Origin of the sequence: Pseudomonas sp. BMS12, from assembly GCF_001592875.1 — a bacterium.
Taxonomy (GTDB): Bacteria; Pseudomonadota; Gammaproteobacteria; order Pseudomonadales; family Pseudomonadaceae; genus Aquipseudomonas.
The window spans coordinates 114,200-156,297 of record NZ_LSOF01000019.1 but is presented as its reverse complement, the minus strand read 5'-3'; the positions used below and the strand labels follow the sequence as shown (position 1 = coordinate 156,297).

Sequence of the window (42,098 nt, the reverse complement as noted above, 5' to 3'; positions counted from 1 at the left end):
GCGGCCGGCGCGCTGGGTGGCCGAGGCGCGGGAGATGCGCTGGGTATCCAGGCGGGTCATGCCGCTGGCCGGGTCGAAGCGCGGCACCCGCGCCAGGCCGGCGTCCACCACCACGCGCACGCCGTCGATGGTCAGGCTGGTTTCGGCGATGTTGGTGGCCAGCACCACCTTGCGCATGCCGGCCGGCGCCGGTTCGATGGCGGCGCGCTGGGCATTCAGTTCCAGCTCGCCGTGCAGCGGGCAGAGCAGCACTTCGGGACGCTGGCCCAGGCTTTCCTGCAGTTGTTCATGCACGCGGCGGATCTCCGCCTGGCCGGGCAGAAACACCAGCAGACTGCCTGGCTCGTCGGCCAGCGCCTGCAGCACGGTCTGCACGACCCTCTGCTCGATGCGCTCACCCGGCTGCCAGGGCGCGCCCCAGCGCATCGCCACCGGATGCATGCGTCCTTCGCTGGACACCACCGGCGCAGCGTCGAGCAGCGCGGAGAGGCGTTCGCCCTCCAGCGTAGCCGACATCAACAGCACCTTGAGCGGCGGCTCGTCGCGCAGCAGCTCGCGGCCGTTGAGGCACAGTGCCAGGGCCAGGTCCGCGTCCAGGCTCCTTTCATGAAATTCATCGAAGATGACCAGGCCGACGCCCTCCAACGCCGGGTCATCCTGCAGGCGGCGGGCGAGGATGCCTTCGGTGACCACCTCGATACGGGTATTGGGCCCGACCTTGCTGTCCAGACGGATGCGATAGCCCACCGTCTCACCGACTTTCTCACCCAGCTCGCTGGCCAGGCGCTCGGCGGCGGCGCGGGCGGCCAGACGACGCGGCTCCAGCATCAGGATGGATTGCCCGGCCAGCCAGGGTTCGCCCAGCAGGGCCAGGGGTACGCGGGTGGTCTTGCCGGCGCCGGGCGGCGCCTCCAGCACGGCCTCGTGGCGCTCGGCCAGGGCGGTGCGCAGGGCAGGCAAGACGTCGTCGATGGGCAGGCGGTTCATGCAATCTCCAAATGGGCCGGCGATTATAAGTATGAACCGACACCGTTCGTCGGCATCCAACTGCAACAGCGGCTTGATATAGTGCCGCCCCCATTGTCAGGAGGTGCATATGCGCACGTTTTCCCGTGTTACCGGTGGTGTTCTCGCTCTGACCCTGATTGCCCAGCTGACAGCCTGCGGCACCATCCTGTACCCGGAACGCCGCGGCCAGATCGACGGCAAGGTCGACATCGCCGTGGTCGGCATGGATGCCATCGGCATCCTGTTCTTCGTCATCCCCGGCCTGATCGCCTTCGGCATCGACTTCGCCACCGGAGCCATCTACCTGCCGGACGGCAAATACAGCCTGGCACCCGAAGTACTGCAAGAAGCCATCGGTGCCGATGGCCAGATCGACCAGGCTCGACTCAAGGCCATCCTGCACCGCGAACTGGGCCGCGACCTGCCGCTGGACGACCCGCGCCTGATCCAGCACAGTGGCGGCATCGAGCAACTGGCCGCCCTCGGCCTGCGCACGGAGGCCTGATGCCACATCCGCTCGCCGCCCACCTGCAACGCCTGCTGGCCTACCACGGCTGGGCCTATGCCCGCTTGCTCGGCGAGCTGCAGCCTTTGACCGAAGAGCAGTACCGCGCCCCTTGCGGGCTGTTCTTCGACAGCATCCACGGCACCCTCAACCATCTGGCAGTGGTCGACCGCATCTGGCTGGCGCGGGTGCGCGATGAGCCGCAGCCCTTCGCCAAGCTGGATGCCGAGGCGGTGAGCGAACGCACGGCGTTCGAGGACTACCTGGAAGTCGGCGTCGCCGCCTGGCGCAACCAGCTCGACGGGCTCACGGATGTCGAACTGCTGGCTCCGATCAGCTACCGCAACATGGCCGGCGAGCCGTTCCAGTGGCCGTTGCTGGATATCGTCAGCCACCTGGTCAACCACGGTACCCATCACCGTGGCCAGATCACCGCGGCGCTGACGGCACTGGGTCGTCCGGCGCCGAAGCTCGACTACATCTACGCCCTGCCAGAACTACCATGACCGCCTCACCCAAGCATGCCCGCCTGATGCGCCAGGCCACCTCGGCGGCGCTGGCCACCGCCCTGCTGCTGGCCCTGGCCAAGGCCGTGGCTTGGTGGCTGAGTGGTTCGGTCAGCCTGCTGGCCGGCCTCACCGACTCGCTGCTCGACGGCGCCGCCTCGCTGCTCAACCTGATCGCCGTGCACTACGCGCTGCGCCCGGCTGACGAGGACCACCGCTACGGCCATGGCAAGGCCGAAGCCCTGGCCGGCCTGGCCCAGGCCCTGTTCGTCGGGGCCAGCGCGGTGCTGGTGGCACTACAGGCTGTCGAGCGCCTGCAACACCCACAACCGCTGGGCGCGCAGGCACTGGGTATCGCGGTGATGCTGCTGTCGCTGGCGATGACGGTCGCCCTGCTGCTGTTCCAGCACCACGTCATCCGCGAGACCGGCTCCACGGCGATTCGCGCCGACTCCCTGCACTACCGCTCGGACCTGCTGCTCAACAGCAGCATCCTGCTGGCCCTGGTGCTGGCCGCCTTCGGCTGGCACCGACTGGACCCACTGTTTGGCTTGGGGATCGCCGTCTACATCCTGTGGAGCGCGATCAGCATCGTGCGTGAAGCGGTGGCGGTGCTGATGGACGAGGCCCTGCCACCGGACGTCAACGAGCGCATGCACGAGCTGGCCTGCGCGGTGCCCGGCGTACTTGGCGCCCACGACCTGCGCACGCGTATCTCCGGCACCCGCTGGTTCGTCCAGCTGCACCTGGAGCTACCCGGCGAACTCAGCCTCAGCGAGGCCCACCAGCGCTGCGAGGCGGTCGAGCAGGCCATCCACGACGCCTACCCGCGCGCCGAAGTGCTGGTGCATGCCGACCCGGTCGAGCTGCTGCAGCACTGACGACGCACTGCTCAGGCGAACGCGCAGTTCACCTCGCCCAAGCCTGTCACCTGCAGAGACAGCCGGTCACCTCTGGCCACCTCGGCAATCGGCGCCTGTGCCCCGGTCAGCAGCACGTCACCGGCGCGCAGCGGCCGGCCCAGCGAGGCCATCTTGCGCGCCAGCCACAGGGCCGTGGTCAGCACCTCGTCCAGCACTATGGTCACGTCCGCGCGCAGCGGTTGACCGTTGCACAGCAGCGTGGCAACCAGCGCCTGGCCCTGCAGCTGCGCCAGCGGCACCACCGGCTCGCCCAGCACATAGAGCCCGGAGGACAGGTTGTCGGCGACCGCATCGAGCAGGGTCAGCTGCCAGCCTTCGATGGCCGAGTCGTTGATTTCCAGCGCCGGCACCACGCCGGCAATACTGGCCAGCAGCTGCTCGCGGCTGATCTCGCCAGCGGGTAGATCCGCACTCAGCAGCAGCGCCAGTTCGACTTCCACCTTGGGCTGCAGCAGAGACTCCCAGGCGATGCTCGCGCCCGACTGGCAGGCGCTGTCGGCCAGCAGCCAGCCGTACAGCGGCTCCTCGACCTTGAGCGCGGCGCGCAACGCCGCCGAGGTCAGCCCGGCCTTGGCGCCGCTCAGACGACGGCCCTGGGTCAGGGACTGTTGCAGACCAGCGATCTGCACTGCATAGGCCTCATTCAGACTGGCCAGGGCGAAAGCCTCGCTGACCCGCGGCCCGGGCTGGCACTGACGGCGTGCCGTGGCCAGGGCATTGGCGGCGTCCAGCAGGCGCGTATCGCGGATAGGCGTGTGCAGGCTCATCGGCTCGGTACCTCGCCGACCACAGTGGTGCGGAACATCTCGCGGCGCATGCCGTGGTAGTCGGCAATCGGCAGGTGCCAGGTGCTGCGGTTGTCCCAGATCGCCAGGGTGCCCTGGCGCCAGCGCATGCGGCAGGTGAAAGCCGGGGTGGTCACCAGGTTGAACAGGTAGTCGAGCAGCGGCTTGGCCTCTTCCGCACGCAGGCCCTTGATGCCGCTGGTGTAGGCCGGATTGATGAACAGCACCTTCTTGCCGGTCTCCGGGTGGCGGATCACCAGCGGATGCGCGCGGGTGTCTGCCGCGGTGTCCTTGCCGAAGTTGATCGCCATGTTCTCCAGCAGCGCATTGTGGTTGGCGCCGACGCCATAGGCGCGCTCCGGGCTGTGCACCGCGTCGAGGTTCTCCAGCAGCGCCTGCATGCCCGGCGACAGCCACTCGTAGGCCAACGCCAGGTTGGCGTAGCAGGTGTCGCCGCCGTATGGCGGAATGTCGTGGCCGTAGAGCAGAGTGAACGCCGGCGGTCGTTCCTGGAAGGTCCAGTCGGTATGCCAGGCGCCGCCGAAGACGAAAGGCGTCTTCTCGTTGGCTTCCTTGACCACATGCACCACGTGCGGATGCTCGGCCATGGTCTGCACATAGGGTTCGCGGCCGAATTCGCCGAGCTGCTGGGTGACCCGTTCCAGATCGGCGGGACTTAGGTTCTGTTCGCGGATGAAGATCACCTTGTGCGCCAGCAGGGCCTGGCGCAGTTCGGCGAAGCCCTCCTCGTTCAGACGGGTCAGGTCGAGGTCCTCGACATCCGCACCAATGGCGCCGGTGGTCGGCGTCACGCGGAAATGCCGGTAGTCGGCGGCACGGTTGTGGCTGGGCAGGGCGTAGATGAATTCATTCATGACCGGAACGCTCTTGTTGTTGGAGTGGCCCCAGCATGCGACGCTCCCGCTGGCCAATCCATGATAATGACTGCCACAAATTGATAATCACTGCCAAAGGAGGCCGCTCGATGAACTGGCGCCAGAGCCGCCCGCTGACCGGCGTGCGCTACCTGTTGGACGTAGCTCGCAGCGAGGGCGTGGACGCCTCGGCCTGCCTGATCGGCAGCGCCATCGCCAGCGAGGCGCTGCAGCAGGCCAATGCGCAGATCGAGGCCTGGCAGGAGCTGGCGGTGATTCGCAACCTGATCGAGCACGCCGGGCGCCCCGGTCTGGGCTTCGTCGCCGGCCAGCGCTATCACCTGACCTCCCTGGGCCTGCTCGGCTTCACCATGCTGGCCAGCCGCACCCTGGACGAGGCCTTCGCCGCCTTCCGCCGCTACCAGCTGCTGGCCCTGACCCTGTGCCCGGCGCGCATCGAGACGGAACGCCGCGGCACCTGGCTGCTGTTCGATGCCAGCGTGCTGCCCCAGGACGCGCGTTGCTTCGTGATCGAGCGCGGCCTGGCCGGCTGCCTGAGCGTGAGCGCCGAACTGCTGCAGCGCCCGGCCACGCCGCTGGCGATAGAGATGACAGCCGAAGCGCCGGATGACCTGGCTGCCTTGCAACGCGACTTCCCCTACCCGGTGCGCTTCGGCGCAACGCGCGACGGCATCCTGTTCGCCAACACCGAGTTGCAGCTCAAGCTGCCGCAGGCGCATATCAGCGCCCAGCTCGAAGGCGAGCAGCTGTGCGAACGCCTGTGCCTGGAGATTGCCCACGACCTGGTCACGCCGCCCACCGCGCGCCAGGTGCAGCAGGTGCTGATCCGCGACTCGGCCACGCTGCTCGCCGGCCGCACCGTGGCCGAGCGCCTGAGCCTTTCCGAGCGCACCCTGCATCGGCGTCTGGCTGCCGAGGGCCACTCCTTCCAACAACTCAACGAGCAGATCAAAAGACGCCTGGCCGAGCGTCTGCTGCTCGACTCGCCGCTGGATCTCGGCAACATCGCCCAGCGCCTGGGCTATGCCGATGCGGCCAGCTTCTCGCGGGCTTTCGTGCGTTGGAACGGCTGCTCACCCGGGCATTGGCGCAAGCAACTCGTCACTGCCGGCGACGGTCTTCCGGAATGGCGAAGCGACTAGAGCATTTACTCTAAAACCTCTAAGCTGGCGCCGCTTCGCCCACATAACAACAAGCACAAGGAGCCGCCATGTCCCTCTCCCCCTCCGCCATCGCCCTGCTCGGGCTGGTCGCCTGGACCCTGTTTCTCGCCCTGCTGCTGCTCAACCAGCGCGGCCTGCTGGTGCTCAGCGGGCGCATGCAGGTCAACGCCTTCGCCCCCGACGGCAGCAATACCCCGGGCGCCTTCGGCCAGCGCCTGGTCCGTGCCCATGCCAACAGCCTGGAAAACCTGCCGATGCAGGCCGCTGTGCTGCTCTATGCGATGCAGGCAGGCCTCACCGCGGTGACCGACCCGCTGGCCTGCGTGCTGCTGGGCGCGCGCGTGTTCCAGTCACTGATGCACCTGATCAGCACCAGCCCCCTGTTCGTCTGGCTGCGCTTCGCCGGCTGGCTGGTACAGTTGGTCATCCTGGCCTGGTGGCTAGCCAAGCTCAGCGGCCTGGCCTGAATCGCAGGCAAGAAAAAGGGGAGGCTCGAGGCCTCCCCTTTTTCATGTCCGTCGCGCGCAATTGTGTCGCCGCTTCTTTCCTCGCCCGCCTGGTTGGGCAGTGCGGACCCGGGTGCCTGCGCGATCCGGTAGGACCGCCGGCGCCGCGACACCTGATTGGGCGTGGCGGGTGGACATCAACGTCCGGGCCTTGAAACTGATAGAAAGCTTAACGGCGCAGCGCCGGCACAGGATTGCGAATATTGCTCACCTGAACGCTACTTGCGCAATTTTTCACCCCTGTTAAAGTCATCTGCGCAATCAATAAAGAAAAAGACTCTTCCATGAACAAGCTTGATCGCTATGACCTGCGTATTCTCGCCGAGCTGCAGCGCGATGCGCGCATCTCCAACCAGGAGCTGGCCGAGCGCATCGGCCTGTCGCCCTCGCCCTGCTCGCGCAGGGTCAAGCAACTGGAGGACGACGGCTACATCGCCCGCCAGGTAGCGCTGCTGGACAGCAAGAAGCTCGGCCTGAGCCTGACCGCCTTCGTCCTGATCGGCATGGACCGTCACACTCCGGAGCGCTTCGAGCACTTCCAGGCGGTGATCCGCCAGTGCCCCGAGGTACTGGAGTGCAGCCTGGTGACCGGGATGGACGCCGACTACCAGCTCAAGGTGGTGGTGCCGGACATGGACCACTACCAGAAATTCCTCCTCGGCCAGCTGACCCGCATCGAGGGCGTGACCAGCGTGCGCTCCAGCTTCGTGCTCAACCAGGTGCTGTCCAGCACCGAGCTGCCGCTGGAGCACCTGCGCGGCTGATCGCCGCAGGGCCGACCGGCGTGTGCCGCCTGGCGGGCCGGGTTGCGTATAATCGCCGCCCCGTTGTCTGCTAGCGCCCGCCGAGGTCCCCGATGGAAACCGAACAGTTCGAAAACCTGATGATGTACGTCCTGGTCGGCGGCCTGATGATCTTCATGTTCTTCATCATCTGGGACCTGGCGAAGAAGTCCAAAGCCGGCCGCCTCGGCACCGCCATCCTGTTCCTCGGCCTGGGCCTGTGCCTGTTCGCCTTCCTGGCCAAGCCGATCATCACCTACATCATCGAAGTCTCGCGCGGCATCCACGGCTGATCGAACCCGTAGCCCGAATGCAGAGTTGCCGTCGCGGCCAAGGCCCCTCCTACAGCGGCTAGCCGCTACAGCTGCGGCGGCAGATCGCGCCACTGCCCCGGCTGCAGTCCCTCCAGGCTCCATGGCCCGATACGCACCCGCACCAGGCGCAGGGTCGGCAGGCCCACGGCGGCAGTCATGCGCCGCACCTGGCGGTTGCGACCCTCGCGGATCACCAGCTCGAGCCAGGCGGTCGGCACGCTCTTGCGAAAACGCACCGGCGGATTCCTCTCCCACAGTTGCGGCTCTTCCAGCTGGCGCGCCTCGGCCGGCAGGGTCGGACCATCGTTGAGCTGCACACCCTCGCGCAGCTGACGCAGCTGTTCCTCGCTCGGCTCGCCCTCCACCTGCACCCAGTAGGTTTTGGCCAACTTGTGCTTGGGGTCGGCGATCTGCGCCTGCAGGCGACCATCGTTGGTCAGCAGCAGCAGGCCCTCGCTGTCGCGATCGAGGCGCCCGGCCGGATAGACGCCGGGGACGGCGACGAAGTCCTTGAGGGTGGCGCGGCCCTGCTCGTCGTTGAACTGGGTGAGCACGTCGAACGGCTTGTTCAGCATGATCAGTCGCGGCTCGGCCGGCGGCGCCTTGGCCACGCGGCGCAGGGCGGGACGACGGGGAGCGGAAGGGCGAGGAGGACGCGGCATAAACAGACCAGTGAGCGGTGCGAAGGCGCCAGTTTAACCGAGCACTATCAGCAGCGCTGATGATGCACGCAGAGCCTGCCGGTACAGCTAAGCTGCTCGGGTCGAATCATCAGTCACGAGGACGCGTCATGAGCAACGAACTCGCCACCTTCACCGGCTGGGCCGCCACCGCAGCCGGCGCGCCGCTGGAGCGCTTCAGCTACGACCCGGGCCCGCTGGGCGCCGAAGAAGTCGAGGTGGCTGTTGAGTACTGCGGTATCTGCCACTCCGACCAGTCAATGATCGACAACGAATGGGGCAATGCGCGCTACCCCTTCATTCCCGGCCATGAAGTGGTCGGCACCGTGGTGCGGGTGGGTGAACAGGCGCGCGGCCTCAAGCTCGGCCAGCGCGTCGGCATCGGCTGGTACAAAGGCAGCTGCATGCACTGCGGCTCGTGCATGGAAGGCTCGCACAACCTCTGTCGCACGGTGAAACCGACCATAGTCGGCAGCCATGGCGGCTTCGCCGATCGCCTGCGCTCGCACTGGGCCTGGGCCGTGCCACTGCCGGAAGGCCTCGACCCGGCGCTGGTCGGCCCGCTGTTCTGTGCCGGCTCCACGGTGTTCAGCCCGTTGCTGGAATTCGACATCAAACCCACCGACCGCGTCGGCGTGGTCGGCATCGGCGGCCTCGGCCACCTGGCCCTGCGTTTTCTCAACGCCTGGGGCTGTGAGGTCACCGCCTTCACCTCCTCGCTGAGCAAGCAGGACGAGGCCAAGCGCCTGGGCGCGCACAAGGTGGTGGCCTCCACCGACAGCGCGGCAATGAAGGCCATCGCCGGCACCCTGGACTTCCTGCTGGTCACCGCCAGCGCCGACCTGGACTGGAACGCCCTGCTCGCCACCCTGCGCGGCAAGGGCCGCTTGCACTTCGTCGGCATCGTGCCGAGCGCGATCCCCACCCATGTGTTCAGCCTGATCCCGCAGCAGAAGAGCCTGTCCGGCTCGCCGGTCGGCTCGCCAGCCAGCATGAAAACCATGCTGGAGTTCTGCGCCCGCCACCAGATCCTGCCGCAGGTGGAGCAATTCCCCATGAGCCAGGTGAATGCAGCGCTCGATCACCTGCGCGCCGGCAAGGCGCGCTATCGCGTGGTGCTCGACGCCAGCCAGTGACAAAACGGGCCGATCAGTCGCATGATCGGCCCGCCTCCCTCGCACGTTTCCGCCATGCGCTACTGCATCGACCAACCGCTTGCCGCCGACATGCCCCGCCTGCTGGAAGTCTGGGAGGCGGCGGTGCGCGCCACTCACCACTTCCTCGCCGAAGCGGACATCCAGTTCTACAAACGCATGCTGCGCGAGGAGTATTTTCGCCTGGTCAAGCTGACGTGCCTGCGCGATAGCGCCGGGCGGGTGATGGGTTTTCTCGGCACCGCCGAGGATCGCCTGGAAATGCTCTTCGTCGACCCTCAGCAGCACGGCCAGGGTATCGGCAAGACGCTGCTGCACTACGCCATCGAGCGCGAAGGTGCGCGCCTGGTCGACGTCAACGAACAGAACCCGGGCGCCGTGGCCTTCTACCTCAGCCAGGGCTTCGTGCAGATCGGCCGCTCGCCGCTGGACGGCGCCGACAAGCCCTTCCCGCTACTGCACTTGCGCCTGGGCTGAGAGCTCGGGCACCTGCGCCTGACCAGGCCACTGGCGCAACCAGCGCGACAGCCCCATTTCGACGCCGACCAGCGCCAGCAGCAGCCCGAACAGCATCAGCAAGGTCAGGTAGAAAGGCTTCAACACCTGGGCCAGCTGACGCTTGAGCAGCCCCAGCAGAAAGTCGGCCTGAAACAGCTGCTCGACACGCGCATCGAGCACGTCGAGCACGACCTGCCGATCCACTTTCGTGTATTTGTTGGCCTGCTCCACGGCCGTCTCTCGCACCAGCTCACCCAATAGGCTGGCCTGCAGATAGTCGAACAAGCGGATGCCGACGCGCTCGGCCAGAGAAGCCTCGTCCAACTGCGGTGCACGCGCCAGAATCTGCGCCTGCAGGTACTGCGCAGCCAGGTGGTTGAGCAACGCCTGCACGCTGGTGTTCTGCAGTTCACGGCCCAGGGCCTGCTGATCCTGCGCCTGCAGGTAGGTGGAAAAGTCCTGCCACACGGCATCTGCGACCGACTGCACCAGCGGGGCATAGCTATCCAGGTGGCGATGCACCTGTTGCTGCCCGCCATAGAGCAGGCCGGCCTGCACGCCGAGGAGCGCACCACAGGCCGGCAGCAGCAGGAAGTACAGTTTCAGCAGCCAATGATGCCAGCGCTTGCGACGCGCCAGCCAGCCTCGCCGTTGCAGCTGTAGCGTCAGCAGCAGGCCGACCACCAGGCCGAGCAGCAGACCGAGGCAGCTGTAGCCGAACAGCGAGAGAAAACTGAAGGGCTCCCACAAGCCGGCGAGAAGAACCTGAGCCTGGTCCATGAATACGACACTCCTTGTCATGCGTACAGGGAGCGCAGCCTAACCCACTGCGCGCCCCGCCGCCGCCCGAACGCATCATCCTGTGCGCCGGGGCACAAAGCGCCTCAGCGGAACGGCGGCTCGTCGAAACTGCGCAGCTTGCGCGAGTGCAGCGAGTCGAGCTGGCAGCGCAGCAGGTCGAGGGCGCTGATGCCGATGGCCAGGTGCTGGCTGACCGCGCGCTGATAGAAGCCGGTGGCCGAGCCGGGCAGTTTGATCTCGCTGTGCAGGGGCTTGTCCGACACGCACAGCAAGGTGCCGTAGGGCACCCGCAGGCGATAGCCCTGGGCGGCGATGGTGCCGCTCTCCATGTCCACCGCCACCGCGCGGGAGAGGTTGATCAGCGGCCGCTCATGGGCCCAGTGCAGCTCCCAGTTGCGGTCGTCGTAGGTCAGCACGGTGCCGGTACGCAGACGCTTCTTCAGGGTTTCGCCGCGCTCGCCGGTGACCTGTGCGGCCGCTTCCTGCAGGGCCTGCTGCACTTCGGCCAGTGCCGGAATGGGGATGTTCGGCGGCAGCACCCGGTCGAGAATGCCGTCGCGGCGCATGTAGGCGTGGGCCAGCACATAGTCGCCGATGGTCTGCGACTGACGCAGGCCGCCGCAGTGGCCGATCATCAGCCAGCAGTGCGGGCGCAGCACGGCAAGGTGGTCGGTGATGTTCTTGGCGTTGGACGGGCCGACGCCGATATTCACCAGGGTTACGCCGTGTCCATCGGCGCTGATCAGGTGATAGGCCGGCATCTGGTAGCGATGCCAGACTATCGCGTCGGCCACCGCCTGAGCGTCGTCCTCGGAGGTGCCGCGCTCGATGATCACGTTGCCCGGCAGCACCATGCGCACGAAACGCGGGTTGTCGCGCAGCTGCTCCAGGCCGTGACGGATGAACTGGTCGACGTAGCGGTGGTAGTTGGTCAGCAGGATCCACGGCTGCACGTGGCGCCAGTCGCTACCGGTGTAGTGCTGGATGCGCTTGAGCGAAAAATCGGTGCGCGCCGCATCGAACAGCGCCAGCGGCAGGTCGCTGCTGTCGCCCCAGCCATACAGGCCGTCGGCCACCGAGTCGGTCGCGGCGGACAGGTCGGTGCTGGGAAAGACCCGCGCCAGCTCGGCCGCGCTGACCCCGGAGCCGGCCAGCTCATCGCCCTGATCGACCACGTAGGGGTAAGGGATGTTCTCCTGGCTGAAGCCAACCTCGACGGTGACCGAAAAGTCCTCCATCAACGGCCGCAGCTGGTCCAGCAGGTAACCGCGAAAGGCCTGCGGCTGGGTCACCGTGGTGCGGTAGGTACCCGGCACCTGGACTTTGGCGTAGGCACGCACCGTACTCGGCACTTCGCCCTGACAGTGGTAGGTCAGGCGCAGCTCGGGATAACGGAACAGCGCGCGCTCGCTCTCGCTCGGCTGGATACGTTCCTTGAGGTAGCGCTTGAGCGCCAGGCTCAGGCCGTCGACAGCCTGGCGGTGGAGTTCGGCGAGGCGCTCGACGGCTTCCTCGGCAGTGGCGGCGACAACGAAATCGGTATGCGGCATGGCAGTCACGGGCAGCTTCCTGGCTGGGGCTATGCCCCTATCTTGCGCCCTGCGACACCCGACTTGCCAGCCTCAGGCACTGCCTTGCCGGCTGCGACCGGGCAAGGGGCGCACAGGCGATCTAGGCTTTCACTATCGTGCCCGTGGAGAGTCGCTGTGCGCCGCCTGTTCATCCTCTGCCTGCTCATCGCCGCGCCAGCCCTGGCCGGCGAACTGGATGGCCGCTACCAGGCCAACCTCGACAACCAGCCTACCGAACTGATCCTGCGCAGCCAGGAGCAACAGGTGCAGGGCGAGTACCTGGAAGGCCCGCACCTGCGCCTCAAGCTCAGCGGAACCTTCGATGGCCAGCTCCTGCAGGCGCAGATCAGCGACCCTGCCTCAGGGCAGATCCTGGCCAACATGAACGCCAACTATGCCGACGGCATGCTCAACGCCAGCCTGGCGGCGCGCGACCCTGCCAGTGGTGAAGCCCTGCTGCGCGAGGCGCTGTTCCAGCGGATCGCGCCCGCACCACCGCCCGCCGACCCGAATCAGGACCCGGCCCTGGTCGGCACCTGGATCTACGAGCAGATGACCAACAGCACCGGCCTGGAGTTCGCCTCGCTGACCACCGTCACCACCCTGCGCATTCGCGCCGACGGCAGCATCGAGCAATGGCGACGCAGTGTGGCCGGTGGCAGCGAGTGGAGCTATGACCGCCCCGGCGAACTGCAGTACCGCGGCCGCTGGCGCAGCGACGGCGACCTGCTGCTGGTCCAGCTGCAAGGCGCCAGCGAGTTCCGGCCAGCCGCGCGTTACCACTTCAGCGAGCCGTATCTGGTGACAGAGAGCAATACCGGCAAGATGACCTGGCAGCGGCGCTGAGCGCCCACACTCCAGCACCAGAACAGCCCCTGGTGTGCCGCGAGCGATAAGACGGGCCTGGTGAAACGGCCGGAGATATGGCCAAGCGCAAACGCGTTGGCGTTGGCGTTGGCGTTGGCCATTTGGATAGCGCCAGAGCGGTTTCCCGATCTGGCGCGCAGACGGGCTCAGGCCGGCTGATGCAGCCGCACGTTGAACAGCGGGCCCTGGCTGAAGCGCGACAGGGCCTTGGCGGCGGCCAGCACGCCCAGGTCGATCAGCGGCTCGACCAGGATCACGCTCATGTAGGCCAGGCCGAAGCTACCGACCGAGGCCAGGTTCTCGCTGCTGAAACCGTGGCCGTAGAAAGCCCAGAAGGCCACCCAGGCGACGATGCCGCCCTGATAGGCGGTGGACAGCGCCAGGGCCTGCTTGTAGGAGGTATCCACATAGGCCGTGCGCGCCGGGATGATGCGCTTGGCTAGCAGATGGATGCCCCACAGCGGCACCAGCAGGGTGGTGACGTTCATGCCGTACTGCGGCAGATCGAACTGGGCGAAGAACAGGCCCTGCAGCAGCAACCCGGCCGCCAGGCCGATGGCCGTCGCGCCGGCGCCGAACAGCAGCAGCAGGGTCGAGCCGAGAATCAGATGAACTTCCGAGACGCCCACCGGATGGTGCGGCAGTACCTCGAAGAAGCAGAACACCAGGGCAGTGGTCAGCAGGCTGCGCAGGGCCAGGGCGGTGGCGCCACCATTGTCGCGCAAGCTGTCGCGGGCGAGCTTGGCGGTAAGGCCGAGGGCGCCAGCGGCGGTTGCATAGCTGAGGAAGAGTTTGGTGCCCGTGACGACGTCGGGTTCGATGTGCATAAGGGTTCCTTGGCCGCGCCCACCGCGCGACGATCCGGATTGAGGGAGAGGGCATAGGCCCGTTGGCGATGGCAGGTCTCCTGGCTCGCGGCTTGGCACTTCGCCCGCCTTCCCAGCCCGAGGGGCCAGTGGCGTGTGGGCGCAGTTCGCCGCTTACAGTTGCGGGGGCAGCCAGGGCATTGGCGACGAGCGCCGCACCCTGTTCCCTTTTCATCCGGCCACGCGGGGCGTGGCGGAACCATCGGCGGCAACCTTACCCGCAGCGCCGGAGAAAAGACAGCGCCCGTTACCGGGCGTCCGAGGCGCATTGACCCCCGCCCAGAGCGCGCCATAGACTGCGCGCCCCTTTCCAACCACGCCTCGTCGCCATGCTGTCGCTCTCCCACCTGCCCTGCTCCGTCCAGCCCGATCCCGAGCTGCTGGCGCGCACCCGGCCGGCCGACAGCAAACTGAAGCGCCGGCGCAGCGTGCTGTTCGCCTTCACCTTCTCTCCGCCAGCCGCTCAGCGCTGAGTCCTGCGGCCCTGCGCCGCAACGCCCCTGACTCCCCTACGCGCCCCGCCAGCGTGCGTGGGCATCCGTCGCTTTTTGGCCGCGCCCGGGCCGCAAACGGGCTGGAGAGAAAATGAACAACCGCTATCTGCTCGGCGTGCTGATCTTCGCCGTGTCCGTGGTCGGCATGACCATGGGCTCCACCCTGCCGCTGGTGGCCCTGCGCCTGCACCAAACAGGTGCCGGCAGCCTGGCCATCGGCCTTCTGTCCGCCCTGCCGGCCGCCGGTATGATGCTCGCCGCGCTGCTGGTGAACCGCCTGTGCAAGCGCTTCAACGGCCGCCAGCTGTACCTGGCCTGCTTCGCCCTGTGCCTGCTGGGCGTCGCCGCTCTGCTGCTGGCGCAACCCTCACTGGCGCTGCTGGGCTCGACCCGCCTGCTGCTGGGCCTGGGTATGGGCGTACTGGTGATACTCGGCGAATCCTGGGTCAACGAGCTGTGCGACGAACGCAAGCGCGGCCAGATCGTGGCGCTGTATGCCGCCTGCTTCACCGGCTGCCAGCTGGCCGGCCCGGCGATGATCGGCCTGTTCGGCGCGCAGAGCACCTGGCCGGTGCTGCTGGTGCTGACGGCCAATCTGCTGGCCCTGGCGCTGGTCTGGCACAGCCTGCCGGCAGATTGGCCGGAGGAGGCCGAAGAGGCGCCACGGCGCTTCTCCCTGCTCGGCTTCGTGCGCGTGGCGCCGGCACTCTGCCTCGGCGTGCTGTTCTTCGCCTTCTTCGACAGCGTGGTGCTCTCGCTCTTCCCGGTGTACGCCAGCGGGCATGGCTACGCGCTGGGCGTGGCGGCGCTGATGGCCAGCGTGATCCTGGCCGGCGACATGCTGTTCCAGGTGCCGCTGGGCTGGCTGTCCGACCGCATGGACCGGCGCACCCTGCACCTGGCCTGCGGAGTCGTGACCCTGGGCCTAGGCCTGGCCCTGCCCTGGCTGATCGGCCAGCGCGATGTGCTGTGGCCAGCCCTGGTGTTGCTCGGCGCGGCCGCCGGGGGCATCTACACCCTGGCGCTGGTGCTGATCGGCCAGCGCTTTCGCGGCCCGGAGCTGGTCACCGCCAACGCCTGCGTCGGCATGCTCTGGGGCGTCGGCAGCCTGCTCGGCCCGTTGCTCAGCGGCGCGCTGATGAACCTCGGCCCGCAAGGCCTGCCACTGGCTCTATGCCTGGCGGCCAGCCTGTTCGTGGTGGCCGCCCTGGGCGCGCTGCCGCTGGCGCGGCGGGTCTTCTCCTAAGGGTGCATGGCGCAGCCGTGGCAATTCAGGCATAACTGGAGCCACGACGACCGGGGGGCGTCGCGCCATGATCAATCAACTGCCACGCTGGGTGGAGATCGGCGGCTTCTGCCTGGCCCTGATCGCCGGCAGCGTCAACGCCATCGCCCTGCTCGGCTTCAACCACCAGGGCGTGTCGCACCTGTCCGGCAGCTCCAGCCTGCTCGGCGTGGAGCTGGCCCAGGGCGAACTGGGCAGCGCGCTGCATCTGCTGCTGATTCTGCTGAGCTTCGTGGTTGGCGCCGCCGTCAGCGGCTGCGTCATCGGCAACCAGTCGCTCAAACTCGGGCGGCGCTACGGTGTGGCGCTGCTGACCGAGAGCCTGGCCCTGCTGCTGGCGATGCTGATGCTGGAGCGCGGCAGCGATCTCGGCCATTTCCTGGCGTCGGCCGCCTGCGGCCTGCAGAACGCCATGACCAGCACCTACAGCGGCGCCGTGGTACGCACCACCCACGTCACCGGGCTGTTCACCGACCTCGGCATCATGCTCGGCCTGAAGCTGCGCGGGCAGCCGGCGGACCGCCGGCGCATCCTGCTGTACCTGATCCTGATCGGCGGCTTTATCGGCGGTGGCCTGCTCGGCGCCCTCGGCTACCAGGAGTGGGGCTATCGCTGCCTGCTCGGGCCGAGCGCGCTGGCCGCGCTGCTGGCGCTCGTCTACCTGGCTTATCGGCGACGCCAACAGCGGGCCTGAAACGACCGAGGCCCCGCACAGGGTGCGGAGCCTTAGTCTCGTAGCCCAGCTGGCGGCGGCGCAATCAGATCAGGTGCGGCGTACTGCGCGCCACCAGAGCTTCGACATCCACGCCACGCGGCAGGGTGCCGTAGACGCGACCGCCTTCACCCAGGCGACTGGCGATAAAGGCGTCGGAGACAGTGGCGTTGCCGGCTTCCAGCAGCAGCTTGGCCTGCAGCGCCACGGCTACGTCCTCGGTGAGCTGGCGGGCGCGGTACTGGATATCGGCGGTGTCACGGAAATTCGCCTGCAACTGCTGGATGTGAGCTTTTAGACGGGCGTCGCCGTGGCCGTCACCCAACTCGGCGAACAGCGCATCGAGCACGCCGGCCTCCTTGGACAGCGCGCGTAGCACGTCCAGGCACTGCACGTTGCCCGAGCCTTCCCAGATCGAGTTGACCGGCGCCTCGCGGTACAGACGCGGCAGGATGGTTTCCTCGACATAGCCGGCGCCGCCCATGCACTCCTGGGCCTCGTTGATCATCGCGGGCGCACGTTTGCAGATCCAGTATTTGCCGATGGCGGTGACCAGACGGGCGAACTTGTCCTCCTGCTCGTCGTGCGGGTTGTCCAGGGCCTTGCCCATGCGCATGGTCAGGGCCAGCGCCGCCTCGCTTTCCAACGCCAGATCGGCCAGCACGTTCTGCATCAGCGGCTGCTCGGCCAGCACGCGGCCACCGACCTTGCGGTGCGCGCAGTGGTGCGCGGCCTGGGTCAGGGCCTGACGCATCAGGCTGCTGGAGCCGATCATGCAGTCGAAGCGGGTCAGCGAGACCATCTCGATGATGGTCGGCACGCCACGGCCTTCCTCGCCGACCATCCAGGCCAGGGCGCCACGGAATTCCACCTCGCTGGAGGCGTTGGCCCAGTTGCCCAGCTTGTTCTTCAGGCGCTGGATATAGAACTGGTTGCGCGTGCCGTCCGGGCGATGGCGCGGCAGCAGGAAGCAGCTCAGGCCCTTGTCGGTGTAGGCCAGGGTCAGGAAGGCGTCGCACATCGGCGCCGAGCAGAACCACTTGTGGCCGACCAGCTCGTAGGCCTGGCCCGGGCCGGGAATGCCGAGCGGATGGGCTTTGGTGGTGTTGGCACGCACGTCGGTGCCGCCCTGCTTCTCGGTCATGGCCATGCCGATGGTGACCCCGGCCTTGTGTTCGATGCCGACGTTGCGGGGGTCGTACTCGGTGGCGAGAATCTTCGGCAACCAGATCTCGGCCAGGTTCGGCTGCAGCTTGAGCGCCGGCACGGCGGCGTAGGTCATGGTCAGCGGGCAGGCATTGCCGGCCTCGGGCTGGTTGTGCAGGTAGTTCAGCGCGGCGCGGGCCACCTGGGCGCCCTCACGCGGGTCGGTCCAGGGCAGCGAAGGGATACCGTGTTCGATGGCCATGCGCATCAGCTCGTGGTAGGCCGGGTGAAACTCCACCAGATCGACGCGGTGGCCGTAGCGATCGTGGCTCTTGAACACCGGCTTGTTCTCGTTGGCGAGGAAGCCGGCCTGCATCAGCGGGCCGCCAGCCAAGGCGCCATAGGCATCCAGTTTGTCCTCAGCCCAGCCGCCACCGAAGCGCCGCGTCCATTCCTGCAGCGGCAGGTCGACCCGGTACAGGTTGGCGCCATCCAGCGAGGGCACCTGGTTGAATACTTCGTGGGTTTCGGCGAATTCGTGCAGGGACATCTCAGGACTCCGGGGCGCCGACGGCGCGCAGGCAAAAGGTGATCAGGGATTGGCTGACGGTGGCCAGGTCCACCACCGGCTGACCGGCCTCGCGCGCGGCGCGAGCCGGAGGGGAAAGCGGGCCTACCAAGGCCTCGGCGATGGCGCCGACCAGGCAGGCGGCCACCAGGTTGACCTGGCTCACGCGGAACACGCCGCTGCGCACGCCCTCCTCGAGCAGGTCGATGAACAGCTCGGCGTAGGCCTCGCGATACAGCAGGCGTTGCTCGTCGACTTCCGGATCGACCGGTTCGGCGATCAGGGCGAAGGCCAGGCGCCGACTGTGCCAGGCACGACTGGCGAACTGGTCGAGCCCTGCGGCCAGACGCTCGACGGGACTGCCCGCGCCGCGCAGTACGGCAGCCAGGGCGTCCACTTCGATACGGCAGGCATTGCTGAAGACTTCCGCCGCCAGCTCGCCCTTGCCGCTGAAGTGGCGGTACAGGCTACCGGTGGCGATCCCGGCATCCTCGGCCAGGGCCTGCATGGTCAGGTTGGCGAAGCCACCTTCACTGACCCGCTGGTGGGCGCAGACGAGAATGCGTTCGCGCAGTTCCTGGGCTCGGTCGAGGCGAGTAGCTTGGTTGCTCATAAAGTGAATCCGGATTCAGTAATTACCGATAGTGAATCACGGTTCATTTCTTTATGGAAAGGGTATTTCCGCCAAATATGGCGGTTCTATCTAATCGGCTTGACCGTTAGCGGGGGATTTCGCAGCGCCCTGCGCAACACTGCGGGCCATGCAGGCGCGAGCCTGGCTCGCGCCTGCGGGTGAGGGTCAGGCGCTGGCCGGCTGGCACAGCACCCAGTCATGCAGCAGCGTCTGCAGCTCGAGGAACTTCACCGGCTTGGCCAGGTAGTCGCTCATGCCGGCGGCCAGGCAGCGTTCGCGATCGCCGCTGTGGCTGTGGGCGGTGATGGCCAGCACCGGCAACTCGGCACAACCCGGCAGCTGGCGCAGTGCGCGGCAGGTGGCGAAACCATCCATCACCGGCATCTGGCAGTCCAGCAGCACTGCGTCGATGGGCTCGCTGCGCAGCATTTCCAGGGCTTCGCTGCCGTTGTCGGCGGTGCGCACCCGATAGCCGAGCTTGAGCAGCATGCCGCGGGTGACCAGTTGATTGATCGCGTTGTCCTCGACGATCAACACGGTGCACTGCTCGGGGCGACGCTGCGCCAGGCCACCCACGCGCCGCACCGGCACCGGCGCGGCGCCGCCACGCTGCTGGATCGGCTGACTGAGTTCCAGGGTGATGGCAAAGGCGCTGCCCTGCCCCGGGCGCGACTGATGCTGCAGGCTGCCGCCGAGCAACTCGACCAGCTGGCGGCAGATCGCCAGGCCGATGCCCAGGCCGCCGTACTGACGGGTCAGGGAGCCGTCCAGCTGATGGAAGCGCTGGTACAGTTTGCCGCCCTGCGGCACGACGAAGCCGATGCCGGTGTCGACCACCTCGAAGCGCAGCGGCATGCTGGTCGTCAGCGGCCCCGCGGCGGAGATACGCAGGCTGACGCGGCCCTGGTGGGTGAACTTGATGGCGTTGTCGAGCAGATAACCGAGGCTCTGCGCCAGCTTGGCGGCATCGCCTTCGAGGGTGTCGGGCAGGCTGTCCTCCAGCTCGACGACGAACTCCAGGCCCTTGTCGGTGGCCATCGGGCCGTACTGTGCACGCAGGCCATCGACCAGACCGCGCAGGCTGAAGGGTTCGCGGCGCGGGTACAGCTTGCCGGCCTGCAGCTCGTTGAGGGCGAGGATATCGCCGACCATGCGCATCATGTCGCGGGCCGAGCTGGCAGCAGTCTTCTGGTACTGCTCCAGCTCGACGTCCATCTTCACCGTCTGCATCAGCTCCAGCGAGCCGATCACCCCGTTCATCGGCGTACGCAGCTCGTGGGTCACGGTGGCGAGGAACTCGTCCTTGAGCCGGTTGCTGTCGGCCAGCTCGCGGTTCAGCGTTTCCAGCTCGCGTCCGGCCTCCTGCAGGATGCGCGTGCGCTCTTCCTTCATGGCATTGATGCGGTCGGCCAGGGCCAGCGACAGCAGCCCCACCTCCAGCGCCGAGCCGATCTGGCTGCCGTACATGGTGAGGAACAGGTTGGGCAGGTAACCCAGCACCATCAGGGTGTTGACCGCACCGCCGACCAGGAAGGCCGTCCAGGCGAAGATGAAATAGCGCGCCACGCGCATGCCGCGCAGCCAGGCCAGCACCCCGGAACCGAACACCACGACGGTAAAGGCCAGGGCGAGGAAGGTAGCCAGGCGCAGCGCGGTGGCATAACTGCTGGTCAGCGCCATGATCATCACCAGCACGCCACCGGCCATCATCAGGCGCAGCGCGCGGTCGGCCCAGGGGCTGTGCTCGGCGGTATGCAGGAAGCTGCGGGCGAACTGGCAGCCAAACAGCGCCGCCGAACCGATCAGGAAGGGCGTGGCGGCGTTGGCCCACCAGGGGCTGTCCGGCCAGAAATACTGGATGCCGGCACCGTTCACCGACACCTGGTACAGGCCGAACGAGGCGATGTAGAGGATGTAGTAGAGGTAACTGGTGTCGCGCACGCTGAGGAAGATGAACAGGTTGTAGATCAGCATCACCAGCAGCACGCCATAGATGATGCCGAGGATGTAGATGCGCGTGGGCTGTTCTTCCAGGTAGGCCTGGTACGACCACAGGGCCAGTGGCACCTGCATCGAACCCTGGCTCTCCATACGCAGATACACGCGCCGCTCCTGGCCGGGCGGCAGGTCCAGCTGGAAGACGAAATTGTTCTGCTTGATCTGCCGGCTGGAGAACGGCAGGGCGTCACCGGTGCGCTGCGCCAGACGATAACCACCGGCGCCATCGGGCAGGTACAGCTCCAGGTGATCGAGCGGCGGATAGGCCAGCTCCAGCAGCCAAGGCTGCGGACCGCCATTGGCGCTGGGGCTGTAGGTCAGGTCCAGGCGCACCCAGAAGACCGAGCGCGAGTAGCCGGCATTGAGCACTGGCTGGTTATGCGGGCGAAAGCTGCCCTGCAGGGCCGGCGAACTGACGTCCGCGATGCTGGCATCGCCGCGCACATCTTCGAAGACATGCATGACCGCGCCCAAAGGCAGGCGCCGGGTGTGCTCGTCGAACTCGACGGCATGTGCCAGCCAGGACAGCCCGCACAGGATAAGAAAAACACAGTAACGCATGCCGCCCCGCATAGATCTCGCGCAGCCGCGCACAGAGCCCTCTTCTCCCGACGGCGCGGCCCGCAGAATCCTTCTGATTGGAATGGCGGCACTCTAGCACAGGCATGGCGCGGTGAAAGCCGCCCACTCGGACAAGTTGTCGCGCCGAGCGGATTGGGCCGAGCCGGCGCCTGGTGGTAAGCTCGCCGGCCATGAACAGACACAACTCCCGCCCCGTCGTCCTCTGCCTGTCCGGCCACGATCCATCTGGTGGTGCCGGCCTGCAGGCGGACATCGAAGCCCTGCTCGCCCAGGGTTGCCACGCCGCTCCGGCGGTAACCGCGCTGACCGTGCAGGACACGGTCGACGTCAGCGACTTCCGCGTACTCGACCGCGACTGGGTGCTGGCCCAGGCCCGCGCCATCATCGCCGACCTGCCGGTGGCCGCCGTCAAGCTGGGCATGCTCGGCTCGGTGCAGATGGTCGACACCGTGGTCGAGATCATGCAGTCGCTGCCCGGCGTGCCGCTGGTCTGCGACCCGGTACTGCGTGCCGGCGGTGGTGGCTCGCTGGGCAAGGACGACGTCGGCTATGCCATGCGCGAACGCCTGCTGCCGATCGCCGCCGTGGCCACGCCCAACCTGCCGGAGGCGCGCATCCTCGCCGAACTGCCCAATGGCACCGCCGACGAATGCGCCGAGAAGCTTTCGCGCTACTGCCAGCACCTGCTGATCACCGGCGGCCACGGCGACGAGGCCGAAGTGCACAACCGCCTTTATATACGCGGCGGCGCCAGCCACACCTTCACCTGCGCCCGCCTGCCCGGCAGCTACCACGGCTCCGGCTGCACCCTGGCCAGCACCCTGGCCGGTCGCCTGGCCCTGGGCGAGGAAGTAGCCAGCGCCGTGCGCTCGGCCCTGGACTACACCTGGCGCACCCTGCGCGACGCCGAACAGCCCGGTCGCGGCCAGTTCGTGCCGCGCCGCCTGCCGCTGGACTTCTGTTCGTGAGCAGCAGACTGCGCGGCCTCTACGCCATCACCGACAGCCAGCTGCTCGCGGACGGCAAGCTGCTGCCCTATGTCGAGGCAGCCCTGAAAGGTGGTGCCCGCCTGCTGCAGTACCGCGACAAATCCAGCGATGAAGCCCGCCGCCTGCGCGAAGCCGAAGCCCTGGCCGAGCTCTGTGCCCGTCACGGCGCTGAACTGATCATCAACGATGACGCCGAACTGGCCGCCCGGCTCGGCGTCGGCCTGCACCTGGGCCAGAGTGATGGCTCGCTGGCCGCCGCGCGCGCCCTGCTCGGACGCAAGGCGATCATCGGCGCCACCTGCCACGCCCGTCTCGACCTGGCCGAGCAGGCCGCGAGTGAAGGCGCCAGCTACATCGCCTTCGGCCGCTTCTTCAACTCGCAGACCAAGCCCGGTGCCCCGGCCGCCACGCCCGAACTGCTCAGCGAAGCACGCCAACGCTTCAGCCTGCCGATTGTCGCCATCGGCGGCGTCGACCTGGGTAACGGCCGGCAGCTGATCGAGCATGGCGCCGACCTGCTCGCGGTCATCCACACCCTGTTTTCCGCGCCCTCCGCCGCCGAGGTGGAAAGCCGCGCACGTGCCCTGTGTGCGCTATTCACTCCTTCCTGATTCGAGCCCCTTTACAAAGAGAGTCGCCATGTCCCGTTCCGAAGCCCTGTTCGCCAACGCCCAGAAACACATCCCCGGCGGCGTCAATTCGCCGGTGCGCGCGTTCAAGAGCGTCGGCGGCACGCCGCTGTTCTTCAAGCACGCCGAAGGCGCCTATGTGGTCGATGAGGACGACAAGCGCTACGTCGACTACGTTGGCTCCTGGGGCCCGATGATCCTCGGCCACGCCCACCCGGACGTGCTCGACGCAGTGCGCAACCAGCTGCAGCACGGCCTGTCCTACGGCGCGCCGACGGCCATGGAAACCGAAATGGCCGATCTGGTGTGCAGCCTGGTGCCGTCGATGGAGATGGTGCGCATGGTCAGCTCCGGCACCGAGGCGACCATGAGCGCCATTCGCCTGGCCCGCGGCCACACCGGCCGCGATGCCATCATCAAGTTCGAGGGCTGCTACCACGGCCACTCCGACAGCCTGCTGGTCAAGGCCGGCTCCGGCCTGCTGACCCAGGGTGTTCCGAGCTCGGCCGGCGTGCCGGCGGACTTCGCCAAGCACACCCTGACGCTGCCGTTCAACGACCTGGCCGCCGTCGAGCAGTGCCTCGCCGAGGTCGGTTCGACCGTCGCCTGCATCATCGTCGAGCCGGTGGCCGGCAACATGAACTGCGTACCGCCGGCGCCGGGCTTCCTCGAAGGCCTGCGCGAGCAGTGCGACAAGCATGGCGTGGTACTGATCTTCGACGAGGTGATGACCGGTTTCCGCGTCGCCCTCGGCGGCGCCCAGGCGCACTACGGCGTGACGCCGGACCTGTCCACCTTCGGCAAGATCGTCGGCGGCGGCATGCCGGTCGGCTGCTTCGGCGGCAAGCGCGCCATCATGGAGTGCATCGCCCCGCTCGGCCCGGTGTACCAGGCCGGCACCCTGTCCGGTAACCCGTTGGCCATGGCCGCCGGCCTGACCACCCTCAAGCTGATCAGCCGCCCAGGCTTCCACGCCGAACTGACTGACTACACCAGCCGCATGCTGGCCGGCCTGCAGGAACGCGCCGATGCTGCCGGCATTCCCTTCGTCACCACCCAGGCCGGCGCCATGTTCGGCCTGTACTTCAGCGGTGCTGACGACATCGTCACCTTCGCCGACGTGATGGCCAGCGATGCAGAGCGCTTCAAGAAGTTCTTCCACCTGATGCTGGACGGCGGCGTGTACCTGGCGCCCAGCGCCTTCGAGGCCGGCTTCACCTCCATCGCCCACGGCGACAAGGAACTGGAGATCACCTTCGCCGCCGCCGAGCGCGCCTTCGCCCAGCTCAAGTGACGCAGTACAGCACGGCGCTCAGAGACGCCATCCTGGCGCTGGCCTGCCTGGCCAGCCTGCTGTGGTTGCGCCCACGCATCGCCGGACTGGCGCTGCGGCGCCCCGTGCAACTGGGCTTCGGCCTGCCCGCCGCCGCAGCGCTATGCGGCGTGGTGCGTTTCGCTCTGGACCCGAGCTGGAGTGACGCACATCGGGCCCTCAGCCAGCTCGGCGGCGCCCTCGGTCTGCCCCTGCTGGGCCTGGCCGCGCTTGCCCTGGCGCGCCGTTTCGATTGGGGCAAGGCGACCTGGACGGTCCTGCTGCTGACCCTGGTCGGACTGCTGATAGGTGCCCGCTGGCTGGGCCTGGAGTCGCACTACCGCCTAATGCTCAACCTGGCCTCCCTGCTACTGATTCTCGCAGCCGGCCTGGCACGCTGGCCCCATCGCCAGCCGGCATTGGCCGCCGCTGGCGTGGTAGCCCTGTTTCTGCTCGCCGGCCTGGCCGTCGGCACCGAAGGCTTCATCGGCGCGCTGCGCCGGGTCGACCTGTTCCACGCCCTGCTGACCCTGGCTTACCCGTTGCTGGCCTGGCTGCTATTCGCGCTTCGCGAGCCACTCACCACGCAAATCCCGGTAAAGACTTTGTAAGGTCGCCCCGGCTTATCACATAATGTGATGGCCGGCGCGTTTCGCCGGCAGGGCATGCAGCCCGACCGTTCCCCCGAGGCGCTCCGATTTCCATGAAATGCACCGGCCGCAACCTGCTTCTGGGTTGTCTGTTGCTCGCATCACCCGCACTGGCCAGCGCCGGCGACAACTCGTTGCTGGTGCCTACCGAAAGCCGCTGTGCGCTGAACATTCCCGACGAAGACCTGCCCGGCGCGCTGACCGCCTGCCAGGAAGCGGCTCAATTCGGCGATGCCCAGGCCCAGTACGAACTCGGCGAGTTCTACTACAACGGCCAGCGCACCCCGGCCGACCTGCCCAGAGCGCTGCACTGGTTCGAGCTGTCCTCGCTGCAAGGCAATGCCCAGGCGCAACTGCGCCTGGGCAACATGTTCTTCCATGGTGAAGGTGTGCCGGCCAACAAGGTGCAGGCTTACATAGTGCTGAAGATGGCGGCGGTAAATGGCTCGGACGAGGCCATGGACAATGCCGATCAGGTGGCCGAGCAGATGCCGCGCGAAGAGCTGCAGGTCGCCAGCCAGGTGCTGGGGCAGATCTTCCGCAGCTATTTGCTGGAGCTGCAGAACATCGACAACGGCACCCCCAGCCTCACGCCTGCTCCGAACCAGAGCCAAGGCCAGAGCATCAGCCCGCAGGCGCCGGCGTTCGCACCTAACTGACGATCACTTCTCCGGCATCGGCATGGGGAACGGCATCACGTTGCCGCCGCCCTTGGCCTCGCTGATCTTCGGCGTGCCCAGGCGCTCCACCTCGTCGATGCGGATGATCGCGTGCATCGGCACGAAGCTGCGCACTACGCCCTCGAACTGGGCCTTGAGCTTCTCCTCGCTGGGATCGACCACCACCTGGGTGCGCTCGCCGAAGACGAATTCCTCCACCTCCAGGAAGCCCCACAGATCGCTCTGATAGATCTGCTTGGCGTACATCTCGTACACCTGACCCTGGTTCTGGAAGATCACCTTGTAGATAGGTTCGCGTTTGCTCATGGGGGAAGAATAGAGGACGGCTGGAAATCGGGGGCGCGCATCTTAGCACAGGCATCCGTCGCCAACGGCACTTGCCCATTCCCCGAGAGAGGCTATGCCCCTATAATCGCCGGTCATTTTTTAAGCAGCACGACCTTACCCATGGCCAAGAAGCTTTATATCGAAACCCACGGTTGCCAGATGAACGAGTACGACAGCTCGCGCATGGTCGATCTGTTGGGCGAACACCAGGCCCTGGAAGTCACGGAGAACCCGGCAGAGGCCGACGTGATCCTCCTCAATACCTGCTCAATCCGCGAAAAAGCCCAGGACAAGGTGTTCTCCCAGCTGGGCCGCTGGCGCGAGCTGAAGCTGGAAAACCCGGACCTGGTGATCGGCGTCGGCGGCTGCGTGGCCAGCCAGGAAGGCGCCGCCATCCGCGACCGCGCACCCTACGTCGACGTGGTCTTCGGCCCGCAGACCCTGCATCGCCTGCCGGAAATGATCGACGCCGCGCGCAGCACCAAGCAGGCTCAGGTCGATATCAGCTTCCCCGAGATCGAGAAATTCGACCGCCTGCCCGAGGCCCGCGTCGACGGCCCCAGCGCCTTCGTCTCGGTGATGGAAGGCTGCAGCAAGTACTGCACCTTCTGCGTGGTGCCCTACACCCGCGGCGAAGAAGTCAGCCGACCGCTGGTCGACGTGCTGCTGGAAGTCAGCCAGTTGGCCGAGAAAGGCGTGAAGGAAGTCACCCTGCTCGGGCAGAACGTCAACGGCTATCGCGGCCCCTGCACCGACGGGCATATCGCCGACTTCGCCGAACTGCTCTACGCGGTAGCCGAAATCGACGGCATCGAGCGCATCCGCTACACCACCAGCCACCCGCTGGAGTTCTCCGACGCCATCATCCAGGCCCACGCCGATATCCCGCAGCTGGTCAAATACCTGCACCTGCCGGTGCAGTCCGGCTCCGACCGCATCCTCGCGGCGATGAAACGCAACCACACGGCACTGGAATACAAGTCACGTATCCGCAAGCTCAAGGCGGCTGTGCCGGACATTCTGCTCAGCACCGACTTCATCATCGGCTTCCCCGGCGAGACCGAGAAGGACTTCGAGCAGACCATGAAGCTGATCGAGGACGTCGGCTTCGACTTCTCCTATTCCTTCATCTACAGCTCGCGCCCCGGCACCCCGGCCGCCGACCTGGTCGACGACACCCCGGAAGAGGTGAAGAAGCAGCGCCTGTCCATCCTGCAGACGCGCATCGCCCAGCAGGGCTTCGAGAACAGCCGACGCATGGTCGGCACCACCCAGCGCATCCTGGTCAGCGACTACTCGAAGAAGGACCCAGGCATGCTCCAGGGCCGCACCGAGAGCAACCGCGTGGTCAATTTCCGCTGCGACAATCCGCGCCTGATCGGCCAGTTCGTCGACGTGCATATCGATGACGCCCTGCCCCACTCCCTGCGCGGCACATTGCTCGAAACGGCACACTGATCGACCAATGGCTAATATTTCCTCGCACGGGCGAACTTTTCCCGCCGCCCGTGCGGAGTTATCCTCCGCTCATCATTTCTGCCGTCCTGCGGCAACCGGACCCCATTGAACGCCCCCATAGAACCCCATCGCTTTACCCTCGAACCCTTCGAAGCACGCCGCTTCGCCAACCTCTGCGGGCAGTTCGACGAGCATCTGCGCCTGATCGAACAACGCCTGAGCATCGAGATCCGCAACCGCGGCAACCAGTTCGAGCTGATCGGCCCTGTGCAGCACACCCAATCCGCCGAGAACCTGTTGCGTCGCCTGTACCGTGAGACCAAGAGCGCCGAGCTGTCGCCGGAGCTGGTGCACCTGTACCTGCAGGAGTCTGGGCTGGAAGAGCTCGGCAGCGGCAAAGCCGACGGCGGCGTGGCCCTGCGCACCAAGAAGGGCGTGATCAAGCCGCGCGGCGCCAACCAGCAGCGCTACGTCAAGGCCATCCTCGACAACGACATCAACTTCGGCATCGGCCCGGCCGGCACCGGCAAGACCTACCTGGCCGTGGCCTGCGCGGTCGATGCCCTGGAGCGCGAGCAAGTGCGGCGCATCCTGCTGGTGCGCCCGGCGGTGGAAGCCGGCGAGAAGCTCGGCTTCCTCCCCGGCGACCTGGCGCAGAAGATCGACCCCTACCTGCGCCCGCTGTACGACGCCCTGTACGAGATGCTCGGCTTCGAGCAGGTGGCCAGGCTGATCGAGAAACAGGTGATCGAGATCGCCCCGCTGGCCTACATGCGCGGTCGCACCCTTAACAACAGCTTCATCATCCTCGACGAGAGTCAGAACACCACCCTCGAGCAGATGAAGATGTTCCTCACCCGCATCGGCTTCGGCTCCACCGCCGTGATCACCGGCGACATCACCCAGGTCGACCTGCCACGTGGCACCAAGTCCGGCCTGACCCATGTGATGGAAGTGCTGAAAGACGTGCAGGGCATCAGCTTCACCCACTTCAAGCCCAAGGACGTGGTGCGCCACCCACTGGTGCAGCGCATCGTCGAAGCCTACGAGCGCTTCGAGGAAAGCCAGCCGGGCAAGGACAACCCGCGCAATGCTTGAACTGGACCTGCAGAACGCCTCGGCCGCCCGTGAGCTGCCGAGCGAGGAGCAGCTGCGCCGCTGGTGCGAACTGGCCCTGCGCCAGCGCCAGGCCGACTCCGAGCTGACCATCCGCCTGGTCGACGAGGCCGAAGGTCGCGAGCTGAACCACACCTGGCGGCACAAGGACTACGCCACCAACGTGCTGTCCTTCCCGGCCGACGTGCCCGACGAACTGCTGGATATCCCGCTGCTCGGCGACCTGGTGATCTGCGCGCCAGTGGTCGAGCGCGAGGCCGCCGAACAGGGCAAGAGCCGCGAGGCGCACTGGGCGCACCTGGTCATCCACGGTTGCCTGCACCTGCTCGGCTACGACCACATCGAGGATGAGGAAGCCGAGGAAATGGAAGCACTGGAACGAGAATTGCTGGCTGAACTGGGTCACCCCGACCCTTACGCCGACAACGAATAACTGCCAAGAAGGCCCCTGAGAACCACCATGAGCGAAGACCGATCGAGCAACGAGCAGAAGTCCTGGTTCAACAAACTGACCCAAGCTTTTGCTCATGAGCCGAGAAACCGCCAGGAACTGCTGGAAGTCCTGCGCGAAGCCCACCAGAACAAGCTGCTCGACAGCGAGGCGCTGGCCATCGTCGAAGGCGCCATCCAGGTTGCCGACCTGCAGGTACGCGACATCATGGTCCCGCGTTCGCAGATGATCAGCATCAAATCCGGGCAGACTCCCCAGGAATTCCTCCCCGCCATCATCGACTCCGCCCACTCGCGCTACCCGGTGATCGGCGAAAGCATCGACGAAGTGATCGGCATCCTCCTGGCCAAGGACCTGCTGCCGCTGATCCTCGGCAGCGACAAGCCGTTCAACATCAAGGACCTGCTGCGCCCGGCCACCTTCGTGCCGGAGTCCAAGCGCCTCAATGTGCTGCTGCGCGAGTTCCGCGCCAACCACAATCACATGGCCGTGGTCATCGACGAATACGGCGGCGTGGCCGGCCTGGTGACCATCGAAGACGTGCTGGAGCAGATCGTCGGCGACATCGAGGACGAACATGACGTCGAGGAAGACAGCTATATCAAGCCGCTGCCGTCCGGCGACTTCCTGATCAAGGCACTCACGCCGATCGAGAACTTCAACCAGTCCTTCGACACCGAATTCCCCGACGATGAGTTCGACACCGTCGGCGGCCTGGTGATGAGCGCCTTCGGCCACCTGCCCAAGCGCAACGAGGTGACCGAGATCGGCGAGTACCGTTTCCGCGTGCTCAACGCCGACAGCCGCCGCCTGCACCTGCTGCGCCTGACGCCGCTGGAGCGCTAAGCCACTTCCTTGTGGAAGCGGCTTTAGCCGCGATGCACTTACCGAACAGCATCGCGACTGAAGTCGCTCCCACAGACTCGTAGCCCGGAGCGCTAGCACCTCGCAGTACTACTTGTAGGAGGGGCCTTGGCCGCGACTGGAAAGCCACGCGCTGCCAAGGTCGCGGCCAAGGCCCCTCCTACGGCAATCCCTCGGCTTTCTAGCCGCCAACGCTTCCAGTACCCTTGCCCGCCAGACTCCCCGCTCAAGGATGCACGATGCGCTGGATCACCCAACCCGGCTGGCCGGGCAATCTGCTGGCCATGGCCGGCGGCGCCTCCACCACCCTGGCCCTGGCCCCTTTCGATATCTGGCCGCTGGCACTGCTCGCCATCGCCCTCTTCTACCTCGGCCTGCGTGAGCTGAATCCGCGCCAGGCCCTGCTACGCGGTTGGTGCTACGGCCTCGGCCTGTTCCTCGCCGGCACCAGCTGGATCTACGTCAGCATCCACGACTACGGCGCCGCCTCGGTACCGCTGGCGGCCTTCCTGACCTTCGGCTTCTGCGCCGGCGTGGCACTGTTCTTCGCCCTGCCCGCCTGGCTCTGGGCACGCTGGCTACGCCGTAACGACGCGCCCATCGCCGACGCCCTGGCCTTCGCCGCCCTGTGGCTGGCCCAGGAAGCTTTTCGTGGCTGGTTCCTCACCGGCTTCCCCTGGCTGTACTCCGGCTACAGCCAGCTGCAGGGCCCACTGGCCGGCCTGGCCCCGGTCGGCGGCATGTGGCTGATCTCCCTGGTTCTGGCGCTCAGTTCCGCCCTGCTGGTCAACCTGCCTCGCGTGCGCCGTCACAAACCCCGCCTGGCAGCGGCCCTGGTTCTGCTGCTGGCCCCCTGGCTGGCCTGCCTGGCGCTCAACGGCCAGGCCTGGACCACGCCCAAGGGCGAGCCGCTCAAGGTCGCCGCCATCCAGGGCAACGTCGCGCAGAACCTCAAGTGGGACCCGGCCCAGCTCGACGCCCAACTGGCCCTGTACCGCGACCTGACCCTGAGCAGCCGGGCCGCCGACCTGATCGTCTGGCCGGAAACCGCCGTGCCGGTGCTCAAGGAATACGCCGAGGGCTACCTGAAAGTGATGGGCCGGGTGGCCGCCGAGCGCGACGCCGCGCTGATCACCGGCGTACCGCTGCGCCAGGTCAACGAGCGCGGCGAGAAGCGCTACTACAACGGCATCACGGTGACCGGCTGGGGCGAAGGCACCTATCTGAAGCAGAAGCTGGTGCCCTTCGGCGAGTACGTACCGCTGCAGGACCTGCTGCGCGGGCTGATCGCCTTCTTCGACCTGCCGATGTCCGACTTCGCCCGCGGCCCGGCCGACCAGGGTCCGCTGCTGGCCAAGGACGTGCGCATCGCGCCGTTCATCTGCTACGAAGTGGTGTACCCGGAGTTCGCCGCCGAACTGGCCGCGCGCAGCGACCTGCTGCTGACAGTGAGCAACGACACCTGGTTCGGCACCTCCATCGGCCCGCTGCAGCACCTGCAAATGGCACAGATGCGCGCCCTGGAAGCCGGGCGCTGGATGATCCGCGCCACCAACAACGGCATCACCGCGCTGATCGACCCGCAGGGCCGCATCACCACGCAGATCCCGCAGTTCCAGCAGGCCGTGCTCTACGGCGAGGTACAGCCCATGCAGGGCCTGACGCCCTACCTGCTCTGGCGCGGCTGGCCGCTGACGGCCTTGTGCAGCCTGTTGCTGGCCTGGGCACTCTGGGCACGACGCCGCGACACCCGCACTGCGGCCCCGCAAACCGCCTGTACCCAGTAAGGCTGAAGGTGGACTCGCCGCGACGCGGCAGCCCACTGCCCCAGCCTCAGCGATAGAGCAGCGGATAGACCGCCAGCCCCAGGGCCTCGTTAAGCAGGCGGGTGTTCTGCCACAAGGCCTTGCTCTCCGGCAGCCAGCCGCCCAGCGGCCGCTCGTTGGGCACCCCGAGAAAACCCAGCGGCGCCGCCACCACTTCCAGCCCCTGCTGCTCGAAGCACCAGCGCGCACGCGGCATATGCGCCGCCTGGGTCACCAGCACCACACGGCGAATGCCTTCGCCACGCAGCATCTCGGCGCTGAGCAAGGCATTCTCCCAGGTGGTGCGGCTGCGCTCTTCGCGCCAGCGCGTCGCGACGCCGAAATCGCGCTGCAGGGCATCCGCCATCAGTCCCGCCTCACTCGGTGGCTGACCGTAGTGCAGGCCGCCACTGATCAGGATCGGCAGGCTCGACGCACGCTGCAATCGGGCCGCGTAGCGCAGACGCTCGATTGCGGTGACGCTGGGCTGGTCGCTGCCCCAGGCGGGATCGGCCTCCTCGCGTCCCGAACCGAGAATCACGATGACTTCGGCCCGCTGCGCCAGCCCGGCCCACTCACCTTCCGCCAGGGCAGGCTCCCGCTCGATCTGCCGCCCCGCCCACTCCATGACCGCCGGCAGGCTGAACAGCCACAACCCCGCCAGACCGATTGCCAGGCACAGACTGGCCAAGCGTGGCCGTCCCAGCCAGGCCCAGAGCAGCCAGGCCAGCAGAATCAGCAGGAGAAAGCCGCCAGGCGGCAGGATCAATTGTTTGAGGATAAAGCGCAGTTCCATGGGCACCTCCAAGTGCCCGCAGAGACTATGTGCAGTTGGCGACCTAGTCGAGAGCGTAGACGCTAGCGCGGCTGCCCGGCGCGGAACAGCTTGGAGCCGCAGGCGGTGCATGGCAGCACGCCTTCACCACGCTGGATCTGCGCCACTGCGCCACACAAGGCGCAGCAGAGCTGCTGACGCTTCCTGATCAGGGGTTTGCCGCGCACTGGCGCCACCTTGCCCTGCGGCCGGCTCGGCGCCTTGCCGCTCGCCTTGCTCGCGGCTCGCCCCTGACGCACCGGCAGCAGCTCGATCGACGCCAGCTCTTCGGCCGCCGCATGCCAGCCGCGCAGCCAGTTCAAGTCGCGATCGAGATAGGCACGAATCAGCTCCAGCTCGGCCGGGGTCAGACCGCGCAGCTCCAGTTCCAGCGGTGCGGCCTGATGCAGACGGGTTGCGGTATCCGCCTCCTCCAGCGCCAGGGCAAGGCGCTGCAACAGCCGCTCGTAGAGCCCGCCCCCTGCCTCCGTCTGCCGCAACTCTGCCATCATCACCTCAACCGGGCGCCGTCGCTGCACGCCCCTGTGACAAGCTTAGCGTCGGCCCGCCCGGCAACCGGACGCCGCGACAAACGGCGACCGGGCCCGCGAGCCGGGGGCAATCAGGGTTTCCCTGAATCGAGGGGGCTCATGTATGCTACGGCGTTTCTCGAAGCCCCTATTTCAGCGCCGAAACCCCATGCACGAACAGTATTCGCCCCGTGATATCGAAGCCGCCGCCCAGACCCACTGGAACGAGCAGAAATCCTTTGTAGTGAGCGAGCAACCAGGCAAGGAGACCTTCTACTGCCTGTCGATGTTCCCCTACCCGAGCGGCAAGCTGCACATGGGCCACGTGCGCAACTACACCATCGGTGACGTGATCGCCCGCTACCAGCGTATGCAGGGCAAGAACGTACTGCAGCCGATGGGTTGGGACGCCTTCGGCATGCCGGCGGAAAACGCCGCGATGAAAAACAAGGTCGCGCCGGCCAAGTGGACCTACGAAAACATCGACTACATGAAGACCCAGCTGAAATCGCTGGGCCTGGCCATCGACTGGACTCGCGAAGTCACCACCTGCAAGCCGGACTACTACCGCTGGGAACAGTGGCTGTTCACCAAGTTGTTCGAGAAGGGCGTGATCTATCGCAAGAACGGCACCGTCAACTGGGACCCGGTCGACCAGACCGTCCTGGCCAACGAGCAGGTCATCGACGGCCGTGGCTGGCGTTCGGGCGCGCTGATCGAGAAGCGCGAAATCCCGATGTACTACTTCAAGATCACCGCCTATGCCGAAGAGCTGCTGAGCAGCCTGGATGAGCTGGAGGGCTGGCCCGAGCAGGTCAAGACCATGCAGCGCAACTGGATCGGCAAGAGCTTCGGTGCCGACATCGTGTTCGATTACGACGTCGCCAGCATCGGCATCGACGGCCAGCTCAAGGTCTACTCGACCCGTCCCGACACCCTGATGGGCGCCACCTACGTCGCCGTGGCCGCCGAGCACCCGCTGGCCCAGCGTGCCGCCGAGGCCAACCCGGCCATCGCCGCCTTTATCGCCGAATGCAAGGCAGGCTCCGTGGCCGAGGCCGACATGGCCACCATGGAGAAGAAGGGCCTGGCCACCGGCCAGTTCGTCATCCATCCGCTGACCGGCGACAAGCTGCCGGTATTCGTCGCCAACTACGTGCTGTGGGGCTACGGCGAAGGCGCGGTGATGGCCGTACCGGCACATGACGAGCGTGACTTCGAGTTCGCGGGCAAGTACGACCTGCCGATCAAGCAGGTCTACACCGGCGAAGGCAAGGACTACGACACCAGCACCTGGCAGGACTGGTACGGCGACAAGGCCGGTCTGACCACCATCAACTCCGGCAAGTACGACAACCTCGACTTCACCGCTGCCTTCGATGCCATCGTCGGCGACCTGGAAGCCAGCGAGCACGGCACGCGCAAGACCCAGTTCCGTCTGCGTGACTGGGGCATCAGCCGCCAGCGCTACTGGGGCTGCCCGATCCCGATCATCCACTGCCCGAGCTGTGGCGACGTACCCGTGCCGGAAGACCAGCTGCCGGTAGTCCTGCCGGAAGACGTGGTACCGGACGGTGCCGGTTCGCCGCTGGCCAAGATGCCCGAGTTCTACGAGTGCACCTGCCCGAAATGCGGCAGCGCGGCCAAGCGTGAAACCGACACCATGGACACTTTCGTCGAGTCGTCCTGGTACTACGCGCGCTACGCCTCGCCGAGCTACACCGGCGGCATGGTCGACCCGCAGGCCGCCAACCACTGGCTGCCGGTGGACCAGTACATCGGCGGTATCGAGCACGCCATCCTGCACCTCTTGTACGCGCGCTTCTTCCACAAGCTGATGCGTGACGAAGGTCTGGTCACCTCCAACGAGCCGTTCAAGAACCTGCTGACCCAGGGCATGGTGGTCGCCGAGACCTACTACCGCACCCTGGAAAACGGCGGCAAGGACTGGTTCAACCCGGCCGACGTGGAAGTCGAACGCGACGCCAAGGCCAAGGTCATCGGCGCCAAGCTGAAGAGCGACGGCCTGCCGGTGGAAATCGGCGGCACCGAGAAGATGTCCAAGTCGAAGAACAACGGCGTCGACCCGCAGGCCATGATCGACGCCTACGGCGCCGACACCTGCCGCCTGTTCATGATGTTTGCCTCGCCGCCCGACATGAGCTGCGAGTGGTCGGACGCCGGTATCGAAGGCGCCAACCGCTTCCTGCGCCGCGTCTGGCGCCTGGCCCATGGCCACGTCAGCGCCGGCCTGCCGGGCGCACTGGAAGTTACCAGCCTGAACGACGAGCAGAAGGCCGTACGTCGCGCCATTCACCTGGCCATCAAGCAGGCCAGCAACGATGTCGGCCAGCACCACAAGTTCAACACCGCCATCGCCCAGGTGATGACCCTGATGAACGTGCTGGAGAAGGCCGCTACCGCCACCGAACAGGACCGCGCCCTGCTGCAGCAGGGCCTGGAAACCGTGGCTCTGCTGCTGGCGCCGATCACCCCGCATATCTGCCACGAACTGTGGCAACAGCTGGGCAAGAGCGGCGCCATCATCGATGCAGCCTGGCCGCAGGTCGACGAAAGTGCCCTGGTGCAGGACAACCTGACCCTGGTCATCCAGGTCAACGGCAAGCTGCGTGGGCAGATCGAAGTGCCGGCCAGCGCCAGCCGCGAGGAAGTCGAGGCTGCCGCCCGCGCCAACGAGAACGTGCAGCGCTTCACCGAAGGGGTGACCATCCGCAAGGTCATCGTGGTACCGGGCAAGCTGGTCAACATTGTTGCCAACTGAGTAGTCGCCAACTGATTAAGCCCGGCGCCATGCCCGCATGGCACCGGGACTCTCCAAGGGGATAGAAGAGAATGATGAAACGGAATCTGCTGATCGTCGCGATGGCCACCCTGCTCAGTGCCTGTGGCTTCCAGCTGCGCGGCACGGGCGATGCCGACTTCGCCATCAAGGAAATCGACCTGCAGGCACGCAATGCCTACGGCGACACGGTCAAGGATCTGCGCCAACTGCTCGAGAACAGTGGAGTCAAGGTGCACAACGGCGCGCCCTATCGCCTGTTCCTGGCCAACGAGCAGCAGGACCAGCGCACCGCCAGCTATACCAGCAGCGCGCGCAGCGTCGAGTATGAGCTGACCAGCAAACTGGACTACGAGATCCGCGGCAGCAAGAACATGCTGCTGTTGCAGGATCAGCTGGAAGTGCAGACCACCTACGTGCACGACGGCAACAACCTAACCGGCTCCAGCCAGGAATCCGAACAGGTGCGCAAGGAGATGCGTCGCGAGCTGGTTCAACAGCTCTCCCTGCGCCTGCAGCTGCTGACCCCGGCCAAGCTGGAGCAACTGCAGCAGGAAGCCGAAGCCAAGGCCCAGGCCGAAGCGGAAGCCGCCGCCGCGGCTCGTCGTGCCGAGCAGGAGTCGGCGCCGCAGCAGTCGCCGATCCAGCTGCCGATCAGCCAGTAAGCGGATAGGGCCGGGAAACCGGCCCCGGCGATGAAGCTCAATCCCAACCAGCTCGGCAAACACCTGCAGGGCGGCCTCGCCCCGGTCTACGTGGTCAGCGGCGATGAACCGCTGCTGTGCCAGGAGGCCGAGGACGCCATTCGCGCTGCCGCTCGCGCACAAGGCGTCAGCGAGCGCCAGGTGTTCCATGCCGAGGCCAGTTTCGACTGGGGCCTGCTCTACGAGGCAGGCGCCAGCCTGTCGCTGTTTGCCGAGAAGCGTTTGCTCGAACTGCGCATCAACAATGGCAAGCCTGGCGACAAGGGCACTGCGGCCATCCTCGAATACCTGCAGCGTCCGCCGGAAGACACCACCTTGCTCATCAGCCTGCCCAAGCTCGATGGCAGCACGCAGAAGACCAAGTGGGCCAAGGCCCTGATCGAAGGCCCCAACAGCCAGTTCCTGCAGATCTGGCCCGTGGACGCCGCCCAGCTACCCGCCTGGATTCGTCAGCGCCTGTCCCAGGCCGGCTTGGCCGCCAGCCAGGAAGCAGTGGAGCTGATCGCCGCCCGCGTCGAGGGCAACCTGCTGGCCGCCGCCCAGGAAATCGAGAAGCTCAAGCTGCTCGCCGAAGGCAACCAGGTGGACGCCAGCACCGTACAGGCGGCGGTGGCCGACAGTGCCCGTTATGACGTGTTCGGCCTGATCGATGCCATCCTCAACGGCGAGGCCGCGCATGCCCAGCGCATGCTCGAAGGCTTGCGCGGCGAGGGCGTCGAGTCGCTGTTCATCCTGGTCATGCTGGCGCGCGAACTGCGCCAGCTGGCCGGCATCGCCCAGCAGTACAGCCAGGGCGTACCACTGGAAAAAGCCTTCGCCAGCGCCCGCCCGCCGATCTGGGACAAACGCCGCCCGCTGATCGCCAAGGCCGTGCAACGCCACACTGCAGCGCGCTGGCACCAACTGCTGATCGACGCCCAGCGCATCGACGCCCAGGTCAAGGGCCAGGCCGCCGGCGACCCATGGCGCAGTCTTTCCCGCCTGGCCATGCTGATGGCCGGTCAGCGTCTGTCACTGAGCGAATAACCCGACGGCGCTAGCGGAATAGCCGTCCTGCAGCCTCCCGACAGCATCTGGACATTTTTCAACCAGCGGCGCATAGTCCGCGCCGTCCGCAATCTCGCGGCCCAGCGAGGAACCCAAGATGAGCAAGAAAGCCGGCAAACGGCCGAACAAGGCCAAATCCATCGTCGCCCAACCCCTGTTCCGCTGCCGTCAGGAGCAGCCCAAGAAAGGCAAAGGCAGCTACCGCCGCGAAGCCTCCCAGCAAAACTGGGAGGCTTCTTGCTTTATGGCGCCGGAAAGTAAAGCCGCCTGATCCGCGCCTGCGGGCATGATAAGGTCGCAGCCTGACTGGCAAGACCGAGACACCACAACATGCTCCACCGCCCTGCCTACCGCCGCTCGAGCTGCCTGCTCATCGCCGGCATCCTGCTTCTCGGCGCCTGCGCCGAAACACCCCAGACCGACCCTGGCCAGCCGACCGGCACCGCCCTGCCGCAAGCCCCGAGCGCTGCCAAACCGCCGATTCAGGTTGCAACAGCCGCCACCCCGGCCATCGACTTCGCCGACTGGCGCCAACAGTTTCGCGACAAGGCCCTGCGGGCCGGCATCCAGCCCGCGCTGTTCGAACGCGCCTTCGCCGGCGTAGCCCCCGACCCCGCGGTGGTTCGTGCCGACGGTGCACAACCGGAGTTCACCCGTTCGGTCTGGGAGTACCTGGAAGGCGCCATTTCACCGACCCGGGTACGCAAGGGCCAGGCCCTGTTGCGTGAACATGCGGCTGCCCTGGATGCCATCGAGCAGCGCTACGGCGTCAACCGTGAAGTACTGGTGGCAATCTGGGGCATGGAGAGCAGCTTCGGCCAGTTCATGGGCGACAACTCCGTGATCCGCTCACTGGCCACCCTGGCCTATGAAGGTCGCCGCCCGCAGTTTGCCGAGAGTCAGCTGCTGGCCGCGCTGCAGATCCTGCAGAGCGGTGATACTACGCCCGCCGGGCTGCGCGGTTCCTGGGCCGGCGCCATGGGCCAGACCCAGTTCATCCCCACCACCTACCTGAGCCATGCGGTGGATTTCGACGGTGACGGCCGCCGCGACATCTGGAATTCCAGCGCCGACGCCCTGGCCTCGGCCGCCCACTACCTGCAGGCCTCCGGTTGGCAGATGGACAAACCCTGGGGCTTCCAGGTCGCCCTGCCGGACACGTTCGACTACGCCCTGGCCGACAGCGACATTCGCAAGACCTACGCCGAATGGCATGTACTGGGCATCAAGGGCACGCCGCAAGGCCTTGCCGCCGACGACCGCGGTTACCTGCTGCTGCCCGCCGGCCATCGTGGCCCGGCCTTCCTGGTGTTCGGCAACTTCGGCGCCATCCTCAAGTACAACAACTCCTCGTCCTATGCCCTGGCCGTAGGCCTGCTCGGCGCCAGCTTCGACGGCGGCGGACAGATCAGCGGCGGCTGGCCGAAGGATGAGCGCCCGCTCGGGCGCAGCGAACGCATCGCCCTGCAGGAAGGTCTGGCCGCACGCGGCTACAACCCGGGCCCGGCCGACGGCATCATCGGCGCCAACACCCGCCGTGCCGTGCGTGCCTTCCAGCAGAGCCTGGGACTACCGGCCGACGGCTACCCGACTCCGGCGCTGCTGCAGCGGCTGCGCTGAGCAAAGGCTGCTGCGCGCCGGCCGGGCGTTGTCGGATAGAGGCCCGCTCTAGCTCGCGAGCCTTTGCGCGATGCCTGAGAGCTTACGACATCGCCCAGAGATGCGCGGCCACCAGCGCTCGCCAGGGCGCGAAGGGCAGCAGCCAGTCGCGCACGAAGGGCTGGCTGAGTTTCTCCTCCGCCCCCAGCAGCCTCTGCAGCTGACGACGCACGGCGGCGTCGCCATGCAGCGAGCCGTCCAGCCTGGCGAAGCCGCGCAGCAGGGCGTAGTCCACAGTCCAGGGGCCGATGCCCTTTAACGCCAGCAGGCGCTCGCCTATGGCTTCGGCCGGCTCGTCCTCCAGCCAAGCGTCCAAGGGCAGGCGCCCTTCTACAACTTCACGAGCCAGCAATAACAGGGCCTGGGTCTTGGCCCGGGAGAAACCGGCCTGGCCCAGCGCATTCTCGTCCAGCGCAGCCACCGCGCCAGCGTCCGGGTAGCAGAACAGGCCACTGGAGTGGCGCCGCCCGGCCAGCTGGATCAGCTTGCGGCGCAGGGAAATGGCCACCGGCAGGCTGATCTGCTGACCGCTGATCGCCCAGCTCAATGCCTCGAACGGCGAGGCCGACTGCGGCACGCGCAGGCCGTGGTTGATAGCGATCAATCGGCCCAGCAACGGGTGATCGGCATGTGCAACCTCGAAATCCGCGACCGCCTGGGTCAGACCCAGCATGCGCTCGGCCAGGCTACGCAGGGCTGCCGGATCATCCGCAGTCACCCCGTCGACCTCCAGCGTCACCCGTACCCGTTCCACCGAGAAACGTATGCTCAGGCGCGCCGGCAGGCCCTGCCAGAGAATGCCCTTGTCCAGTCCCGCCTCGCTCACCTGCTCGGCCACGGCCTGCACATCCCGGCGGTGGAAGGTCAGCAGATCATCCACCCGGTAATCGACGGGCAGCGGCAGGGTGAGTTCGATTCGCGACATCTGGCTCTCGCAGGCAGGAGGGAAAGCAATGGTTCGGAGACTACACTGCGAGGACTGTGGATTTCCTGCTAACGGCCGATCACTAGGCGGATACCACGCGCGATCATCAGGTTCTCTCTGCAAAGGTGCCTTGCCGATGTTCAACAGCAAGCTTAAAGAAGAGGTGGCACAGCTGCGCGACGAGCTCGCCAGCATGCGGCAGATCCGGGACTCCATCTACAGCGAGATGCTGGTACTGGAGCTCGACCCGAGCGGCAAGGTGCGCTACGCCAACGACAACTTCCTCGACGAGATGCTCTACGCGCGCGACGCCCTGATCGGTCGTACCCTGGAGTCGCTAATCCCGGAGTCCTTCCGCGGCGAGGGCAACTACCCGAAGCTGCAACAGGCCCTGCGCAACCACGAGCACATCAGCGGCGCCTATCGCCTACTGCGTGGCAATGGCGAAGAAGCCTGGCTGCGCGCCATCTGGCAGCCGGTGCTGAACGGCCAGGGCAAGCTGGCCTACTTCACCCTCTGCGCCAACGACCTGACCCGCACCATCAGCACCTCCAAGGAACACGAGGGACTGATCGGCGCCCTGCTGCGCTCCACAGCGGTAATCGAGTTCAATCTGGCCGGCGAAGTGCTGACCGCCAATGAACGCTTCCTCGGTGGCATGGGCTACCGCCTGGAGCAGATCAAGGGCCAGCACCACCGCATGTTCTGCGAGCCGGAAGAGTACAACTCGCAGGACTACCGCGACTTCTGGGCACGCCTGAACCGCGGCGAGTTCGTCGCTGGACGCTTCAAGCGGGTCGACAGCCATGGCCGCACGGTCTGGCTGGAGGCCTCCTACAACCCGATAGTCGACAGCCACAACCGTCTGTACAAGGTGGTCAAGTTCGCCACCGTGATCACCGAGCAGATCAACCAGGAACAGGCCGTAACCGAAGCGGCGAACATCGCCTACGGCATCTCCCGGCAGACCGACGACAGCGCCAACAAGGGCGCCGCCGTGGTCAGCCAGACGGTCGAGGTGATGCAGCGCATCGCCCGTCAGGTGCAAGAAGCCAGCGACGGTATCGAGGCCCTTGGCAAGCAGTCGCAGCTGATCAGCACGATCATGCAGACCATTCGCGGCATCGCCGACCAGACCAACCTGCTGGCACTGAACGCCGCCATCGAGGCCGCTCGCGCAGGTGAACAGGGCCGCGGCTTCGCCGTGGTCGCCGACGAGGTACGCCAGCTGGCCGGACGCACCAGTCAGGCCACCGAGGAAATCGTCGAGGTCGTGCAGAAGAACCAGAATCTGGCGCAAGAGGCCGTGGACAGCATGGCCAGCAGTCGCCAACAGGCCGAGCAGGGCTTGAACCTGGCCAACGAAGCCGGGGCGGTGATCGTCGAGATCCAGGAAGGCGCACAGCAGGTGGTGCAAGCCATCGGTCAGTTCGCCAGCCAGTTGAAGAGCTGAGGCGCGAGCATCGGGGAAAGCGCGGGCGTAACACAGCGGACGCGACCTGTCGCCTGAGCCCAGGTGTTGCTGGCCGTCGGCAGCCGTTACAAGTCGGCTATGGTAGACTGCGCCCCGGCCAAAAGCCCGCTACCGAAGCCTCCTACCGGAGCCGAGATCTCGATGTCCGACACAGCCCCGCCCAAGCCCGTCTCCAGCGGCGAAAAATTCCGCACCGCCCAAGGCATCACCGCGATCAAGGATGGTCAGAAACGCCGTGCCGCGGCCGAACCCCAGGTCGTCGAGCCCAAGCCGAGCTGGCTGCGGGTCAAGGCACCCAGCGGCAGCCGCTTCGAGGCAGTCAAGCGCAATGTCGGCGAGCATCGCCTGAGCACCGTCTGCCAGGAGTCCCACTGCCCGAATATGGGCGAGTGCTGGTCCAACGGCACTGCCACCATCATGCTGATGGGCTCGGTCTGCACCCGCGCCTGCCGCTTCTGCGCGGTCGACACCGGTAACCCGAATGGCTGGCTGGATCTGGAAGAGCCGCAGAACACCGCCAAGTCGGTGGAGCTGATGGGCCTGCGCTACATCGTGCTGACCTCGGTGGACCGCGACGACCTGGCCGATGGCGGCGCTGCGCACTACGCGGCCTGCGTCCA

Annotated in this window: 44 protein-coding genes, 1 pseudogene and 1 riboswitch (1 of these 46 cut by a window edge); of the genes and pseudogenes, 31 read left to right on the top strand and 14 right to left on the bottom strand. The window is 66.6% G+C overall.

Translation table 11 applies throughout. The features are described 5' to 3' along the window. Positions 1 to 987: ATP-dependent helicase HrpB (gene hrpB / locus AYB31_RS18605; RefSeq protein ID WP_068830447.1), on the bottom strand; the 987-nt coding region annotated here is incomplete at its 3' end. Between the two features lie 109 nt (positions 988 to 1,096). Here hrpB and AYB31_RS18600 point away from each other — a divergent pair. From AYB31_RS18600 to AYB31_RS18590, 3 genes are read left to right on the top strand one after another with little or no spacing between them, the layout of a single operon-like run. After that, entirely contained in the window at positions 1,097 to 1,513 is a 417-nt protein-coding gene (locus tag AYB31_RS18600; protein WP_068830445.1) for a polyribonucleotide nucleotidyltransferase, read from the top strand. After that, positions 1,513 to 2,019 (top strand): DinB family protein, encoded by a 507-nt coding sequence (locus AYB31_RS18595; protein WP_068830444.1) that lies wholly within the window; start codon positions 1,513 to 1,515, stop codon positions 2,017 to 2,019. Before AYB31_RS18600 ends, AYB31_RS18595 begins: the two co-directional genes overlap by 1 nt. Continuing rightward, entirely contained in the window at positions 2,016 to 2,900 is an 885-nt protein-coding gene (locus tag AYB31_RS18590; RefSeq protein WP_068830442.1) for a cation diffusion facilitator family transporter, read from the top strand. Before AYB31_RS18595 ends, AYB31_RS18590 begins: the two co-directional genes overlap by 4 nt. An 11-nt stretch (positions 2,901 to 2,911) precedes the next feature. Here AYB31_RS18590 and AYB31_RS18585 read toward each other — a convergent pair whose 3' ends face one another. Then, positions 2,912 to 3,709 (bottom strand): 2-keto-4-pentenoate hydratase, encoded by a 798-nt coding sequence (locus AYB31_RS18585; RefSeq protein WP_068830440.1) that lies wholly within the window; start codon positions 3,707 to 3,709, stop codon positions 2,912 to 2,914. Then, positions 3,706 to 4,602, bottom strand: a complete 897-nt coding sequence (locus AYB31_RS18580) for a TauD/TfdA dioxygenase family protein (RefSeq protein WP_068830439.1) — start codon at positions 4,600 to 4,602, stop codon at positions 3,706 to 3,708. Before AYB31_RS18580 ends, AYB31_RS18585 begins: the two co-directional genes overlap by 4 nt. Positions 4,603 to 4,712: 110 nt before the next feature. On the opposite strand from AYB31_RS18580, the gene AYB31_RS18575 reads away from it, so the two are divergent. The 4 genes from AYB31_RS18575 (at position 4,713) to AYB31_RS18560 (ending at position 7,367) form a co-directional block, all read left to right on the top strand. Next, positions 4,713 to 5,765 carry an AraC family transcriptional regulator gene (locus AYB31_RS18575; RefSeq protein ID WP_068830437.1) on the top strand — a complete coding sequence of 351 codons (1,053 nt, stop codon included), beginning with the start codon at positions 4,713 to 4,715 and terminating at the stop codon, positions 5,763 to 5,765. Positions 5,766 to 5,833: 68 nt separating this feature from the next. Continuing rightward, on the top strand, positions 5,834 to 6,253 hold the full coding sequence (locus tag AYB31_RS18570) for an MAPEG family protein (protein ID WP_068830436.1): 420 nt from the start codon (positions 5,834 to 5,836) through the stop codon (positions 6,251 to 6,253). 323 nt (positions 6,254 to 6,576) lie between these two features. After that, the gene (locus AYB31_RS18565; protein WP_068830434.1) at positions 6,577 to 7,056 is read left to right on the top strand and encodes an Lrp/AsnC family transcriptional regulator; all 480 of its coding nucleotides are present in this window, start codon (positions 6,577 to 6,579) and stop codon (positions 7,054 to 7,056) included. A gap of 92 nt (positions 7,057 to 7,148) precedes the next feature. Beyond that, positions 7,149 to 7,367 (top strand): DUF2788 domain-containing protein, encoded by a 219-nt coding sequence (locus tag AYB31_RS18560; RefSeq protein WP_068830433.1) that lies wholly within the window; start codon positions 7,149 to 7,151, stop codon positions 7,365 to 7,367. A gap of 65 nt (positions 7,368 to 7,432) precedes the next feature. Here the strand turns inward: AYB31_RS18560 and AYB31_RS18555 are convergent, their stop codons facing one another. Continuing rightward, entirely contained in the window at positions 7,433 to 7,999 is a 567-nt protein-coding gene (locus AYB31_RS18555; protein ID WP_068830432.1) for a pseudouridine synthase, read from the bottom strand. Positions 8,000 to 8,178: 179 nt separating this feature from the next. Between AYB31_RS18555 and ahr the strand changes: the two genes are divergently transcribed. Further along, on the top strand, positions 8,179 to 9,204 hold the full coding sequence (ahr, locus tag AYB31_RS18550; RefSeq protein ID WP_068830430.1) for an NADPH-dependent aldehyde reductase Ahr: 1,026 nt from the start codon (positions 8,179 to 8,181) through the stop codon (positions 9,202 to 9,204). Between the two features lie 21 nt (positions 9,205 to 9,225). After that, a complete protein-coding gene (locus tag AYB31_RS18545) occupies positions 9,226 to 9,699 on the top strand; it encodes a GNAT family N-acetyltransferase (protein WP_442961832.1) in 474 nt (157 codons plus the stop codon). Here the strand turns inward: AYB31_RS18545 and AYB31_RS18540 are convergent. Together AYB31_RS18540 and amn are read right to left on the bottom strand one after the other, a co-directional pair. Next, a complete protein-coding gene (locus AYB31_RS18540) occupies positions 9,676 to 10,500 on the bottom strand; it encodes a hypothetical protein (RefSeq protein ID WP_068830427.1) in 825 nt (274 codons plus the stop codon). The genes AYB31_RS18545 and AYB31_RS18540 overlap by 24 nt on opposite strands. Positions 10,501 to 10,604: 104 nt before the next feature. After that, positions 10,605 to 12,071, bottom strand: a complete 1,467-nt coding sequence (gene amn / locus AYB31_RS18535) for an AMP nucleosidase (protein ID WP_068830459.1) — start codon at positions 12,069 to 12,071, stop codon at positions 10,605 to 10,607. Positions 12,072 to 12,227: 156 nt separating this feature from the next. On the opposite strand from amn, the gene AYB31_RS18530 reads away from it, so the two are divergent. After that, entirely contained in the window at positions 12,228 to 12,938 is a 711-nt protein-coding gene (locus tag AYB31_RS18530; RefSeq protein WP_068830426.1) for a hypothetical protein, read from the top strand. Between the two features lie 167 nt (positions 12,939 to 13,105). On the opposite strand, the gene AYB31_RS18525 is transcribed toward AYB31_RS18530, so the two are convergent. Further along, entirely contained in the window at positions 13,106 to 13,786 is a 681-nt protein-coding gene (locus tag AYB31_RS18525) for an energy-coupling factor ABC transporter permease (RefSeq protein WP_068830424.1), read from the bottom strand. 53 nt (positions 13,787 to 13,839) lie between these two features. Then, positions 13,840 to 14,044: riboswitch (cobalamin riboswitch) on the bottom strand. A 110-nt stretch (positions 14,045 to 14,154) separates the two neighbouring features. Between AYB31_RS18525 and AYB31_RS21845 the strand changes: the two genes are divergently transcribed. The 3 genes from AYB31_RS21845 (at position 14,155) to AYB31_RS18515 (ending at position 16,298) form a co-directional block, all read left to right on the top strand. Beyond that, a complete protein-coding gene (locus AYB31_RS21845; RefSeq protein ID WP_177332312.1) occupies positions 14,155 to 14,298 on the top strand; it encodes a hypothetical protein in 144 nt (47 codons plus the stop codon). 112 nt (positions 14,299 to 14,410) lie between these two features. Continuing rightward, positions 14,411 to 15,565, top strand: a complete 1,155-nt coding sequence (locus AYB31_RS18520) for an MFS transporter (RefSeq protein WP_068830422.1) — start codon at positions 14,411 to 14,413, stop codon at positions 15,563 to 15,565. A gap of 67 nt (positions 15,566 to 15,632) precedes the next feature. Next, positions 15,633 to 16,298 (top strand): YoaK family protein, encoded by a 666-nt coding sequence (locus AYB31_RS18515; RefSeq protein WP_068830420.1) that lies wholly within the window; start codon positions 15,633 to 15,635, stop codon positions 16,296 to 16,298. A gap of 64 nt (positions 16,299 to 16,362) precedes the next feature. Here AYB31_RS18515 and AYB31_RS18510 read toward each other — a convergent pair whose 3' ends face one another. The 3 genes from AYB31_RS18510 to AYB31_RS18500 form a co-directional block, all read right to left on the bottom strand. Beyond that, positions 16,363 to 18,012 (bottom strand): acyl-CoA dehydrogenase family protein, encoded by a 1,650-nt coding sequence (locus AYB31_RS18510; RefSeq protein WP_068830417.1) that lies wholly within the window; start codon positions 18,010 to 18,012, stop codon positions 16,363 to 16,365. Position 18,013: 1 nt separating this feature from the next. Next, positions 18,014 to 18,643, bottom strand: coding sequence for a TetR/AcrR family transcriptional regulator (locus AYB31_RS18505; RefSeq protein WP_068830415.1), 630 nt, complete (start codon positions 18,641 to 18,643; stop codon positions 18,014 to 18,016). 186 nt (positions 18,644 to 18,829) lie between these two features. Further along, complete coding sequence (locus AYB31_RS18500; RefSeq protein ID WP_068830457.1) at positions 18,830 to 21,223, bottom strand: hybrid sensor histidine kinase/response regulator; 2,394 nt, start codon at positions 21,221 to 21,223, stop codon at positions 18,830 to 18,832. Positions 21,224 to 21,414: 191 nt separating this feature from the next. Here AYB31_RS18500 and AYB31_RS18495 point away from each other — a divergent pair, with 191 nt between their 5' ends. The 5 genes from AYB31_RS18495 (at position 21,415) to AYB31_RS18475 (ending at position 25,483) form a co-directional block, all read left to right on the top strand. Continuing rightward, entirely contained in the window at positions 21,415 to 22,212 is a 798-nt protein-coding gene (locus tag AYB31_RS18495; protein ID WP_068830413.1) for a hydroxymethylpyrimidine/phosphomethylpyrimidine kinase, read from the top strand. Further along, positions 22,209 to 22,844 (top strand): thiamine phosphate synthase, encoded by a 636-nt coding sequence (thiE, locus tag AYB31_RS18490; protein WP_442961831.1) that lies wholly within the window; start codon positions 22,209 to 22,211, stop codon positions 22,842 to 22,844. The genes AYB31_RS18495 and thiE overlap by 4 nt, the downstream gene beginning before the upstream one ends. Before the next feature lie 28 nt (positions 22,845 to 22,872). After that, positions 22,873 to 24,156, top strand: coding sequence for a glutamate-1-semialdehyde 2,1-aminomutase (gene hemL, locus AYB31_RS18485; RefSeq protein ID WP_068830411.1), 1,284 nt, complete (start codon positions 22,873 to 22,875; stop codon positions 24,154 to 24,156). Beyond that, positions 24,153 to 24,785, top strand: coding sequence for a DUF6962 family protein (locus tag AYB31_RS18480; RefSeq protein ID WP_068830409.1), 633 nt, complete (start codon positions 24,153 to 24,155; stop codon positions 24,783 to 24,785). The genes hemL and AYB31_RS18480 overlap by 4 nt, the downstream gene beginning before the upstream one ends. Positions 24,786 to 24,877: 92 nt before the next feature. Next, positions 24,878 to 25,483, top strand: a complete 606-nt coding sequence (locus AYB31_RS18475; RefSeq protein WP_068830407.1) for a tetratricopeptide repeat protein — start codon at positions 24,878 to 24,880, stop codon at positions 25,481 to 25,483. A gap of 3 nt (positions 25,484 to 25,486) precedes the next feature. Here the strand turns inward: AYB31_RS18475 and AYB31_RS18470 are convergent, their stop codons facing one another. Beyond that, positions 25,487 to 25,810 carry a DUF1820 family protein gene (locus AYB31_RS18470; RefSeq protein ID WP_068830405.1) on the bottom strand — a complete coding sequence of 108 codons (324 nt, stop codon included), beginning with the start codon at positions 25,808 to 25,810 and terminating at the stop codon, positions 25,487 to 25,489. A 141-nt stretch (positions 25,811 to 25,951) separates the two neighbouring features. Here AYB31_RS18470 and miaB point away from each other — a divergent pair, with 141 nt between their 5' ends. The 5 genes from miaB to lnt all read left to right on the top strand — a co-directional run bounded on the left by miaB (position 25,952) and on the right by lnt (position 31,507). Continuing rightward, the gene (miaB, locus tag AYB31_RS18465) at positions 25,952 to 27,289 is read left to right on the top strand and encodes a tRNA (N6-isopentenyl adenosine(37)-C2)-methylthiotransferase MiaB (protein WP_068830403.1); all 1,338 of its coding nucleotides are present in this window, start codon (positions 25,952 to 25,954) and stop codon (positions 27,287 to 27,289) included. A 105-nt stretch (positions 27,290 to 27,394) separates the two neighbouring features. Next, positions 27,395 to 28,387: a PhoH family protein gene (locus AYB31_RS18460; protein WP_068830401.1), complete on the top strand. Its 993-nt coding sequence runs from the start codon at positions 27,395 to 27,397 to the stop codon at positions 28,385 to 28,387. Next, complete coding sequence (ybeY, locus tag AYB31_RS18455; RefSeq protein ID WP_068830399.1) at positions 28,380 to 28,838, top strand: rRNA maturation RNase YbeY; 459 nt, start codon at positions 28,380 to 28,382, stop codon at positions 28,836 to 28,838. The genes AYB31_RS18460 and ybeY overlap by 8 nt, the downstream gene beginning before the upstream one ends. Before the next feature lie 27 nt (positions 28,839 to 28,865). Then, the gene (locus AYB31_RS18450; protein WP_068830396.1) at positions 28,866 to 29,702 is read left to right on the top strand and encodes an HlyC/CorC family transporter; all 837 of its coding nucleotides are present in this window, start codon (positions 28,866 to 28,868) and stop codon (positions 29,700 to 29,702) included. 257 nt (positions 29,703 to 29,959) lie between these two features. Beyond that, positions 29,960 to 31,507, top strand: coding sequence for an apolipoprotein N-acyltransferase (gene lnt / locus AYB31_RS18445; protein ID WP_068830394.1), 1,548 nt, complete (start codon positions 29,960 to 29,962; stop codon positions 31,505 to 31,507). Positions 31,508 to 31,553: 46 nt separating this feature from the next. On the opposite strand, the gene AYB31_RS18440 is transcribed toward lnt, so the two are convergent. Further along, positions 31,554 to 32,321, bottom strand: coding sequence for a YdcF family protein (locus AYB31_RS18440; protein WP_068830392.1), 768 nt, complete (start codon positions 32,319 to 32,321; stop codon positions 31,554 to 31,556). Between the two features lie 62 nt (positions 32,322 to 32,383). Further along, positions 32,384 to 32,848 (bottom strand): hypothetical protein, encoded by a 465-nt coding sequence (locus AYB31_RS18435; protein WP_068830390.1) that lies wholly within the window; start codon positions 32,846 to 32,848, stop codon positions 32,384 to 32,386. A gap of 190 nt (positions 32,849 to 33,038) precedes the next feature. On the opposite strand from AYB31_RS18435, the gene leuS reads away from it, so the two are divergent. The 5 genes from leuS to AYB31_RS18410 all read left to right on the top strand — a co-directional run bounded on the left by leuS (position 33,039) and on the right by AYB31_RS18410 (position 39,040). Then, positions 33,039 to 35,651 (top strand): leucine--tRNA ligase, encoded by a 2,613-nt coding sequence (gene leuS, locus AYB31_RS18430; RefSeq protein ID WP_068830388.1) that lies wholly within the window; start codon positions 33,039 to 33,041, stop codon positions 35,649 to 35,651. 71 nt (positions 35,652 to 35,722) lie between these two features. Continuing rightward, positions 35,723 to 36,334, top strand: a complete 612-nt coding sequence (locus AYB31_RS18425) for an LPS-assembly lipoprotein LptE (RefSeq protein ID WP_068830386.1) — start codon at positions 35,723 to 35,725, stop codon at positions 36,332 to 36,334. Positions 36,335 to 36,364: 30 nt separating this feature from the next. Continuing rightward, positions 36,365 to 37,399, top strand: a complete 1,035-nt coding sequence (gene holA / locus AYB31_RS18420; protein ID WP_068830385.1) for a DNA polymerase III subunit delta — start codon at positions 36,365 to 36,367, stop codon at positions 37,397 to 37,399. A 118-nt stretch (positions 37,400 to 37,517) separates the two neighbouring features. Next, entirely contained in the window at positions 37,518 to 37,691 is a 174-nt protein-coding gene (arfA, locus tag AYB31_RS18415; RefSeq protein ID WP_068830383.1) for an alternative ribosome rescue factor ArfA, read from the top strand. Positions 37,692 to 37,750: 59 nt separating this feature from the next. Continuing rightward, complete coding sequence (locus tag AYB31_RS18410) at positions 37,751 to 39,040, top strand: lytic murein transglycosylase (protein WP_068830381.1); 1,290 nt, start codon at positions 37,751 to 37,753, stop codon at positions 39,038 to 39,040. An 82-nt stretch (positions 39,041 to 39,122) separates the two neighbouring features. Here AYB31_RS18410 and AYB31_RS18405 read toward each other — a convergent pair whose 3' ends face one another. Then, positions 39,123 to 40,004: a DNA-3-methyladenine glycosylase family protein gene (locus AYB31_RS18405; protein ID WP_068830379.1), complete on the bottom strand. Its 882-nt coding sequence runs from the start codon at positions 40,002 to 40,004 to the stop codon at positions 39,123 to 39,125. 28 nt (positions 40,005 to 40,032) lie between these two features. Here AYB31_RS18405 and AYB31_RS22390 point away from each other — a divergent pair. From AYB31_RS22390 to lipA, 3 genes and pseudogenes are all read left to right on the top strand, one after another. Next, positions 40,033 to 40,917 (top strand): annotated as a pseudogene (locus AYB31_RS22390) (PAS domain-containing protein); the annotation flags it as partial. Further along, a complete protein-coding gene (locus tag AYB31_RS22385; protein ID WP_442961833.1) occupies positions 40,897 to 41,457 on the top strand; it encodes a methyl-accepting chemotaxis protein in 561 nt (186 codons plus the stop codon). The pseudogene AYB31_RS22390 and the gene AYB31_RS22385, both read left to right, overlap by 21 nt. A gap of 162 nt (positions 41,458 to 41,619) precedes the next feature. Next, positions 41,620 to 42,098 carry the 5' portion of a lipoyl synthase gene (gene lipA, locus AYB31_RS18395; RefSeq protein WP_068830375.1) on the top strand. It continues 574 nt past the right edge of the window, so only the first 479 of its 1,053 coding nucleotides appear in the window; the start codon lies at positions 41,620 to 41,622; its stop codon lies off the right edge, out of view.

What these genes read in the sequence shown, in the direction of transcription:
- AYB31_RS18600 (WP_068830445.1), top strand. Translation starts at nt 1,097, where the DNA reads ATGCGCACGTTTTCCCGTGTTACCGGTGGTGTTCTCGCTCTGACCCTG.
- hemL (WP_068830411.1), top strand. Translation starts at nt 22,873, where the DNA reads ATGTCCCGTTCCGAAGCCCTGTTCGCCAACGCCCAGAAACACATCCCC.
- AYB31_RS18585 (WP_068830440.1), bottom strand. Translation starts at nt 3,709, where the DNA reads ATGAGCCTGCACACGCCTATCCGCGATACGCGCCTGCTGGACGCCGCC.
- ahr (WP_068830430.1), top strand. Translation starts at nt 8,179, where the DNA reads ATGAGCAACGAACTCGCCACCTTCACCGGCTGGGCCGCCACCGCAGCC.
- AYB31_RS18450 (WP_068830396.1), top strand. Translation starts at nt 28,866, where the DNA reads ATGAGCGAAGACCGATCGAGCAACGAGCAGAAGTCCTGGTTCAACAAA.
- AYB31_RS18570 (WP_068830436.1), top strand. Translation starts at nt 5,834, where the DNA reads ATGTCCCTCTCCCCCTCCGCCATCGCCCTGCTCGGGCTGGTCGCCTGG.
- AYB31_RS18495 (WP_068830413.1), top strand. Translation starts at nt 21,415, where the DNA reads ATGAACAGACACAACTCCCGCCCCGTCGTCCTCTGCCTGTCCGGCCAC.
- AYB31_RS18470 (WP_068830405.1), bottom strand. Translation starts at nt 25,810, where the DNA reads ATGAGCAAACGCGAACCTATCTACAAGGTGATCTTCCAGAACCAGGGT.
- AYB31_RS18515 (WP_068830420.1), top strand. Translation starts at nt 15,633, where the DNA reads ATGATCAATCAACTGCCACGCTGGGTGGAGATCGGCGGCTTCTGCCTG.
- AYB31_RS18590 (WP_068830442.1), top strand. Translation starts at nt 2,016, where the DNA reads ATGACCGCCTCACCCAAGCATGCCCGCCTGATGCGCCAGGCCACCTCG.
- leuS (WP_068830388.1), top strand. Translation starts at nt 33,039, where the DNA reads ATGCACGAACAGTATTCGCCCCGTGATATCGAAGCCGCCGCCCAGACC.
- AYB31_RS18540 (WP_068830427.1), bottom strand. Translation starts at nt 10,500, where the DNA reads ATGGACCAGGCTCAGGTTCTTCTCGCCGGCTTGTGGGAGCCCTTCAGT.
- AYB31_RS18565 (WP_068830434.1), top strand. Translation starts at nt 6,577, where the DNA reads ATGAACAAGCTTGATCGCTATGACCTGCGTATTCTCGCCGAGCTGCAG.
- ybeY (WP_068830399.1), top strand. Translation starts at nt 28,380, where the DNA reads ATGCTTGAACTGGACCTGCAGAACGCCTCGGCCGCCCGTGAGCTGCCG.
- AYB31_RS18405 (WP_068830379.1), bottom strand. Translation starts at nt 40,004, where the DNA reads ATGTCGCGAATCGAACTCACCCTGCCGCTGCCCGTCGATTACCGGGTG.
- AYB31_RS18505 (WP_068830415.1), bottom strand. Translation starts at nt 18,643, where the DNA reads ATGAGCAACCAAGCTACTCGCCTCGACCGAGCCCAGGAACTGCGCGAA.
- AYB31_RS18560 (WP_068830433.1), top strand. Translation starts at nt 7,149, where the DNA reads ATGGAAACCGAACAGTTCGAAAACCTGATGATGTACGTCCTGGTCGGC.
- AYB31_RS18435 (WP_068830390.1), bottom strand. Translation starts at nt 32,848, where the DNA reads ATGGCAGAGTTGCGGCAGACGGAGGCAGGGGGCGGGCTCTACGAGCGG.
- AYB31_RS18595 (WP_068830444.1), top strand. Translation starts at nt 1,513, where the DNA reads ATGCCACATCCGCTCGCCGCCCACCTGCAACGCCTGCTGGCCTACCAC.
- AYB31_RS18410 (WP_068830381.1), top strand. Translation starts at nt 37,751, where the DNA reads ATGCTCCACCGCCCTGCCTACCGCCGCTCGAGCTGCCTGCTCATCGCC.
- AYB31_RS18580 (WP_068830439.1), bottom strand. Translation starts at nt 4,602, where the DNA reads ATGAATGAATTCATCTACGCCCTGCCCAGCCACAACCGTGCCGCCGAC.
- amn (WP_068830459.1), bottom strand. Translation starts at nt 12,071, where the DNA reads ATGCCGCATACCGATTTCGTTGTCGCCGCCACTGCCGAGGAAGCCGTC.
- AYB31_RS18440 (WP_068830392.1), bottom strand. Translation starts at nt 32,321, where the DNA reads ATGGAACTGCGCTTTATCCTCAAACAATTGATCCTGCCGCCTGGCGGC.
- arfA (WP_068830383.1), top strand. Translation starts at nt 37,518, where the DNA reads ATGAGCAAGAAAGCCGGCAAACGGCCGAACAAGGCCAAATCCATCGTC.
- AYB31_RS18575 (WP_068830437.1), top strand. Translation starts at nt 4,713, where the DNA reads ATGAACTGGCGCCAGAGCCGCCCGCTGACCGGCGTGCGCTACCTGTTG.
- AYB31_RS18525 (WP_068830424.1), bottom strand. Translation starts at nt 13,786, where the DNA reads ATGCACATCGAACCCGACGTCGTCACGGGCACCAAACTCTTCCTCAGC.
- holA (WP_068830385.1), top strand. Translation starts at nt 36,365, where the DNA reads ATGAAGCTCAATCCCAACCAGCTCGGCAAACACCTGCAGGGCGGCCTC.
- AYB31_RS18500 (WP_068830457.1), bottom strand. Translation starts at nt 21,223, where the DNA reads ATGCGTTACTGTGTTTTTCTTATCCTGTGCGGGCTGTCCTGGCTGGCA.
- AYB31_RS18545 (WP_442961832.1), top strand. Translation starts at nt 9,226, where the DNA reads ATGATCGGCCCGCCTCCCTCGCACGTTTCCGCCATGCGCTACTGCATC.
- AYB31_RS21845 (WP_177332312.1), top strand. Translation starts at nt 14,155, where the DNA reads ATGCTGTCGCTCTCCCACCTGCCCTGCTCCGTCCAGCCCGATCCCGAG.
- AYB31_RS18425 (WP_068830386.1), top strand. Translation starts at nt 35,723, where the DNA reads ATGATGAAACGGAATCTGCTGATCGTCGCGATGGCCACCCTGCTCAGT.
- miaB (WP_068830403.1), top strand. Translation starts at nt 25,952, where the DNA reads ATGGCCAAGAAGCTTTATATCGAAACCCACGGTTGCCAGATGAACGAG.
- AYB31_RS18475 (WP_068830407.1), top strand. Translation starts at nt 24,878, where the DNA reads ATGAAATGCACCGGCCGCAACCTGCTTCTGGGTTGTCTGTTGCTCGCA.
- lnt (WP_068830394.1), top strand. Translation starts at nt 29,960, where the DNA reads ATGCGCTGGATCACCCAACCCGGCTGGCCGGGCAATCTGCTGGCCATG.
- AYB31_RS18510 (WP_068830417.1), bottom strand. Translation starts at nt 18,012, where the DNA reads ATGTCCCTGCACGAATTCGCCGAAACCCACGAAGTATTCAACCAGGTG.
- AYB31_RS18520 (WP_068830422.1), top strand. Translation starts at nt 14,411, where the DNA reads ATGAACAACCGCTATCTGCTCGGCGTGCTGATCTTCGCCGTGTCCGTG.